Origin of the sequence: Luteococcus sp. Sow4_B9, from assembly GCF_052116585.1 — a bacterium.
In the GTDB taxonomy this organism is placed as follows: domain Bacteria; phylum Actinomycetota; class Actinomycetes; order Propionibacteriales; family Propionibacteriaceae; genus Luteococcus.
The window spans coordinates 1-52,978 of the sequence record NZ_JBQKKT010000020.1; the positions used below are offsets into that span (position 1 = coordinate 1).

Annotated in this window: 51 protein-coding genes and 1 tRNA gene; 28 read left to right on the forward strand and 24 right to left on the reverse strand. The window is 68.4% G+C overall.

Annotation, left to right across the window (positions count from 1 at the left end; all coding sequences use genetic code 11):
• Positions 1 to 60 precede the first annotated feature (60 nt).
• The 7 genes from pstB to mshD form a co-directional block, all read right to left on the reverse strand.
• Complete coding sequence (gene pstB / locus ACTQ49_RS11530) at positions 61 to 840, reverse strand: phosphate ABC transporter ATP-binding protein PstB (protein WP_441827987.1); 780 nt, start codon at positions 838 to 840, stop codon at positions 61 to 63.
• Positions 841 to 864: 24 nt separating this feature from the next.
• Complete coding sequence (pstA, locus tag ACTQ49_RS11535; protein ID WP_441827988.1) at positions 865 to 1,938, reverse strand: phosphate ABC transporter permease PstA; 1,074 nt, start codon at positions 1,936 to 1,938, stop codon at positions 865 to 867.
• Complete coding sequence (pstC, locus tag ACTQ49_RS11540) at positions 1,938 to 2,918, reverse strand: phosphate ABC transporter permease subunit PstC (RefSeq protein ID WP_441827989.1); 981 nt, start codon at positions 2,916 to 2,918, stop codon at positions 1,938 to 1,940. Before pstC ends, pstA begins: the two co-directional genes overlap by 1 nt.
• A 97-nt stretch (positions 2,919 to 3,015) precedes the next feature.
• Positions 3,016 to 4,089 carry a phosphate ABC transporter substrate-binding protein PstS gene (pstS, locus tag ACTQ49_RS11545; RefSeq protein WP_441828034.1) on the reverse strand — a complete coding sequence of 358 codons (1,074 nt, stop codon included), beginning with the start codon at positions 4,087 to 4,089 and terminating at the stop codon, positions 3,016 to 3,018.
• A 182-nt stretch (positions 4,090 to 4,271) separates the two neighbouring features.
• Complete coding sequence (locus tag ACTQ49_RS11550) at positions 4,272 to 5,153, reverse strand: NUDIX hydrolase (protein WP_441827990.1); 882 nt, start codon at positions 5,151 to 5,153, stop codon at positions 4,272 to 4,274.
• Positions 5,154 to 5,224: 71 nt separating this feature from the next.
• Positions 5,225 to 7,318 carry an RNA degradosome polyphosphate kinase gene (locus tag ACTQ49_RS11555; protein WP_441828035.1) on the reverse strand — a complete coding sequence of 698 codons (2,094 nt, stop codon included), beginning with the start codon at positions 7,316 to 7,318 and terminating at the stop codon, positions 5,225 to 5,227.
• Positions 7,319 to 7,339: 21 nt separating this feature from the next.
• Positions 7,340 to 8,230 carry a mycothiol synthase gene (gene mshD / locus ACTQ49_RS11560; protein WP_441827991.1) on the reverse strand — a complete coding sequence of 297 codons (891 nt, stop codon included), beginning with the start codon at positions 8,228 to 8,230 and terminating at the stop codon, positions 7,340 to 7,342.
• A gap of 100 nt (positions 8,231 to 8,330) precedes the next feature.
• On the opposite strand from mshD, the gene ACTQ49_RS11565 reads away from it, so the two are divergent.
• Complete coding sequence (locus ACTQ49_RS11565; protein ID WP_441827992.1) at positions 8,331 to 8,951, forward strand: hypothetical protein; 621 nt, start codon at positions 8,331 to 8,333, stop codon at positions 8,949 to 8,951.
• A gap of 19 nt (positions 8,952 to 8,970) precedes the next feature.
• Here the strand turns inward: ACTQ49_RS11565 and ACTQ49_RS11570 are convergent, their stop codons facing one another.
• The gene (locus tag ACTQ49_RS11570) at positions 8,971 to 9,930 is read right to left on the reverse strand and encodes a hypothetical protein (RefSeq protein ID WP_441827993.1); all 960 of its coding nucleotides are present in this window, start codon (positions 9,928 to 9,930) and stop codon (positions 8,971 to 8,973) included.
• A 100-nt stretch (positions 9,931 to 10,030) separates the two neighbouring features.
• Here ACTQ49_RS11570 and ACTQ49_RS11575 point away from each other — a divergent pair, with 100 nt between their 5' ends.
• Complete coding sequence (locus ACTQ49_RS11575; protein WP_441827994.1) at positions 10,031 to 10,705, forward strand: winged helix-turn-helix transcriptional regulator; 675 nt, start codon at positions 10,031 to 10,033, stop codon at positions 10,703 to 10,705.
• 48 nt (positions 10,706 to 10,753) lie between these two features.
• Here the strand turns inward: ACTQ49_RS11575 and dtd are convergent, their stop codons facing one another.
• The gene (dtd, locus tag ACTQ49_RS11580) at positions 10,754 to 11,209 is read right to left on the reverse strand and encodes a D-aminoacyl-tRNA deacylase (RefSeq protein ID WP_441827995.1); all 456 of its coding nucleotides are present in this window, start codon (positions 11,207 to 11,209) and stop codon (positions 10,754 to 10,756) included.
• A gap of 102 nt (positions 11,210 to 11,311) precedes the next feature.
• On the opposite strand from dtd, the gene ACTQ49_RS11585 reads away from it, so the two are divergent.
• The 4 genes from ACTQ49_RS11585 (at position 11,312) to ACTQ49_RS11600 (ending at position 14,023) form a co-directional block, all read left to right on the forward strand.
• Positions 11,312 to 11,440 carry a hypothetical protein gene (locus tag ACTQ49_RS11585; protein WP_441827996.1) on the forward strand — a complete coding sequence of 43 codons (129 nt, stop codon included), beginning with the start codon at positions 11,312 to 11,314 and terminating at the stop codon, positions 11,438 to 11,440.
• Positions 11,440 to 11,943, forward strand: a complete 504-nt coding sequence (locus ACTQ49_RS11590) for an FABP family protein (protein ID WP_441827997.1) — start codon at positions 11,440 to 11,442, stop codon at positions 11,941 to 11,943. The genes ACTQ49_RS11585 and ACTQ49_RS11590 overlap by 1 nt, the downstream gene beginning before the upstream one ends.
• 58 nt (positions 11,944 to 12,001) lie before the next feature.
• Positions 12,002 to 12,940, forward strand: a complete 939-nt coding sequence (ygfZ, locus tag ACTQ49_RS11595) for a CAF17-like 4Fe-4S cluster assembly/insertion protein YgfZ (RefSeq protein ID WP_441827998.1) — start codon at positions 12,002 to 12,004, stop codon at positions 12,938 to 12,940.
• A 120-nt stretch (positions 12,941 to 13,060) separates the two neighbouring features.
• Complete coding sequence (locus ACTQ49_RS11600) at positions 13,061 to 14,023, forward strand: asparaginase (RefSeq protein WP_441827999.1); 963 nt, start codon at positions 13,061 to 13,063, stop codon at positions 14,021 to 14,023.
• An 89-nt stretch (positions 14,024 to 14,112) separates the two neighbouring features.
• Here ACTQ49_RS11600 and ACTQ49_RS11605 read toward each other — a convergent pair whose 3' ends face one another.
• From ACTQ49_RS11605 to ACTQ49_RS11615, 3 genes are all read right to left on the reverse strand, one after another.
• A complete protein-coding gene (locus tag ACTQ49_RS11605) occupies positions 14,113 to 15,324 on the reverse strand; it encodes a L,D-transpeptidase family protein (RefSeq protein ID WP_441828000.1) in 1,212 nt (403 codons plus the stop codon).
• A gap of 222 nt (positions 15,325 to 15,546) precedes the next feature.
• Positions 15,547 to 17,427 carry a translational GTPase TypA gene (gene typA / locus ACTQ49_RS11610; protein ID WP_441828001.1) on the reverse strand — a complete coding sequence of 627 codons (1,881 nt, stop codon included), beginning with the start codon at positions 17,425 to 17,427 and terminating at the stop codon, positions 15,547 to 15,549.
• 103 nt (positions 17,428 to 17,530) lie between these two features.
• Positions 17,531 to 19,045 carry an amino acid permease gene (locus ACTQ49_RS11615; RefSeq protein ID WP_441828002.1) on the reverse strand — a complete coding sequence of 505 codons (1,515 nt, stop codon included), beginning with the start codon at positions 19,043 to 19,045 and terminating at the stop codon, positions 17,531 to 17,533.
• A 141-nt stretch (positions 19,046 to 19,186) separates the two neighbouring features.
• Here ACTQ49_RS11615 and ACTQ49_RS11620 point away from each other — a divergent pair, with 141 nt between their 5' ends.
• On the forward strand, positions 19,187 to 19,627 hold the full coding sequence (locus tag ACTQ49_RS11620; RefSeq protein ID WP_441828003.1) for a DUF3151 domain-containing protein: 441 nt from the start codon (positions 19,187 to 19,189) through the stop codon (positions 19,625 to 19,627).
• Between the two features lie 140 nt (positions 19,628 to 19,767).
• Here the strand turns inward: ACTQ49_RS11620 and ACTQ49_RS11625 are convergent, their stop codons facing one another.
• Complete coding sequence (locus tag ACTQ49_RS11625) at positions 19,768 to 21,162, reverse strand: alkaline phosphatase (RefSeq protein WP_441828004.1); 1,395 nt, start codon at positions 21,160 to 21,162, stop codon at positions 19,768 to 19,770.
• A 268-nt stretch (positions 21,163 to 21,430) separates the two neighbouring features.
• On the opposite strand from ACTQ49_RS11625, the gene ACTQ49_RS11630 reads away from it, so the two are divergent.
• The 4 genes from ACTQ49_RS11630 to larB all read left to right on the forward strand — a co-directional run bounded on the left by ACTQ49_RS11630 (position 21,431) and on the right by larB (position 25,968).
• Positions 21,431 to 22,714, forward strand: coding sequence for an adenylosuccinate synthase (locus ACTQ49_RS11630; protein ID WP_441828005.1), 1,284 nt, complete (start codon positions 21,431 to 21,433; stop codon positions 22,712 to 22,714).
• Between the two features lie 79 nt (positions 22,715 to 22,793).
• Entirely contained in the window at positions 22,794 to 24,308 is a 1,515-nt protein-coding gene (locus ACTQ49_RS11635; protein WP_441828006.1) for a LarC family nickel insertion protein, read from the forward strand.
• Positions 24,309 to 24,395: 87 nt separating this feature from the next.
• Positions 24,396 to 25,262, forward strand: coding sequence for an ATP-dependent sacrificial sulfur transferase LarE (larE, locus tag ACTQ49_RS11640; protein WP_441828007.1), 867 nt, complete (start codon positions 24,396 to 24,398; stop codon positions 25,260 to 25,262).
• Positions 25,255 to 25,968 (forward strand): nickel pincer cofactor biosynthesis protein LarB, encoded by a 714-nt coding sequence (gene larB / locus ACTQ49_RS11645; protein ID WP_441828008.1) that lies wholly within the window; start codon positions 25,255 to 25,257, stop codon positions 25,966 to 25,968. Before larE ends, larB begins: the two co-directional genes overlap by 8 nt.
• Positions 25,969 to 25,975: 7 nt before the next feature.
• Here the strand turns inward: larB and ACTQ49_RS11650 are convergent, their stop codons facing one another.
• The 3 genes from ACTQ49_RS11650 to ACTQ49_RS11660 all read right to left on the reverse strand — a co-directional run bounded on the left by ACTQ49_RS11650 (position 25,976) and on the right by ACTQ49_RS11660 (position 30,048).
• On the reverse strand, positions 25,976 to 26,953 hold the full coding sequence (locus ACTQ49_RS11650; RefSeq protein WP_441828009.1) for a hypothetical protein: 978 nt from the start codon (positions 26,951 to 26,953) through the stop codon (positions 25,976 to 25,978).
• A 160-nt stretch (positions 26,954 to 27,113) separates the two neighbouring features.
• Positions 27,114 to 29,303 (reverse strand): NADP-dependent isocitrate dehydrogenase, encoded by a 2,190-nt coding sequence (locus ACTQ49_RS11655; protein ID WP_441828010.1) that lies wholly within the window; start codon positions 29,301 to 29,303, stop codon positions 27,114 to 27,116.
• Positions 29,304 to 29,433: 130 nt separating this feature from the next.
• A complete protein-coding gene (locus ACTQ49_RS11660) occupies positions 29,434 to 30,048 on the reverse strand; it encodes a TetR/AcrR family transcriptional regulator (protein ID WP_441828036.1) in 615 nt (204 codons plus the stop codon).
• A gap of 272 nt (positions 30,049 to 30,320) precedes the next feature.
• Between ACTQ49_RS11660 and ACTQ49_RS11665 the strand changes: the two genes are divergently transcribed.
• The 3 genes from ACTQ49_RS11665 (at position 30,321) to ACTQ49_RS11675 (ending at position 31,166) form a co-directional block, all read left to right on the forward strand.
• Positions 30,321 to 30,399: transfer RNA gene (locus ACTQ49_RS11665), tRNA-Gln, on the forward strand.
• 134 nt (positions 30,400 to 30,533) lie between these two features.
• Positions 30,534 to 30,962, forward strand: coding sequence for a DUF6941 family protein (locus ACTQ49_RS11670; RefSeq protein WP_441828011.1), 429 nt, complete (start codon positions 30,534 to 30,536; stop codon positions 30,960 to 30,962).
• Positions 30,963 to 30,965: 3 nt separating this feature from the next.
• Complete coding sequence (locus tag ACTQ49_RS11675) at positions 30,966 to 31,166, forward strand: DUF4258 domain-containing protein (protein WP_441828012.1); 201 nt, start codon at positions 30,966 to 30,968, stop codon at positions 31,164 to 31,166.
• Positions 31,167 to 31,272: 106 nt separating this feature from the next.
• Here the strand turns inward: ACTQ49_RS11675 and ACTQ49_RS11680 are convergent, their stop codons facing one another.
• From ACTQ49_RS11680 to ACTQ49_RS11705, 6 genes are all read right to left on the reverse strand, one after another.
• Positions 31,273 to 32,694 (reverse strand): IS1380 family transposase, encoded by a 1,422-nt coding sequence (locus ACTQ49_RS11680; RefSeq protein WP_441828013.1) that lies wholly within the window; start codon positions 32,692 to 32,694, stop codon positions 31,273 to 31,275.
• A 176-nt stretch (positions 32,695 to 32,870) separates the two neighbouring features.
• Positions 32,871 to 33,095 (reverse strand): DUF2283 domain-containing protein, encoded by a 225-nt coding sequence (locus tag ACTQ49_RS11685; protein WP_259557797.1) that lies wholly within the window; start codon positions 33,093 to 33,095, stop codon positions 32,871 to 32,873.
• Positions 33,096 to 33,098: 3 nt separating this feature from the next.
• Positions 33,099 to 33,623, reverse strand: a complete 525-nt coding sequence (locus ACTQ49_RS11690; RefSeq protein WP_441828014.1) for a DUF4258 domain-containing protein — start codon at positions 33,621 to 33,623, stop codon at positions 33,099 to 33,101.
• Positions 33,614 to 33,949: a hypothetical protein gene (locus tag ACTQ49_RS11695; protein ID WP_441828015.1), complete on the reverse strand. Its 336-nt coding sequence runs from the start codon at positions 33,947 to 33,949 to the stop codon at positions 33,614 to 33,616. The genes ACTQ49_RS11690 and ACTQ49_RS11695 overlap by 10 nt, the downstream gene beginning before the upstream one ends.
• 242 nt (positions 33,950 to 34,191) lie before the next feature.
• Positions 34,192 to 35,637 (reverse strand): IS1380 family transposase, encoded by a 1,446-nt coding sequence (locus ACTQ49_RS11700; protein ID WP_441828016.1) that lies wholly within the window; start codon positions 35,635 to 35,637, stop codon positions 34,192 to 34,194.
• Between the two features lie 95 nt (positions 35,638 to 35,732).
• The gene (locus tag ACTQ49_RS11705; RefSeq protein WP_441828017.1) at positions 35,733 to 36,431 is read right to left on the reverse strand and encodes a hypothetical protein; all 699 of its coding nucleotides are present in this window, start codon (positions 36,429 to 36,431) and stop codon (positions 35,733 to 35,735) included.
• Between the two features lie 74 nt (positions 36,432 to 36,505).
• Between ACTQ49_RS11705 and ACTQ49_RS11710 the strand changes: the two genes are divergently transcribed.
• The 13 genes from ACTQ49_RS11710 to ACTQ49_RS11770 all read left to right on the forward strand — a co-directional run bounded on the left by ACTQ49_RS11710 (position 36,506) and on the right by ACTQ49_RS11770 (position 48,760).
• Positions 36,506 to 36,733 carry a helix-turn-helix domain-containing protein gene (locus ACTQ49_RS11710; protein ID WP_441828018.1) on the forward strand — a complete coding sequence of 76 codons (228 nt, stop codon included), beginning with the start codon at positions 36,506 to 36,508 and terminating at the stop codon, positions 36,731 to 36,733.
• A 55-nt stretch (positions 36,734 to 36,788) separates the two neighbouring features.
• Complete coding sequence (locus tag ACTQ49_RS11715) at positions 36,789 to 36,959, forward strand: hypothetical protein (RefSeq protein ID WP_441828019.1); 171 nt, start codon at positions 36,789 to 36,791, stop codon at positions 36,957 to 36,959.
• A gap of 77 nt (positions 36,960 to 37,036) precedes the next feature.
• Positions 37,037 to 39,493: a hypothetical protein gene (locus ACTQ49_RS11720; protein WP_441828020.1), complete on the forward strand. Its 2,457-nt coding sequence runs from the start codon at positions 37,037 to 37,039 to the stop codon at positions 39,491 to 39,493.
• Between the two features lie 444 nt (positions 39,494 to 39,937).
• Positions 39,938 to 40,210, forward strand: coding sequence for a hypothetical protein (locus ACTQ49_RS11725; RefSeq protein WP_441828021.1), 273 nt, complete (start codon positions 39,938 to 39,940; stop codon positions 40,208 to 40,210).
• A gap of 175 nt (positions 40,211 to 40,385) precedes the next feature.
• Complete coding sequence (locus tag ACTQ49_RS11730) at positions 40,386 to 40,826, forward strand: hypothetical protein (RefSeq protein WP_441828022.1); 441 nt, start codon at positions 40,386 to 40,388, stop codon at positions 40,824 to 40,826.
• 104 nt (positions 40,827 to 40,930) lie between these two features.
• Positions 40,931 to 42,025, forward strand: coding sequence for a hypothetical protein (locus ACTQ49_RS11735; protein WP_441828023.1), 1,095 nt, complete (start codon positions 40,931 to 40,933; stop codon positions 42,023 to 42,025).
• The gene (locus ACTQ49_RS11740; RefSeq protein WP_441828024.1) at positions 42,025 to 42,813 is read left to right on the forward strand and encodes a hypothetical protein; all 789 of its coding nucleotides are present in this window, start codon (positions 42,025 to 42,027) and stop codon (positions 42,811 to 42,813) included. The genes ACTQ49_RS11735 and ACTQ49_RS11740 overlap by 1 nt, the downstream gene beginning before the upstream one ends.
• On the forward strand, positions 42,810 to 43,982 hold the full coding sequence (locus ACTQ49_RS11745; protein ID WP_441828025.1) for a hypothetical protein: 1,173 nt from the start codon (positions 42,810 to 42,812) through the stop codon (positions 43,980 to 43,982). Before ACTQ49_RS11740 ends, ACTQ49_RS11745 begins: the two co-directional genes overlap by 4 nt.
• Positions 43,963 to 44,442 (forward strand): hypothetical protein, encoded by a 480-nt coding sequence (locus tag ACTQ49_RS11750; protein ID WP_441828026.1) that lies wholly within the window; start codon positions 43,963 to 43,965, stop codon positions 44,440 to 44,442. Before ACTQ49_RS11745 ends, ACTQ49_RS11750 begins: the two co-directional genes overlap by 20 nt.
• Positions 44,439 to 45,044 carry a WhiB family transcriptional regulator gene (locus ACTQ49_RS11755; RefSeq protein WP_441828027.1) on the forward strand — a complete coding sequence of 202 codons (606 nt, stop codon included), beginning with the start codon at positions 44,439 to 44,441 and terminating at the stop codon, positions 45,042 to 45,044. Before ACTQ49_RS11750 ends, ACTQ49_RS11755 begins: the two co-directional genes overlap by 4 nt.
• 237 nt (positions 45,045 to 45,281) lie before the next feature.
• On the forward strand, positions 45,282 to 46,025 hold the full coding sequence (locus tag ACTQ49_RS11760; RefSeq protein WP_441828028.1) for a hypothetical protein: 744 nt from the start codon (positions 45,282 to 45,284) through the stop codon (positions 46,023 to 46,025).
• Between the two features lie 219 nt (positions 46,026 to 46,244).
• Positions 46,245 to 47,783, forward strand: a complete 1,539-nt coding sequence (gene glmU / locus ACTQ49_RS11765) for a bifunctional UDP-N-acetylglucosamine diphosphorylase/glucosamine-1-phosphate N-acetyltransferase GlmU (RefSeq protein ID WP_441828029.1) — start codon at positions 46,245 to 46,247, stop codon at positions 47,781 to 47,783.
• Positions 47,780 to 48,760, forward strand: coding sequence for a ribose-phosphate diphosphokinase (locus ACTQ49_RS11770; RefSeq protein WP_441828030.1), 981 nt, complete (start codon positions 47,780 to 47,782; stop codon positions 48,758 to 48,760). Before glmU ends, ACTQ49_RS11770 begins: the two co-directional genes overlap by 4 nt.
• Positions 48,761 to 48,787: 27 nt before the next feature.
• Here ACTQ49_RS11770 and ACTQ49_RS11775 read toward each other — a convergent pair whose 3' ends face one another.
• Both ACTQ49_RS11775 and ACTQ49_RS11780 read right to left on the reverse strand, forming a co-directional pair.
• Positions 48,788 to 50,905, reverse strand: coding sequence for a helicase-associated domain-containing protein (locus ACTQ49_RS11775; RefSeq protein WP_441828031.1), 2,118 nt, complete (start codon positions 50,903 to 50,905; stop codon positions 48,788 to 48,790).
• Entirely contained in the window at positions 50,902 to 52,032 is a 1,131-nt protein-coding gene (locus ACTQ49_RS11780; RefSeq protein WP_441828032.1) for a hypothetical protein, read from the reverse strand. The genes ACTQ49_RS11775 and ACTQ49_RS11780 overlap by 4 nt, the downstream gene beginning before the upstream one ends.
• Before the next feature lie 113 nt (positions 52,033 to 52,145).
• Between ACTQ49_RS11780 and nagB the strand changes: the two genes are divergently transcribed.
• Entirely contained in the window at positions 52,146 to 52,934 is a 789-nt protein-coding gene (gene nagB, locus ACTQ49_RS11785) for a glucosamine-6-phosphate deaminase (protein ID WP_441828033.1), read from the forward strand.
• Positions 52,935 to 52,978: the final 44 nt, after the last annotated feature.

Here is a 52,978-nt window from a genome sequence, read left to right on the forward strand (position 1 = left end):
GCCCCCCCCCCCGGGGGGGGCGGGGCCCCCGTCCTGGTTGCCCACGGAAGGGGCGGTGGATCATCCGAAGCGACCGGTGATGTAGTCCTCGGTGGCCTTCTCGTCCGGGTTGGAGAAGATCTTGTCGGTCGGGCCCATCTCCACCAGACGGCCGGGCTTGCCCTGGGCCTCCAGGTTGAAGAAGGCGGTGGTGTCGGAGACACGCGCGGCCTGCTGCATGTTGTGGGTCACGATCACGATCGTGTACTCTTCGCGCAGCTCCTTGATCAGGTCCTCGATGGCCAGGGTGGAGATCGGGTCTAGAGCCGAGCAGGGCTCGTCCATCAGCAGCACGTCGGGACGCACGGCGGTGGCGCGGGCAATGCACAGACGCTGCTGCTGACCACCCGAGAGGCCGGAGCCGGGACGGTCCAGACGGTCCTTGACCTCATTCCACAGGTTCGCACCCTTGAGGGCGCGCTCGACGGTCTCGTCGGCCTCGGCCTTGGACACGCGGGCGTTGTTGAGGCGCAGACCAGCCAGCACGTTCTCACGGATGGACATGGTCGGGAAGGGGTTGGCCTTCTGGAAGACCATGCCCACCTGACGACGGACACGCACCGGGTCGATGCGCTTGTCGTACAGGTTGGTGCCGTCGAGCAGCACCTCGCCCTCGGCGTAGGCACCGGGGATGACCTCGTGCATGCGGTTGAGGCAACGCAGCACGGTGGACTTGCCGCAACCCGACGAGCCGATGAAGGCCGTGACCGAGCGGGGCTCGATCGTCATGTTGACATTCTGCACGGCGTGGAACTTGCCGTAGTAGATGTTGAGATCCTTGGTTTCAATGCGCTTGGACATGTGTTGCTTTCTTGTTGCGACGGGTCAGCGATTGCCCTTGGGGGCGAACTTCCAGGCGAGCAGGCGGCCGATGAGGTTCAGCACCATGACGATCGCCACCAGGGTCAGAGCGCCGGTCCAGGCGCGGTCGTAGAAGGGTTCCTGCGGGATGCCCGGGGTCATGTACTGGTAGTACACGTAGACGGGCAGGGTGGTCATCGGGCCCTCCACCGGGTTGGTGTTCATGCTGGCGGTCAGGCCAGCGGTCACGAGCAGAGGAGCGGTCTCACCAATGACTCGCGCGACGGCCAGGATGGCGCCGGTGATGATGCCGGCGATCGAGGTGGGCAGCACGATCTTGGAGATGGTCTTCCACTTCGGCACGCCCAGGGCGTAGGAGGACTCACGCAGGTCATTGGGGACCAGTCGCAGCATCTCCTCGGTGGAACGGACGACGGTGGGGATCATCAGCACGGACAGGGCGATGGCTCCTGCCAGGCCCATCTTGGTGCCGGGTCCGACGATCAGGGCGATCAGGGCGTAGGTGAACAGGCCGGCCACGATCGAGGGGATGCCGGTCATGACGTCGACGAAGAAGGTGATCGAGCGAGCCAGTCGGCGCCCGTAACCGTACTCCACCAGGTAGATGGCGGTGAAGATGCCGATTGGCAGCGAGATCAGAGCGGCCAGGCCCGTCACGATGAGCGTGCCGTAAATGGCGTGGATGGCGCCGCCACCCTCACCGACGACATTGCGCATGGAGTAGGTGAAGAACTGGGCGTCCAGACGAGCGAGGCCCTTGCCGATGGTGGAGATGACCAGGCTGACCAGCGGCACCAGGGCCAGCAGGAAGGCGCCGGTGACCAGGTGCGTGGCCAGACGATCCTTGGCCTTGCGGATCCCCTCGACGGACATCGAGAGCGCGAACATGGTGATCAGGAAGACCAGGCCGCCCAGCAGGACGGTGCCGGTGTAGCTGAACGAGCCCAGCAGGGTGACCAGAAGGGCGCCGACGGCCAGGGAGGCAGCCAGCACTCCCCACGTCGCGTTGGCAGGCAGCTGACCGGCAGTCATGCGGCGCGAGGTCTGGACCTCAGCGTTGGTGGTTGCAGTCGACATCAGTTGGCTCCCGAGAATTCCGAGCGGCTGGAGATGATCCAGCGGGCGATCATGTTCACGATCAGGGTGATGATGAACAGCACCAGCCCCGTGGCGATCAGCTGGTTGGTGCCCAGGCCGTAGGCCTCGGGGAAGGCCAGCGCAATGTTCGAGGCGATCGTGTTGGGGTTCTGCGGGGTCAGCAACGCGAAGGAGATGACGCTCGCGGGCGAGAGCACCATGGCAACGGCCATGGTCTCACCGAGGGCGCGGCCGAGGCCGAGCATGCTGGCCGAGATGATGCCGGGCATGCCGAAGGGCAGGACGGCCTGACGGATCATTTCCCACTTCGTTGCACCGAGGGCCAGCGAGGCTTCCTTGTGCAGGCGCGGGGTCTGGAGGAAGACCTCACGGGTCAGGGCGGTGATGATCGGCAGGACCATCACGGCGAGGACGATCGAGGCCGTGAGGATGGTGCGGCCGGTGCCGGAGACCGGGCCGGAGAAGAGCGGAATGAAGCCCAAGTTCTTGTTCAGCCACAGGTACAGCGGCTCTCGCACCATCGGCGCGAGGACATTGATGCCCCACAGGCCGTAGACCACCGACGGGACTGCAGCCAGCAGGTCGATGACATAACCCAGACCGGCCGCGAGCTTGCGCGGTGCGTAGTGCGAGATGAACAGGGCGATGCCGATCGCGACCGGCACGGCCATCAGCATGGCCAGGAAGGCAGACCAGACGGTGCCGAAGGCGAAGGGGGCAACGTACTTCCAGAAGTTGCCGTACGGGAGTTTCTCGACATTGGCAGTGAGGGCCGGGATCGACTGCACAACGAGGAAGGTCGCAACGGCGGCCAGAATGACGAGGATGAATGCGCCCGAACCGGTGGACAGACCCTTGAAAATGGCCTCGCCCACGCGCTTGCGGGACTGGAAGAGTTCGGCGGCGGACCGCTTCGGCTCAGCTGTGCCGGCCGGCTGGTCCTCTGGGGTGTGGGACATGCTTGCTCCTGACCTACCTGGGGTGGATTCTAGGGACTCTCCGGGCAGCGCACACCCCCGAGAGATCTCGGGGGTGTGCGCTTTGGTGCTCAGGGAATCACTTCACCGAATCGATGGAAGCCTTCACCTTTTCCGACAGGGCAGCGGAGAGCGGGGCAGCGCCGGCGGTCTCCTGGGCCTTCTTCTGGCCCTCCTCGGACGCCATGTAGGTGGCGTAGGCCTTGACCAGCTCAGCCTTCTTGTCGTCCTTGTAGTCTTGGCAGAGCATGACGTAGCTGACCAGGACGATCGGGTAGCCCTCGGCCTTGCGGTCGAGCTTCAGGGCCAGGTCGTGCTCGTGACGACCCTCGACCTGCGGCGAGTTCTCGACGACCTTGGCGGCGGCCTCCTCGGTGGGGCCGGAGTACTTGCCGCCCTCGCCGATCTCGGCGACCTTCAGCGAGCCGGCCTGCGAAGCGTCGGCGTAACCGATGGTGTTCACGCCGTTCTGGACGGCGGCCACGACACCGGAGGTGCCCTTGGCGGCCTCGCCGCCCTTGTACTGCCACTCGCCGTCGGCCTTCTTGTCCCACACGCTGGGGGCAACCTTGTTCAGGTAGTCGGTGAAGTTCTCAGTGGTGCCCGAGTCATCCGAACGGTGCACGGCGGTGATGTTCGCGTTGGGCAGCTTGGCGTCGGGGTTCAGCTTGGCGATCTTGGGATCGTTCCACTTCTTGATGTCGCCCTTGAAGATGCCGGCGGTGGTGGCGGCGTCCAGCTGCAGCTTGTCGACACCCTCGACGTTGAAGATCACGGCGATGGGGGAGATGTACAGCGGCAGGTCGTAGGCGATCGAGTCGGCGGTGCAGTTGCCGAACTTGCCCGCGACGTTCTCCTCGTCCTTGAAGGCACGGTCGGAGCCGGCGAAGTCGGTGCCGCCGCCGATGAAGGCCTCACGGCCAGCGCCGGAGCCCTCGGGCGAGTAGTTGATGGTCACGCCGGTGTTGGCCTGCTGGAAGGCGGACACCCAGTTCTCCTGGGCGACCTTCATCGAGGAGGCGCCGGTGCCAGTGATCGTGCCCGAGAGGGACGAGGCGGAGGCGTTGTCGGAGCCGGCATCGGTGCCCTCATTGGCGGCACAGCCGGTGAAGGCCAGCGCAAGGCTGACACCAATCGCTGCAAACGGACGCATCTTGTTCACGGGTTGGTCCCTTCCGGGGGTAAGCAATGATGTGTCGGGCTGTGGGACCCGACGGTGCCCGAATGGGCACGCTGCTGCGACGCTAGACCCGGTATGTGTACGAAGGGGCGATCGACGATGAACGGACGGTTAACGCGTTTTGTTCGTCTGCTGATCTTTCTGGCGCTCCGACGTCAGGCGATGCACTTGTGGTTCTCCACGGTCAAGGGATGGCCCTCGGGGTCGAGGTGTACCACCAGCACCTCCCCGACCAGCATGGCCTTGTCAGGGACCTCAAGCCCTTGACGCATGTCGGGCAGCACGGGCCGGTGGCCACAGACCGCCACGGTTGTTCCCTCGGCAGCAATCCGTCGCCTGGTGGCAGCCATGAGTTGTTGAACCTCTGAGCCATGTCCTTCGGCCTCTTCCTCGCTGAGGAGCGAGATTCCCACCACGGGGAGGTTGCGCTCGAGGGCGAAGGGGATCAGGGTCTGCATGCAGCGGGTGGACGTCGACGAGAGCAGTTCGCTGGTGCCATAGGCGGCGAGCAGTCCACGGATCTGGCGGGCCTGCTTGCGTCCCCGTCTGGACAATGGTCGGCGGGCATCGCTGCCGGTCCAGTGTTTGCGCAGCATCGCCTTGCCGTGCCGCACGACCAGCAGGGTGCCGGCTGATTCGAGCTCCAGCGCCCGGGTGAGGATCTCCGCCTCATTGGGATAGCTGAGCTTCTCCAACGCCTTGTCCAGTGGCATCCAGACGGCCTTCTCCACCTCCTTGTTGGGCTGGCGGCGGCGTTCGTGTTCGACGATGCCCATCCACCAGCTGACCACCTTGCGCTGCTTGCCCACGTCATAGCGGGTCTGGCCCACGGGCAGGCCCAGGTGGATGCGTACCCCGGTCTCCTCGTGCACCTCGCGCACTGCGGTGGCGGGCAGGTCCTCGTCGGTCTTCGGCTTGCCCTTGGGCAGCGACCAGTCCTTGTGCGTGGACCGGCGCACCACCAGCACCTCGCGTCGGTCACCCTCGCCGCGCAGTACGACGGCTCCTGCAGCGGTGATCCTTCCCTTGCTACCCATTGCCGACACCCATGTCCTGTGAAACCATCCATCCTTCCCGATCGCCGCGTGGGGCGTGACCTGCGGCCGGTTCAGTGGCGACGCTGGCGCGTCTGCAGCACTGCCTGTTCCTGCAGGTCCACCAGCGGCTGGCCGTGCTCGTCCGTGGTGTGGGGGGTCCACTGGTCATCGACCAGCTGCCAGGAGACGGTTCCCTCGTCGAAGGCCGTCTCGAACATGGCCTCCACCTCCTGGATGTGGCGACGGTTGGTGAGGCTGACCACCACCTCCACCCGTCGGTCCAGGTTGCGGTGCATCAGGTCCGCCGAGCCGATCCCGACGGCCGGGTGCCCGTCATTGGCGAACCAGAAGATGCGGGAGTGCTCCAGGAAACGGCCCAGCACCGAGCGCACCCGGATGTTCTCGCTGAGGCCGGGAATGCCCGGCTTGATGGTGCAGATGCCGCGCACCCACAGGTCCACCGGAACACCGGCCTGACTCGCCCGGTACAGGGCGTCGGTGACCTTCTCGTCCACCAAGGAGTTGACCTTGATCTTGACGCCGGCGGGCTTGCCCGCCCGCTTGTTGGCGATCTCGTTCTCGATCTGCTCGATGAGTCCCCTGCGGATGCTGTGCGGGGCGACCAGCAGACGGCGGTAGTTCGTCTCCTGTGTCATGCCGGACAGGTGGTTGAACAGACGAGCGACGTCATCGGTGATGATCGGATTGGACGTGAGCAGCCCCATGTCCTCGTACATCCGCGCGGTCTTGGGGTTGTAGTTGCCGGTGCCGATGTGTGCATAGCGGCGCAGGCCGTCGCCGTCATCGCGAACCACCATGCACAGCTTGCAGTGGGTCTTGAGGCCAACCATTCCGTAGACCACGTGGACGCCGTACTTCTCCAGCTTGCGGGCCCAGGCGATGTTGTTCTGCTCGTCGAAGCGGGCCTTGATCTCCACCACGGCCAGCACCTGCTTGCCGGCCAGTGCAGCCTCGATCAGGGCGTCCACGATCGGCGAGTCACCGCTGGTGCGATACAAGGTCTGCTTGATCGCCAGCACCTTGGGATCGGCTGCGGCCTGCTCCACGAAACGCTGGACGCTGGTGGCGAAGGAGTCGTACGGGTGGTGCAGGAGCACCTCCCGCTTCTTGAGCGCGGCGAACATGTCCGCGGGCTTGGCCGTCTCCACCTCGGCCAGGTCCGGGTGCGTGATCGGCAGGAAATTGGGGTACTTGAGATCGTCGCGGTCCACTCCCGCCAGACTGAACAGTCCGGTCAGGTCGAGCGGCGCGGGCAGGCGGAAGACCTCCTTCTCCCGCACGTCGAGCTCGCTCATCAACAGCTCGAGCATCGTGTCGTCGATGTCGTCCTGCACCTCGAGGCGCACCGGGGGGCGTCCCACCTTGCGGCGCAGCAGTTCCTTCTCCAGCGCGAACAGGAGGTTCTCGGCGTCGTCCTCCTCCACTTCCAGGTCTTCATTGCGGGTGACGCGGAAGGTGGTGTGCTCCAGTACCTGCATGCCGCTGAAGAGCTGGTCCAGGTGCCGGCTGATGATCTCCTCCAGCGGCAGGAAGCGGCCATTGCCCAGCTCGATGAAACGGCTCAGCACGGTCGGCACCTTGACCCGGGCAAACTGGCGGGCGCCGGTCAGCGGATTCTTCAGCAGCACGGCCAGGTTGATGGACAGCCCGCTGATGTAGGGGAAGGGGTGGCTCGGGTCGACGGCCAGCGGGGTGAGGATCGGGAAGATGCGTTCGCTGAACAGCATGCGCATCTGGTCCTTCTCGTCGGCGCTCAACTCGTCCCAGGTCAGGATGACGATGCCATTGCTCGCCAATTCGGGGCGCACTTCCTCCGAGAAGACCCGGGCCTGCTCGGAGACCAGCTCCTGGGTGCGGGCCAGGATCGAGTCGTGCAGATCGCGCGGCATCTGACCGGTGACGCTGGGGACGGCCACGCCGGCATCGATGCGGCGCTTCAGGCCGGCGACGCGCACCATGAAGAACTCGTCCAGGTTCGACGAGAAGATGGCCAGGAACTTGGCGCGCTCCAGCAGCGGGATGCGCAGCGAGTCCTTGGACAGGTCGAGGACCCGGTTGTTGAAGGCCAGCCAGCTCATTTCCCGGTCGGCGTAGCGATTGGGGGGCAGCTCGGTGGTCTGCTCCGCGGTGGGGGTGGTGTCCATCTCGGCGTTCAACGGTGCTCCTCAGCAGGCGTAGCTGGCGTCTCGGGTGATGACCTTGAAACTGGCGGCCTCATACATCCGGACCACTCTGGCAGAGCTCGCCTCCACATAGAGGCAAACGCGCCGCACACCCTTTTCGGTGAGGTGGGCCAGTCCGGCATCGAGCAGCGCCCGCCCGATCCCGCGGCCAGAGGCATCGGGGGAGACCCCGATCACGTAGACCTCGCCGACCAGTTCGTCGGGGTGCTGGGGGTCGCTGTGTTCGGTCTTGGTCCAGTGGAAACCCAGCAGGGCACCGGACTCGTCGTCGATGGCGACGAGGATGCCGTCGGGATCGAACCACGCCTCCGCGGCCCTCATCCGGAAGTCGGCCAGGCTCAGCGCACCCTGTTCCGGGTGGCTGGCGAAGGCCTCCCCGTTCACCTCGACGAGGGCCTCGGCATCCGAGTCCCGGAAGCGTCGGATCGTGATCCCGTCGGGAGCCGCCAGTCCTTGGACGGGCGAGGCCATCATGTCGCGTTCCATGATCAACAGCTCGCGTTGCAGACTGGCGCCCAGCGTCGCGGCGAGTGCCTGCGCGCCTGCCAGATTGCCAAAGGCCCACCACACCGGCGTCTTCTCCACGGCCAGCACAGCCTGGGACAGGGCCGTGCCGATTCCCTGGCGACGGAAGTCCGGATCCACCAGCAGCTGGGCCGAATGGCTTCGCGGGCAGCACTGCGCATAGCCGATCACCTGGCCGTCCCGATGGGCCAGCCAGTGCACGGCGTGACCCTTCCCGGCCAGAGCGAAACGGGCCACCTCGTTGAGGGGCTGGACTCCGTCGTGGCTGGCCACCCGGCCCACCAGTCCTTCGACGGCAGCGCGTTCGGCGGGCGTCAGGGCACCGGTTCGCTTGATGGGAGTGTTCACGTCCATCACGCTACCGTGCAGCAGCCGCGCCGTCTTCCCCGAGCCAGACCGGAGGTGGTGCGTCGGGTCCCGGAGGGAGCCGACAGGCTAGGCTCGTGACATGACCAGTCCGGAGCGGGAGCCTGCCCAGCCGCTGCCGGCAGTGGCCCCGCAGCCGGCAGTGGCCCGGCGCACGGCGCCGCTGCTCGTGCAATTGGGTCTGGCCTGTGTGGTGGCTCTGGCGGGTCTTGCCTGCAACACGATGACGTCGCGCACACTGCTGCGGCTGGCTGACACGGCGCGCCTGTGGCCGATGTTGGCGAACCTGGCGAGTGTCCTGCTGTTGCTGGTGTGCCTTGGCCAGTTCCTCGTCTGGCGGCAGGCGCAGCAGGAGTGGACCGGGCGCAAGGACGTCTCGCTGATCCATCTGCTCACCCCGTCGGCACTCGGACGCTGGGTCGCGCTCGCCTGCGGTCTCGCCGGCCCCTACGCGGCAGTGCGCATCATGCAGGCCTCCTCGACGCAGGAGGCATCGTGGGGATGGGCGCTGGCCGGTGGCATCTGCACCGTGCTGGCCACCGCATTCGGCGGGATCCACCGATTCGATCCGGCCGGGCCGCGGGGCGTCGTGCCGCAGCGCTGGGAGCGGGGACGTGAGGTGGTCACCGATGAGCTGCTGGCCGCCCACGTGGATCCGGAGGCGGACACCGTCATCCTGCGCAGGCAACACCCCGGCTCCTGAACGTCGACCGCCACGACTGTCAGGAACGTCGTACCAGGAATTCCACCTCGGTGATGATCACCGCATTGCGCGAGATCTGGGTCTCGCCGGGCTGGGTGGAGCCGGTGATCTGCAGTTGCATGCCACCGTCGGCATTCGTCTCCGGGATGCGGATTTCCTGCAGTGCCGGGTGCAGGTCTGCCAGCTCCTGGACGAAATAGGCATTGTCCAGCGCAGGGAAGCTCCAGCTGACCTCGCTGATCCGCCGGTACTGCGGGTAGAGCTCCAGTCCGTCGACGGACTTGGTGTAGCCATTCGTGAGCCGGACCCCCACCACCTTGGTGCCGGGGGCAAAGGTGAAGGCCAATGTGTGGGTCAGGCCTGATCCGTCACAGCGCCACCCGGTGCTCCGATCTCCGTCGAGCACCCGGGAGGCTTCGCTTGGGATCATCGTCCCGTCATAGCCCGGCTGGGGTGGTGCGGTGCAGGAGGCGATGACCCCCGTCGCCTTGACGGTGCTCACCGCTCCTCCCCATGGCGTGGCGGTGGGGGCCGGGGCCACGGAGGAGGCCGTCGACGCACTCGGTGGTGCCACCCGCTGCTCACGGTACTGGCGCCAGGCCTGGCTGCCCAGGGATCCCACGGCCAGGGCGACGACGGCGGTTCCGGCGAGCATCAGTACCGGAAATCCGTGTTGGCGCTCCTTTGGCTCATCGTCGATCATGTCGACGCTCGGCGCGACACCCACGGAGTGTGAGGCGGAAGAAGGCCTGGCCGGACCCTCGAAGACGGGACCCGGGGTTGGCTCGGCGTGGTCCCGTTCCGGCGGCGGCGTCGACTGGCCGCGGGCCGTCTCCTCCCGGTTGTGGGGGCGATAGCCCGGCTTGAACTGGTCGGTCCAGCGTTCCTCGGCCGCGCCGGGATCTGCAGTCCCTTCGCCCCGGTCAGGGCGGTCAGGCTGCTCTGGCCGGAACCATTCCTCCGGGAAGTCGCCGCTCATGATGTCCATCATCCTAGTCATGGGGCGGTAACGCTTGCATCGGGTGGGACGATGGCGTGGGCGAAATGCCCCGGACAGGCGCACGGAATGAGGAGGACGCATGGCCACACTGGCGGTTGTCGGACCCGGTGACGTCGACTCCCTCCCGGCTGCCTTCGGGCTGTTGGACCACGCCCTGGTCCAGGTCTCGTCCGGCAGCTGGACCCCTCCCGCGGCGACGGACGTCGTCCTGGTGGATGGTCGCGATGATCTGGCCTTGGCTCGCGACGCGTGTCTCCAGCTGGCTGCGCACGACTGCCAGGCGCCGGTGCTGCTGGTGGTCACGGCCCAGGCGCTGGGCGTCTTCGGCCCCTCCTGGGGCATTGCGGACTTCGTGTTGGACACGGCGGAGCCGGGGGAGATCGAGGCGCGGATCCGCCTGCTGCGCAGGGAGAACGCGGGGAGCCACATCGTGCGGTGTGGTCCGCTCGTCATCGATGAGGACGCCTACACCGTCATGCTGGGCGGGCAACCCCTGGAGCTCACCTACACCGAGTTCGAGCTGCTGAAGTACTTTGCCCTCAATCCGGGGCGCGTGTTGAGCCGTGACCACCTGCTCAGTGAGGTCTGGGGCTACGACTACTATGGCGGCACCCGCACGGTCGACGTGCACGTGCGGCGGCTACGCGCCAAGCTGGGCCCCGAGTACGACGGTCACATCGGCACGGTGCGCAATGTCGGCTACCGCTTCCTGGCCACCCGCCAGCCCGGCCCCGCCGCGCCGCCCCATCCCTGAGGAGCGAACCCAGGATCCAGCCACGGGTCCTGGCTTCCCGCGCTCCTGTCAGGCCGAGGTGCGGGGTGCGAAGAGCTCCTCGGAGTCCAGCAGAATGGTGACCGGCCCGTCATTGACCAGGCTGACCTGCATGTCCGCGCCGAAGACGCCGGTTTCCACCGGCGCTCCCAGCGCGCGCAGGGAGTCGACGAAGGCGTCGACCAAGGGCTCGCTGACCGGCCCCGGGGCGGCCGCGCTCCACGACGGTCGCCTGCCCTTGCGCGAATTGGCGTAGAGGGTGAACTGGCTGACCACCAGGAGGGGAGCGCCGATGTCGCTGGCTGACTTCTCGTCGTCCAGGATGCGCAGGCCCCACAACTTCTCGGCCATCCGCTGCACCACGCTCTCGTCGTCGGTGTGGGTGATGCCCACCAGGAGCACCAGACCAGGGCCGGGGAGCCGGCCCACCACGTCGCCGTCCACGCTGACCTGGCCCTCCAGGGCCCGCTGCACCACAACACGCATGGGCCGAGGATAACCACAAGCTCCCGGGGTCTGACCGGTCCGGAGGGTCGGCGGCACATCGGTGGGAAGAAAAGGCGCAGCCCGCTGGTTAGACTCGCGTAGGTGGCCTACATCAACATGATCATCCTGGTGGTTGCCTGCGCCCTCGTCGGCGTGGCATGCCTGGCAGTCCTGGCCACCCTGCTGCTGCCCGACGGATGGCGACCACGACGAACGAAGCGAGACAGCTGATGGCCTTCCAGATCCCCGAGGACCTCAACCCGGCCCTGTTCCCCCTGGCCTGGATGATTGGCCGTTGGCGTGGGAACGGGCACGGCACCTGGCCCGGCCATGGCGAGTTCGAGTACGGCATGCAGGTGGACTTCGAGACCAACGGTGGTCCCTACCTGCACTACATCTGCCAGAGCTACAAGGTGGATGCCCAGGGCACCCCCATCGAGCCGATCAGCATGGAGACCGGCTTCTGGCGCCCCAGCGAGGACAAGAAGCACCTTGAGGTGGTGCTCAGCGCGCCGGAGGGGTGGAGCGAGGTGTGGACGGGCACCATTGACGGTGCTCGGATCGATCTGGTGACCGACGCCGTCATGCGCACCGAGAATGCCGACGTGGAGTACACCGGAGGTTCGCGGCTCTACGGCCAGGTGGAGGGTGACCTGTTGTGGACCTTTGATCGGGCCACCACCAACCATCAGCTGCAGCCCTACCTGTGGGCTCGCCTGCAGCGCGTGGCCTGACCCTTTCGCCAGACCGAAGTTCCCCCAGGCAGATCCTGACCACCAGAACGGAGTCGACATGTCCGAGGTTCTCGTGACGGCCGGGCCCGACGAGGGACTCGTCTGGCACCACGGCGATCCGATGCGCGAACAGCGCACGATGGAGGCCGGTTCCGGCGTGCTGCGGCTGTCCAACCGTCCGGTGCTGACGGTCACCGGCCCGGATCGTCTTGGCTGGTTGCACTCTCTGACCAGTCAGCACCTGACGGGCCTGCGGCCCGGTGAAGCCACCACGGCGCTGATCCTGTCTCCCAATGGCCATGTGGAGCACGTGCTGCACGGTGTCGACGACGGCACAACCTTCTGGGCCTGGACCGAGCCCGGACGCGGTGAGGAGCTGGTGGGGTGGCTGCAGCGGATGGTCTTCATGACGCGCGTGGAGGTCAGCCTGCGCCCGGATGTCGAGGTCTTGTGGGTCGGTCGCAACACGGCGTTGGTCGACGGTGGTCTGGTCAGCCGTCACAGCGCGGTGGCAGATGGCCGCGAGGTCTTCCTGCCGCGCGGCCAGCTGGTGGCCGGTGAACCTGTCGGGGTCTGGGCGCACGAGGCGCTTCGCATCGCCGCAGGAGTGCCGCGGATCGGCGTCGACACTGACCACAAGACCATCCCGAACGAGATTGGGCTGATTGGGACCCACCTGGACAAGGGCTGCTACCGGGGGCAGGAGACGGTTGCCCGGGTGCACACCCTGGGTCGGCCTCCGCGGCGTCTGGTCCAGCTGCACCTGGACGGTTCCATGGACTCGCTGCCGGAGACCGGCAGTCCCGTCGTCCATGGCGATCGGCAGGTGGGGTTCGTCGGTGGCGCGCAACGTCACCATGAACTGGGGCCGATCGCCCTGGCCCTGGTCAAGCGCAATGTGCCCGCCGACGCCGAGCTGCAGTGCGGCGAGATCAGCGCGTCCCAGGAGATCCTCGTCGATCCCGAGGTGGGCCTGCACGTTCGTCCTCGTCTCTGACGGTCCTGTTGGCTCGTCTCTGACGGTCCTGTTGGCTCGTCTGTGACGGGCCTGGCGACGCCCGCTTTCCATGCGATCGTCGTCGTCGACGAGAGAACCTGCGGCCTCTAGGATCGGGGCGTGGAGAATCAGAGTTCGCCGGTACTGGCGCAGGTCATTCGTGGCGACTTCCTGGAGTGTGTCCATCGCGGTCGTGTGGTGTTGACTGCACCCGACGCAACGGTGGCCTTTGCCCTCGGTGATCCAGAGGCGCTGCTGTACCCGCGTTCGGCCAACAAGCCGATGCAGCTGCTCGCCATGCTGCGCAGCGGTCTGGATCTGTCTGGTGAACTGGCCGCGCTGGCCGGCGCATCCCACTCGGGCGAGCAGTTCCATCTGGAGGGCACGCGGCGGATCCTGGCCGAGGTGGGCCTCTCGGAGGACGACCTGGGCTGCACCCCGGACTACCCGTTGGACGAGCAGGCACGAGCCGAGTGGACCATGGCTGGCCATGGCAAGGAGCCGGTGGCCATGAACTGTTCCGGCAAGCACGCTGCCATGCTGCGCACCTGTCTGCGGGCAGGCTGGCCCACCCAGGACTATCTCGATCCGCGGCACCCGCTGCAGCAGGCCGTGGCGGCGTGCATCATCGAATTGGGTGGTGCGGCCGCACACCAGACGGTCGACGGCTGCGGAGCCCCGCTGTTCGCGATGCCACTGCAGGGCCTGGCCCATGCCTTCGGTCGGCTGGCGGGTGCCGATGACGGTGAGTACAAGGTGGTGGCAGACGCCTATCGCAACCATCCCGAGTGGGTCTCGGGGACCCGACGTCAGGAACTGACACTGCATCGCGCCGTCCCCGGGCTGGTGTGCAAGATCGGCGCCGAGGGTTGCCTGGCGATCGGTCTTCCCGACGGCCGGGGGATCGCGATCAAGAGCGACGACGGCAGCGCCCGCGGACTGTTCCCGGTGGCTCACGCCCTGCTGACCCGCCTGGGTCTTGGCGGACCTGCCCTGGACGCCCTGGCCGAGGAGCCGGTGCTCGGTCACGGGCAGCCTGTGGGGCGGGTGCGCTCGGTCCCGGGGCTCTTCGACACCCTCTGAACAGCGCCGAGGGGCCCCACCGACGTGAAGTGGTGAGGCCCCTCACAGAGTCCGGGGGAAGCCCACGGAGGTTGACCAGGTGGTGACTGTCAGGCGGTGACGATCACCTTGTCACCCACCCGAACCTGCTCGTAGAGCCACTTGGCGTCGGACATGCTGCGCATGTTCACGCATCCGTGGCTGCCAGCGCCCGAATAGCCGATCCGGGCGAACTCGGCGGAGTAGTGGATGGCTTGGCCGCCCGAGAAGAACATGGTGTAGGGCATGTACACGCGGTACAGCGTGGAGTACCAGTTCGGGTGCTTGCGGTAGACGCTGAAGGCGCCGGAGCGGGTCTCCAGACCGGGCCGTCCGGTGCGCACGTCGTACTGGGCCTTGATCTGACCATTGATCACCCAGTACATCTTGCGGTCGCCCTTGTCGATGCAGACGGCGCGCCCGGTCCGGCAGCGCGAGTCCAGCTTGGAGGCGGCAGGGCTGGTCTTGACCGCGCCGCCCCACTTGGTGATCAGGTAGTAGTCGTACTTGCCGACGATGCCGTTGGCGACGCGGCCGCGGGCGGCCTGGAACTTCTTGACCGCAGCCTCGGTCCGGGTCCCGTAGTAGCCGGTGATGTCGGCGCTGCTCATCAGTCCGAGCTTGGAGAGGTTGTACTGGATGCTGCGCACGGTGGCGCCGGTGCTGCCCACCTGTGCCACTGCACCAGTGGTGGTCGTGGTGGTGGTCGTGGTCTTGACCGCGCCGCCCCACTTGGTGATCAGGTAGTAGTCGTACTTGCCGACGATGCCGTTGGCGACGCGGCCGCGGGCGGCCTGGAACTTCTTGACCGCAGCCTCCGTCCTTGCATCGAAGGTGTTGGTGATGTCGGCACTGGTCAGCAGGCCGAGCTTGGACAGGTTGTACTGGATGGTCCGGACGGTCGGGCCGGTGGAGCCCAGCCAAGCGACTGCACCGGATGTGGATGCCGTCGGAGTGGTCGTCGGCGCGGTGGTTGCGGCGCTCACCCGAACGGGGGAGGGGGCCACTGTGGCGGGCGCTTGCGTCGTGGCGGGAGCGCTGGCGGTGGTGGGCGCCGTCGTGGGCGTGGCGGTGGGAGCCGCCGGGCTGGTGGTCTCCTGCGCCGCGGCCTCCGGAGTGGCGGAAGTCTCGGGGCTGCTGGCCCCCGTCACGCTGGCCCCCGTCACGCTGGGCGTGGGGCTGGGTTCGGGCGTCGGCGCCGCGAACGCCGCGAGGCCGGAGCCTGCGATGAGGCTGGCCGCGGCCGCGGTGGCGACCAGGACTCGGGTGTGCGCATTGCTCATGACTACTGCCCTCCGTGGTGAGTTTCTTACCCTCAGTACGCACTTCGGCTGGCCTCGGTTGCAGTTCCCAGATGAGAGTTCGATGAGCTTTCGATGAGAGCTCGCGGACAGTCTCCCATGATGACGGTCATCCGACTCGTTGGGGATTCGTGTCACACAGTGAAAGACGGCTGGCCCCCGCAGAAGCGAGGGCCAGCCGTTCAGCCGATCTTCAGACCGAGGTCATCCCTTGGCCGCCAGATTGGCTGCCTTCGTCTTGTTGCGCAGCTTCGCACGCTCATTCTGGCTCAGGGCGATCTTGCGGATGCGGACGTCCTTGGGGGTCACCTCGAGGCACTCGTCCTCGGCGCAGTACTCCAGCGACTGCTCCAGGCTCAGCCGGCGCGGCGGGATGAGACGCTCCAGCTCGTCACCCGTGGCGGAACGCACATTGGTGAGGTGCTTCTCCTTGGTGGGGTTCACGTCCATCTCGTCGGGGCGGGAGTTCTCGCCCACCACCATGCCCTCATAGACCTTCTCGCCGGGTGCGACGAACAGCGTGCCGCGCTCCTGCAGGTTGAACAGCGCGTAGGAGGTGACAGAGCCCATGCGATCGGCCACCAGTGAACCGGTGGGGCGGTTGCGCATCTCGCCCGCCCAGGGGAAACGGCCCTCGAAGACGTGGTTCATGATGCCGGTGCCACGCGTCTCCGTGAGAAATTCGGTGCGGAAACCGATCAGGCCACGCGAGGGAAGCACGAACTCCAGACGAACCCAGCCGGTGCCGTGGTTCACCATCTGCTCCAGACGGGCCTTGCGCACCCCCATCATCTGGCTGACGGAACCGACGAATTCCTCCGGGCAGTCCACGGTCAGCCGCTCGTACGGCTCGTGGAGCTTGCCGTCGATCATGCTGGTGACCACCTCGGGCTTGCCGACGGTCAGCTCGAAGCCCTCACGGCGCATCATCTCCACCAGCACGGCCAGCTGCAGCTCGCCACGGCCCTGCACCTCCCAGGTGTCGGGGCGGTCGGTGTCCTTGACGGTGATCGACACATTGCCGATCAGCTCCTGGTCCAGACGGGCCTTCACCACGCGGGCGGTCAGCAGCTTGCCCACCTTGCCGGCCAGCGGCGAGGTGTTGATGCCGATGGTCATGGAGATGCTGGGCTCGTCGACGTGGATCAGGGGCAGCGGCTTGGGATCGCTCGGGTCGGCAATGGTCTCGCCGATCGTGATCTCCGGGATGCCGGCGATGGCGATGATGTCGCCGGGGCCGGCCTCGTCGACGGGCTTGCGCTCCAGCGCGTCGGTCATCAGGAGCTCGGACAGCTTGACATTCTGCACACTGCCGTCGCGGCGGATCCAGGCGACGGACTGGCCGCGCTTGATGACGCCCTCCTTGATGCGGCACAGGGCCAGACGGCCCAGGTAGGGCGAGGAGTCGAGGTTGGTGACCAATGCCTGGAGCGGGGCGTCCTCGGTGTAGGTGGGCGCCGGGATGGTCTTCGCGATGGTCTCGAAGAGGGGCTGCAGGGTCTCCGAGTCGGGCATCTCACCGTCGGCGGGCTGGTTCAGGGACGCCCGCCCGGCCTTGGCGGAGGCGAAGACCACGGGGAAGTCCAGCTGATCGGCATCCTCGTCGTCCACGAGGTCCATGAACAGCTCGTAGGTCTCGTCGATGACGGCGCTGATCCGGGCGTCGGAGCGGTCCACCTTGTTGATGACCACGATCAGCGGCAGACCCTTGGCGAGGGCCTTGCGCAGGACGAAACGCGTCTGCGGGAGCGGGCCCTCGGAGGAGTCGACGAGCAGGATGACGCCGTCCACCATCTCCAGACCGCGTTCCACCTCCCCGCCGAAGTCGGCGTGGCCGGGGGTGTCAATGATGTTGATGAGCAGGTCGGTGCCGTCGTCCATGTGGTGCTGGACGGCGGTGTTCTTGGCGAGGATGGTGATGCCCTTCTCGCGCTCCAGGTCCATGGAGTCCATGACCCGGTTGTTGACGTCCGAGCCTTCCCGGAAGGCGCCCGACTGCCAGAGCATGGCGTCGACGAGGGTCGTCTTGCCGTGGTCGACGTGGGCCACGATGGCGACATTGCGCAGGTCATTGCGGATGGGCATGCAGAAAGCTCCGAACTTCGAATGGAATTACTGGAAAAGCGTACGCCCATGAGACGGCCCCCGATGCGCACGCGTCACGGGGGCCTCTCAGTGGGATGTCATGTCAGTCGTGTTCGGGGCGTCGATCGGCGGCGACGGCCCGCTCGATCGAGGGCGACAGCCGCGCCCCGGTGGCCAGCCTGGAATGGCGATGGCCGTAGCCGAAGTAGACGGCCAGGCCGATGGCGAGCCAGACGATGAAGCGCGCCCAGGTCTCCACCGCCAGGTTGAGCGTCAGCAGGATGCAGATCACCGCGGACAGGATCGGCAGCACCGGGGAGAAGGGAACCTTGAAGGGCCGGGGCAGGTCAGGGTGCGTGCGACGCATCACCGGGATGCCGATGCTGACCAGGATGAAGGCGCTCAAGGTGCCGATGTTCACCATCTCCTCCAGCGTGCCGATGGGCGTGAAACCGGCGAGCAGGGCGATCACGGCGGTCAGGATGGCGATGATCTTCGTCGGGGTGCGGCGGGTGGGGTGCACCGTGGCGAGGCGCATCGGCAACAGGTTGTCTCGGCACATGGCGAAGACCAGCCGGGAGCAGCCGATGATCATGGTGAGCACCACGGTGAACAGGCCGACGACGGCGCCTGCGGCGATCAACGTCGCCATCCAGGTCTTGCCGTGGTGGGCAAAGGCCTGGGCCAGCGAGGCGGACGGTTCCAGCTGGTCGTAGCGGACCATGCCGGTCACCACCACGCTGACGGCGCAGTAGAGGACGGTGGCGATCACCAGCGAGCCCAGGATGCCGCGCGGCAGGTCCCGCTGCGGATTCTTCGTCTCCTCCGCGGCGGTGGCCACGACGTCGAAGCCGAGGTAGGCGAAGAAGACCAGGGCTGCGCCGGCCAGGATGCCGCCCACGCCGAAGGCCGTGGGCTGCAGGCCGAAGACCGCCTGCACCAGCGGCTGCTTCCAGACGCTGTCGATGGTGGACGACGGGACCGGATCCGGGACGAAGGGGGTGTAGTTGCTCGGGTTGATGTAGCCGATGCCGGCGACGATGACGAACAGGACGATCGCGATCTTGATCCCCACCATCACGGTCTCCACCCGCATCGACTCCTTGATGCCCAGGCTGACCAGGGTTCCGAGCAGCAGCGCGAGCAGCACCGCGGGCACGTCCACCGTGCCGCCATAGGTCCAGTTGGCCGGCAACTGGATCCCCATGTGCCCCAGCAGCACTCCCAGATAGGCGCTCCACCCCTGGGCCACCACGGCCGCCGCCAGCAGGAGTTCCAGGATCAGGTCCCAGCCGATGATCCAGGCGACGATCTCGCCCATCGATGCATAGCTGAAGGTGTAGGCCGATCCGGAGACCGGGACCGCCGACGAGAACTCGGCGTAGCAGAGCGCCGCCAGGCCGCAGCAGATGGCTGCGAGGATGAAGGAGACGACGATGGCGGGTCCGGCCACCTGATTGGCGGCGCGCCCGGTCAGGGTGAAGATGCCGGCGCCCACGATGATGCCGACCCCGAAGACGGTCAGGTCGAAGGCGCTCAAACTCTTGGTGAGCTTGTACTCCGGTTCATCCGTGTCGCTCAGTGACTGCTCGATGGACTTGGTCCTGAAGATGTTCATGCACTCCGCCGTTCGTGGGATGGGCATGCAAATTCTCTGGCGTCGGAGATGGCCCTCCAGCTGCATCCGCATGCTGGACGTCTTGGCCACGGTGTGACTGCGCGCACAGACGGATTCTGTCGCGATGCCTAGAGTGGTGTCATGGCACCTGAGACCCACCCCAATCTGATGGCCACCGGCCCCGAGACCCGCCTTCCCGAGGACCCGGCGCTCGACCAGTTGTCGAAGCGCGGCATGGAGCAGTTCATGGACATCGTGCGCGAGAATCCCACGTCGAGCCTGTGCTGGGCACTGCTCGCCGAGGCCTCGCTCATCACCAAGACACCCGAGGATGACATCGCTGCCTACGCCTATGCGCGCACCGGCTACCACCGGGGGCTGGATGCCCTGCGTCGCAGCGGTTGGAAGGGATCCGGCCCCGTGCCGTGGGACCACGTTCCCAATCAGGGATTCCTGCGCTGCCTGTGGGCGCTGGGCGAGGCGGCAGGACGGATCGGGGAGACCGACGAGGCCGAGCGGTGTGCCCAGTTCCTGCGTGACTGCTCCGAGGAGGCCCATCAGGTGCTCACCGGCGAGGCGTGACGGCTGCCGGTCACCCAACCTTCCCGAACAGGACGAGGGGCTCGCCGCATGGATGCGGCGAGCCCCTCTGTTCGTTCAGCCCTGTGGCGGGGCTGGACGGTGCCCGGCGTGGGTGCGTCCCCTCACGCTGGCGGGCAGGCTCACTTCTTCTTCGAGCCAGCGGCCTGGGTCCGGTTGGCCCACAGGTCGTCGAGCAGCAGGTTCGCCAGATCGGTGTTGTCCAGGTACTTGCCCCGGACGGGATCGCCGGCGACGGCCTTGGCGGCCAGCTGCTTGGAGCCGGCGCCCTTGGCGTAGACGGGCACCAGCTGGTTGGTGTGGTCACCGGAGTACCAGCTCAGACGGGGCATCGTGCCCTTCTTGCCGCGCAGCAGTGTCCAGTTGGGATCGGCGTTGACGCCTTCCATGTAGCCGGTCTCGTGGTCGGCCGTGACGATGAGCAGGGTCTCGTTCCAGTTGGAGTTCTTGGTGACCCAGTCGTTGACGGCGGTGAAGGCCTTGTTGAATTCCAGCGTCTCCTCGATGTTGCGAGCGCCATTGTTGGAGTGCCCGGCCCAGTCGATCGCGCCGCCCTCCACCATCAGGGTGAAGCCGTCGGGGTCATTGTCCAGGACATTGAGGGCGCCCTTGGTCATGGTGGCCAGGTCCGGAACATTCTTGTTGAAGGGCACGTCGTAGGGCTCGCTGGACTCTCCGTCGCGGGCCTGCTGCAGGGTGGTGGCGGCCTGGGCGATGCCGAAGACCCGCTTGGGGGTCTTGCCCTTCGTCAGCTTCTCGAAGTCGGCCTTCTCCTCCACCAGGTTCCAGCCCTTCTGGCCTTCCTGCAGGGCGGTGAAGTCCTTCTCGCCGATGTACTTGTAGTTGGGCTTGTCCAGCTTCTTGCCGTTGTCATCGAAGGCGGGATGGCCCGCGCCCATCATGACGGTCATCTTGGACGCAACCTCCTGGGAGGCGATGCCCAGGTAGTCATTGCGGCTCTTGTTGTGCACCACGTAGGAGGCGGGAGTTGCGTGGCTGAACTGCACCGACGAGATCGAGCCGGCGGCCTTGCCCATGCTGATGGCGCGCTCGGAGATGTTCTCCACGGGCTTGCCGTCGGGGTCGACGCCCAGGCCCGCGTTGTAGGTCTTCACGCCGGTGGCCATGGCGGTGCCGGCGGCGGCGGAGTCGGTGGGGCTGACCTTGACGTAGTCGAAGTCCTTCCAGGCGCGCAGCGGATCATAGGAGCCTTCATTCCAGGTGGTTGCCATGTCCACCTGGACGGGGAAGCGCTCGTAACCGAAGGCGGGCTTGCCGGTGACCTCGCGGACCTTGCCGGGGGTGCCGACGGTCTGCTTGTAGGCGCGGCCCTTGTCGTAGAGGCTGGCGGCGGTGATCTGGTTGTAGCCCATGCCGTCGCCGATCATGACGATGACATTCTTGGGGGCCTTGGGTGCCTTCTTGCGGGGGGCGGCATCGGCGGTGGCGCCGGCGCAGGCGAGCGATCCGACCAGCACGAGGCTGGCCAGTGAGGCGGTGATGCGACGAGTGGACATTGGATCTCTCCTCATGGGGGGTTTCCTGCGAGCCGTAGTAGTTCCAGCCAAGCGGCTGAACGTGATGACTGGATGGCCTTCAGGTGAAGTTCAGGTGAGCGGTGGGCGGCCTGGAGTCGTGCGATGGCTGGGCTGAGATGGCTGGGTCACCCGGAAGGGGTGGGGTAGGGTTGTGTGGCAAGAGCCCGCTTGCGCCCGTGCAAGGGGCTTCAACTGTTTCTGGGGCTGCCATCGTCGGCGGACCCGTGGATGATTCTGGAGGGCTGAAATGCCTGGCATCGTGGTGATCGGTACGCAGTGGGGCGACGAGGGCAAGGGCAAGGCCGTCGACCAGCTCGGTGAGCGCGTGGACTACTGCGCCCGCTATTCCGGTGGCAACAATGCCGGTCACACCGTGGTGGTCAATGGTGAGACCACCGTGCTGCACCTGCTGCCGTCGGGCATCCTCAACCCCAACACCACCTGCGTGCTGGGCAATGGCGTCGTGATCGACCTCGACGTGCTCTACGCCGAGCTCGATGAGCTGGCCGCCCGTGGCATCGAGGTGGCGCACCCCAAGATCTCCGCCACCGCACACGTGCTGACCACCTACCACCAGACCATGGACAAGGTGACCGAGCGTTTCGCCGGCAAGCGCAAGATCGGCACCACGGGCCGCGGCATCGGTCCGGTCTACAGCGACAAGATCAACCGGATGGGCATCCGCGTCCAGGACCTCTTCGACGAGGAGGTGCTGCGGGACAAGGTGGCCGCCGCCCTGGTGACCAAGAACAGCCAGCTCGTGAAGATGTACAACCGTCGCGAGATCGAGGTGGACGAGGTGGTCGAGGGCCTCCTCAAGCACCGCGAGCGGATCCGCCCCCATGTCATCGACTCGGCTCGCCTGCTCAACGATGCGCTGGACCAGGACAAGGTGGTGCTCTTCGAGGGCGCCCAGGCCCACCATCTGGACGTCGACCACGGCACCTACCCCTATGTCACGAGCTCCAACCCAACCGCCGGTGGTGCCTGCACCGGCACCGGCGTCGGTCCCACGCGCATCGACCGGATCGTCGGAATCGCCAAGGCCTACACCACACGCGTCGGCGAGGGTCCCTTCCCGACGGAACTCTTCGACGCTGACGGTGAGAAGCTGCGCACCGAGGGCGGCGAATTCGGCGCCACCACCGGCCGCCCCCGGCGCTGCGGGTGGTTCGACGCCCTCGTCGTGGAGCAGGCAGCCACCTACAACGGTTGCACCGACATCTTCCTCACCAAGCTGGACATCCTGTCCGGCTGGGAGAAGATCCCGGTCTGCGTGGCCTACGACGTCGACGGTGAGCGTCTGGAACACTTCCCGGTGGACTCGATCCAGCTGGCGAAGGGCACGCCGGTCTTCGAGTACCTGGAGGGCTGGCACGAGGACATCTCGGGTTGCCGCAGCTTCGACGAGCTGCCGGCAAACTGCCAGGCCTACGTGCATCGCCTGGAGGAGCTGATCCGCTGCCGCATCTCCGGCATCGGCGTCGGCCCCGGCCGCGAGCAGACCATCACCATCAACGACCTGCTCTGAGCCGCGTCGCCCGGGCCCTGCCCGCAACTTCTGGCACCCGTTCGCCCCTGTGGCGGGCGGGTGCCTAGGGTTGGGCCAGATGCCGAACCCCTGGGAGGAAGCCGTGACCGAGACGCTGCATGCCTGGCTGGACGTGACCGCCGGAGTGGCCGGGGACATGCTGCTGGGCGCCGCCCTGGATGCGGGGGCCCCACTGGCCGACATCCAACGAGCCCTGGACCTGCTGGTACCCGGATCGGTGCGCGTGCATGCCGAGCCGATGGTGCGCGGAGGGCAGCGCGGCACCAAGGCGCGCGTGGAGGTACTGGTTGACGACCCGCCCCACCGCACCTGGGCATCCATCCGGGAGATGCTCTCGCAGCACCTGGCTGGCGGCTCGGGTCTGCATCCCCGCACCGCCGAGATGGCACTGGCTGCCTTCGAGCTGCTCGCCCGGGCCGAAGCCCGCGTGCACGGCACCTCGGTTGACGAGGTCCACTTCCATGAGGTGGGGGCGCTCGACTCGATCGCGGACATCGTCGGTGCGTGCGAGGGACTCCGCCTGCTGGGGGTGCAGTCAATCAGCGCCTCCCCGCTTGCGCTGGGGGAGGGGCGCATCAAGGCGGCCCACGGGGACATTCCCGTCCCCGTCCCGGCCGTGCTCGAACTGGTGCGTGGCTGGCAGGTGCTCCAGACCGGCTATTCGGGCGCCACTCGGGAACCTCGCCTCGACGAGCTCGGGGAACGGTCTGGGGTGGTGGAGCAGTCTGGGGCGGCAGAGCCGGTCGAGGCCCACCACGACCATGGGCATCATCACGACCACGGGCACCATCACCATGGGCACGATCACGACCACCATCACCATGGGCACCACCACGACCACGGGCACCATCACGACGAGCCGGCCCCGGTGACTGTGCCCGGTGTCGTCGGCGAGCTGGCGACACCCACGGGAGTTGCCCTGGTGCGTTCCTTCGCAGACCGGTGCGAATCGATGCCGAGCCTGTCGGTGGCCGAGGTGGGCATCGGGTGTGGCGGCAAGGACTTCCTGGACCACCCGAACGTGGTCCGGCTGGTGCTGGGCCATCGGATGGAGCAGTCATCGGGCGTCGGGGGCGGGCAGTCCGCACACGATCCGGACGGCACGCAGCTGCTGGAGATCCAGGCCAATGTGGACGACCAGGACCCCAGGCTGTGGCCGGGTGTGATCGACGCGCTCCTGGCTGCGGGCGCGAGGGACGCCTGGCTGGTCCCGATCCTGATGAAGAAGGGACGTCCAGCCCACACCCTCCATGCCCTGGCGACCAGTGACCGCGAGCAGGCCGTGGTCGAGGTGCTGTTGACCCACACGAGCACGCTCGGGTGCCGGGCGGTGCCCGTGCACCGCACGATGCTTGAGCGACGCTTCACCCAGGTGCAGGTGGAGGGTCATGACATCACGGTGAAGATCGGGCATCGCGACGGGCGGGTGGTCCACGCGGCGGCGGAATTCGAGTCCATCGCCGCGGTGGCCGCGCACGTGGGCCGCCCGGAGCAGGAGGTCCTGGCCGCGGCGCACGCAGCCATGTACGCGGCCGGGATCGTGGCCGGTGCGCCGGTGGTCGACCGGGACTGACCACTCGCCTGAAGGCCGGCGGGTCCCCCGGCAACAGCTGGCGCTGAGTGGGAAATGTGCTGACGGGCCCCTAGGCTCGGCACCATCATGGCAACCAGCACCCAGCTCAGCGGGCAGCAGGCACAGGACGCCGCTGCCGTGGCACGACAGTTCGACGGCCTCGACGGGAGACTGGGCATCGCCTACTCCGGCGGGGTGGATTCCGCGGTGCTCTGCGCGCTGGCCGTGCGGGCCCTGGGCGCCAGCCGGGTGGTGGCGCTACTGGGGGTCAGCCCGTCGCTCGCCGCCGACGAGCGGCGGATCGCCCACGAGGTGGCCCGGCAGATCGGCGTCGAGGTGCGTGAGGTCCGCACCCACGAGGGCGACAATCCCGCCTATGTGGCCAATGACGTCGATCGCTGTTTCCACTGCAAGGATGAACTCTTCACCCGCATCGACGACGAGCTGGTGCAGGAGTTGGGGCTGGCAGCCGTCGCCTACGGCGAGAATGCCGACGACGTCCTGCGGCCGGACCGCCCCGGCTCCCGCGCCGCCACCCGGCACGCGGTGCTTCGTCCACTGGCCGAGGCGGGAATCACGAAACCGCGCGTGCGCGCCATCGCCCGCGAGCTCGGTCTCAGCGTGGCCGACAAGCCGGCCGCCCCGTGCCTGGCCTCCCGCATTCCCCACGGCGAACCCGTGACACCGCAGAAGCTGCGGCAGGTGGAGGCCGCGGAGGAAGCCGTGCGTCGTGCGGGATTCAGCGACGGACGTGTGCGCCACCACGGCACCATCGCCAGGATCGAGCTGCCCGTCGACGAGATGGGCCGGCTCGCCGACCGGACTCTGCGCGAGCAGTTGCTGGCCCAGGTGCGGGAGGCTGGCTTCGGCCACGTGACCGTGGACCTGGCCGGGATCCAGTCCGGGCAGTTCACGATGCAGATCCTCACTCGGCAGGAGGCGCAGCATGGCTGAACCGATCTCCTCGACAGGTGCGGGTGACCCGACGCCGATCGATGAGCTGGACGGCATCGCCACCCTGGACCTGGAACGCGCACGGCGTCGCGGCTACCCGGAGGCCGTCTACTGCGAAGGCAAGACGCCCGAACAGGTGGGCGCCATCGCGGCTCGCTTCCGATCTGCGGGAGCCCCGGAGAGCGGGGCGGTGCTGTTCACCCGGGCCGACGAGCGTCACGCCGTCGCCGTGCTGGATGCCCTGCCCGACGCGATGCATGACCCCGTCGCCAGGATGCTGGCCTGGCCGCCGAATCCGCCCGAGCCCACCGGCGAACTGGTGGTGGTTGCCTGCGCCGGGACGTCAGACCTGCCGGTGGCTCGTGAGGCTGACCTGACGGCGCAATACCTGGGGCGGCACACAGAACTGGTGGTCGACATCGGCATCGCCGGACTGCATCGCACTCTGTCCCGTCTGGAGCAGCTGCGGGCTGCGGGTTGCGTCGTGGTGGTGGCCGGGATGGACGGCGCACTGCCCGGGCTGGTGGCCGGTCTGGTCCAGGCGCCCGTGGTGGCGGTGCCCACATCCGTCGGCTACGGGGCCGCCTTCAACGGTCTGGCGCCGCTGCTCACCATGCTCAATGCGTGCGCCCCGGGCGTTGGGGTGGTCAACATCGACAACGGCTATGGAGGCGGTCACCTGGCCGCCCAGATCACCGCCCGCTGAACCGCGGTCAGGTCGGCAGCGGCGAGGTGGGGGCAGCCGTCGGGCTTGGCTCCGGCGTGTTCGAGGTCGAAGCGGACGGGCTGCCGGTGGGAGCCGGGGAGGCCGTCGGGCTGCTGGTGGCGGTGGGGCTGGGCTCCGTGGTGGGCGACGGATCCACCGGCAATGGCGGTTCGGTCGGTTCCACCGGGATGCGAGAGACCGGGGGTTCGCTGGGTGCCACGGTCTCCACCGGAGCAGATTCGCTGGGAACCGGTTCGACTGGCTGCGGACCGTAGGTCGGCGACGGAGTCGAGCTCGATTCCTCGGTGGGTGCGGGCTCCGGCGTGGCGCTGGGCATCGGCGTGGCTGTGGGCTCCGGCTCCACGGTCGGATCCGGCGTGGTGACGGGGTCCGGGTCCACGCTGGGCTCCGGCGTGGTGCTGGGCTCCGGCGTGGTGCTGGGCGGCGTCGCGGGATCCGTGGTCGACGGATCGTCGGTGGGAGCGGGCGTGGCCGTCTCCCCCGGGAGGTTCGGATCCATCGACGGGGTGGGAGGCTGCGACGCACCCGGCTCCGTGGTCTCGGATGCGGCACCGGTCGGGGAACTCGCCCCACCCGGCATCGGGGTCACGTCACCCAGCGGGGCGGGCTCGGACTCATCCGCGCTCGGGGGCACGTAGGTGGCGATCGACGGACCCATCTCGTCCGGGCTCAGCGGGACGTGCGTCGCCTGGAAGGATGCCTCCTGCGACGAGACGGCAGTGGGGATGGTCGAGACCACGCGACCGGCGCGCACGGGCGCGCTGGCAATCGTGGGACCACCGGGCTGCGGGACCGCGGGGGTGGAACGGTCATTGGGATTCGACGGATCCGGCCCCTGGCTGTTCGCCGGGTCCGAAGGCACATTCGACGGCACCAGGGAGAACTGGGGGGCGAAGAGGTTGATCGCGGCCGAGGTCCCGACGGCAGCAATGAAGACGATCGACCCGGCACGGGCGATTCTCATGGTCTACCTCCGGACAGCGCCACGGACGAAGGGAGCGGGGGAGATGGCGCTGGACATGGCGCACTCTACCCCAGACCGGGGTGAGGCTCTAATGGACGAACGACCCAACGGGACGGGCCCGGGCCGAATGGCCCGGGCCCGTCCCGTTGGGTCCTGTCGATCACTTCAGCAGGCCGAGAGCCTCGTTGAAGGTGACCGAGGGGCGCATCACGGCGCTGGTCAGCTCGTCGTTCGGACGGTAGTAACCGCCGATCTCCACGGGCTTGCCCTGCACGCCGATCAGCTCCTCGGAGATCTTCTCCTCATTCTCCGAGAGGGCCTTGGCGAGCGGGGCGAAGGCCTCGGCCAGCTCGGCATCGGCGGTCTGGGCAGCCAGCTCCTGGGCCCAGTACATGGCCAGGTAGAAGTGCGAACCACGATTGTCGATCTGGCCAACCTTGCGGGCCGGACCCTTGTTGTTGTTCAGCAGGTTCTCCGTCGCCTTGTCCAGGGCGTCGGCGAGCACCGCCGCGCGCGGGTTGTCATCCGTGTTGGCCAGGTGGCGCAGGCTCTCGGCCAGGGCCAGGAACTCACCCAGCGAGTCCCACCGCAGGTAGTTCTCCTCGACGAGCTGCTGCACGTGCTTGGGGGCGGAGCCACCGGCGCCGGTCTCGAACAGGCCGCCGCCATTCATCAGCGGAACCACCGAGAGCATCTTGGCGCTGGTGCCCAGCTCCAGGATCGGAAAGAGGTCGGTGTTGTAGTCGCGCAGCACATTGCCGGTCACGGAGATGGTGTCCTCGCCCTTGCGGATGCGGTCGATCGAGAACTTGGTGGCCTCCACCGGGCTCATGATCTGGATGTCCAGACCGGAGGCGTCGCCGACGACCTCGGGCATGGCCAGGTACTTGTTGACCAGCTCGATCAGGTTGCGGTCGTGGGCACGCTCCGGGTCCAGCCAGAAGACGGCCGGGGTCTGGGAGAGGCGGGCGCGGGTGACGGCCAGCTTGACCCAGTCGCGGATCGGGGCGTCCTTGGCCTGGCAGGCGCGCCAGATGTCGCCAGCCTCGACGTCGTGCTCCATCAGCACCTCGCCCGCAGCGTTGACCACCTGCACCTTGCCGTCGGCCTGGATCTCGAAGGTCTTGTCGTGGCTGCCGTACTCCTCGGCCTTCTGCGCCATCAGGCCCACATTGGGGACCGAGCCCATGGTGGTGGGATCGTAGGCACCGTTGGCCTTGCAGTCGTCGATGACCACCTGGTAGATGCCGGCGTAGGAGCTGTCCGGGATCACCGCGAGGGTGTCCTGCTGCTCGCCCTTGGCATTCCACATCTGGCCCGACGTGCGGATCATGGCCGGCATCGAGGCGTCGACGATCACGTCACTGGGCACGTGCAGGTTGGTGATGCCCTTGTCCGAGTTCACCATGGCCAGGTCGGGGCCGTTGGCCAGCTCCTCGTCGAAGGAGGCCTTGATCTCGTCGCCATTGGGCAGCTGGGCCAGTCCGGCGAAGATGCCGCCCAGGCCGTTGTTGGCGCTGAGGCCCGCGGCCTCCAGGTCCTTGCCGTACTTCTCGAAGGTGTTCGGGAAGAAGGCCTTGACCACGTGGCCGAACAGGATCGGGTCGGAGACCTTCATCATGGTGGCCTTGAGGTGGGTGGAGAACAGGACGCCCTGCTCCTTGGCCAGCTTGACCTGCTCGGCCAGGAAGGCGTCGAGGGCCTTGGCGCGCATCACGGTGGAGTCGACGACCTCGCCGGCCAGCACCGGCAGCTTCTCCTTCAGGACCGACACGGTGCCGTCGGCGGCCACGTGCTGGATCTTGAGGGTGTCCTCGGCGGGCATGATGACCGACTGCTCGTTGTGGCGGAAGTCATCGGCACCCATGGTGGCGACGCTGGTCTTGGAATCGGCGCTCCAGGCGCCCATCGAGTGCGGGTTCTTGCGCGCGTAGTTCTTGACGGCCAGCGGAGCACGACGGTCGGAGTTGCCCTCGCGGAGCACGGGGTTCACGGCCGAGCCCTTGACGGCGTCGTACTTGGCCTTGTCCTCGTCGGAGGCGGTGTCGTAGTCGGGCACGTCGACGCCCTGGGCCTGCAGCTCCTCGATCGCGGCCTTCAGCTGCGGGATGGAGGCCGAGATGTTCGGCAGCTTGATGATGTTGGCCTCGGGGGTCTTGGCCAGCTCGCCCAGCTCGGCGAGGGCATCGGCCTGCTTGCCAAAGGCGGCGGCGATGCGGCCTGCCAGTGAGATGTCACGGGTCTCGACCTCGACGCCCGCGGTGCCCAGGTAGGCCTGGACCACCGGGAGCAGGGAGTAGGTGGCCAGCAGCGGGGCCTCGTCGGTGTGGGTGTAGATGATCTTCGCCATGGGCTCGGGATTCCCCTCGAATCGACTGGACGGACTTGACGTCACTTCACGGGGCTGGCAACCGTGCCAGCCTTCATGGCCACACTAGCGGACGGCTGGGACGCCGCGCCGTGCTCGTGCCGCGATGCCGTCACTTGGGGGGCATCTCCCGAACCGTGAGGCGCGGTTCGGGCACCAGGTTCGCCATCCCATTCCAGGCCAGGTTCACCAGGTGGGCGGCCACGACCTCCTTCGACGGTTCCCGGGTGTCCAACCAGCTCTGCCCGGCCAATGCCACCAGCCCCACCAGCGCCTGGGCATACAGGCCCGCGTACGTCGGATCGAAGCCGTGCCGCTGCAGCGGTTCGGCCAGCAGGTCCTCCACCCGCGAGACGATGTCGCTGAGGATGCTGGCAAAGGATCCCTGTGCGGCCACGACGGGGGAGTCCCGGGCCAGGATGCGGAAGCCGTCGGGGTGCTCGTCGAGGTAGTCCATCAGCGCCAGGGCCCCGTACTCGATGAGGTCTCGGGAGGTGGCTCCGGGCGTGGTCAGGGCCGTGCGGATCGCCTGGTGCAGGCGCTGCGATTCGCGATCCACCACGACGGCGTAGACGCCCTCCTTGCCGCCGAAGTGCTCGTAGACCACGGGCTTGCTGACCTCGGCGCAGGCAGCGATCTCCTCCACGCTGGTCCCCTCGAAACCCTTCTGGGCAAACAGGGTGCGAGCCACGCTGACCAGCTGCTCGCGGCGCTCGGCGGAGGTCATGCGGATCCGTCCGCGCCGGGCGCGACCCGTCGAGGTGTGCCTGCTGACGGGAGCCGGGTCAGGCCTGGCGGGATCGTGCGGGGTCTGCGGGTCGAGCATGCGCCCCATGTTCCCACACCCCTAGGGGTCAGCTCCCGTGGCCTGCCGACGCCCGCGTCGCGGCGCGAACGTCGGTGCCCCGTGCGTTGAGGTGCGCCCACCCCAGCCCGGTGCGTAAGGTAAGGGCAGTCCATCCCGCATGGACGTGTGCGCACGGCTCGCCGTGTTCATGATCCCCGGTTGGTCTGCCGGCAGGGCCCGCCTGACTTTGAATCAGGACTAGCGACGTGAGTTCGACTCTCACCCGGGGAGCGGAAAGTTTTACCAGTAAGGAAAAGCCTCGACTTCGGTCGGGGCTTTTCTTGTGCTTGGGCACAAGTCTTGGGCACAACTGGTCAGTTCGGGCCGAGGCAGCGTGTACTCAGTTGGGCTGCTAGATTCGCGCCATGACCGAACCGGCCGCCGTTGAACTGGACTACGCCTTCCCCGCCCAGTGGGCGCGCGTCAACGCGGATGGCACTCTGACGGCAGTGGACGCGAGCTTCCTTCGGGTGACGGCTCCCTTGGGGCTGCCGATGTCCTTTGCCGTTGCTGCTCGGCTCCGCTTCAGGGGCGGTCTCACCGCATGTGACTTCCGTGTGGAGGTTCGCCCGCCGCAGGGTGCCGCTCTGACGTTCGATGGTCGGATCGATGCAACGGGTGCCCCCCAATATGGTGAAGAGCAGCGTCGTCACATGTTGGTGGCGCTCAACAGTGGCATGGTTGTTCAGGAGTACGGGGTGGTGACCATCGAGCTGTTCTTGGATGACCGCTCTGTGCGGACGCTCATGTTCGAGGTGGTACCGTTGCCCGACACTCAGCAAAGCGCTGGGTGACCGATGGCTATAGGTCGGCTGACGACTCACGCGAAGCAACGTATGCGGAAACGCCGAGTGTCAGAACGGGAAGTGGACGAGGTTCTAATGAAACCCGACTCCGCGCAGTATGACCCGGATGAAGATAGCTTCCGGTTGGAGCGCAAGCTCTCACAGGGAACGCTTAAGCCTCGATCCACCGATGGCGTGGGTGGGGTGAGCTGATTTCGCGGAGGGCCGCGGTGGTGGTTTGAGGGCAGGGCTGTTTTCCTGACCTCGCTGTCGGGGTGTTCCACGTCGGGTGTTCGGTCGCGCCGTGATGGCTGGGTGGTCAGGGAGAGAGCGTTGCTGGTGGGCCGCAGCCGTGGTTGAACAGGCGGGTCCACGCGGCTTCCCAGGGCCAGGCGGTCGGCAGGTGCAGGGTGACCCGTCGGGCTGAGGACGCCACCCGCGCGGGGACGGTGATCAGCTTCGCGCGGATGGTGGCGGTGGTCGCGCGGGCGAGGTCGCTGCCGGCGATGGCGGCGGCGGTGCGGGTGAGGTTGAACGCGATGACCGCCAGCACCAGCCAGGCGGCGTTGGCGGTGAACTTCCCGGAGGGCAGGTGGGCCAGGGCGGAGCTCTTGAGGTCGGCGTGGACCTGCTCGATGATCGCGTGCCCGCGGTGGGTCTTGTCCGCCGCGACGGTGTCCAGGTCGGCGGGGTCGGTGGTGGTGAAGAAGGCGTGGAAGCGCCACGTGTCGAACAGGGTGCCCTGTCCAGCGGCCTTCTTCTTCTCGGCGTTGAGGTCGGGGATGCGGCGCACCACCAGGCGCCCGGTCACCTGGTCGGTGGCCTTCTTGGAGGTGAACGCGGTGAAGGGCACCTCGGCGACCTCGGCCCGCGACACCCACGTGCCGCTGACCTCGTCGAAGATGGCGTCGGTGTACTCGATGGGCGTCCACGCTTCTTGGCTGATGGTGGCGATCGCGGCCTTGACCTTGGGGTCCAGGCGCACGGTGATCGACACCTGGGCCCCACCACGGAGCGCGGCACCGACGGTGGGCGCCCCATAGAACGCGGAGTCCGCCCGCAGCAACGGCTTCACATCTGAACGGCCGTGCAGGGTGCTGACCGTCTTCAGCGCGTCGGCGACCAGCCGTTTGGCTCCGCGCGGGGACCCGCACGAGCCCTTGCGCAGCCGCTGCGCCACCACCACCGGCGCTGACCCGGAGGTGGTGACCGTGGCCAGCAGCGCGTTCAGGCCACGGACCCCGGAGTAGCCGAACCCGGCGCCCTGCTTGGCGTGGCCGTGGACCTCGATGATCGTGTCATCGATGTCGACCAGCACCCGTGTGCTCGTGCCGTCGCGCCGGACCTGCGCGCCCTGGCCGCCCGCAGCTGTGAGGTTGGCCAGGAACCTGGAGGCGACCGCGTCGAGCTGGCGCACGTGACCGAACGTGAACGCCCGCAGGAACGACCCCAACGTCGACGGCGCGTACGCCCGGGCGAAGACCCGGCCCATCCCGCCGTGCCGCAGCAGCGCCATGTCATCGATGCTGTCGGCGCCGGCGACCATCCCCGCGACCAGGGAGGCCACCTTCAACCCGGCGTTGGCGCCCTTGTCACCCGGCACGCTCAAGTGCTCACCGGCCAGGCGTGCGAGCCCTGCCGAGTCCGCCAGTGCAAGGACCGGGACCAGCCCGGCCGCCGACACCAGGTTCGGGTCATCGAACACCGCCGACGTCGCCGCGCGGGTGTGGCAGAGTTTCATCCCAGAGATGCCCTTCCGGGTGGGTGGTTTGGAACTGTCGCAAGAACCAATCTCCCAGCACGGCAGGGCATCTCGTCGTTACGGCACGCTCAAAGGCCCGAGCTCATCGGTGGATCGAGGTTAAGGCATGACTGACGAACCCCTGCGAGCTTCGTGTGCCCGGGGATCGTCGCGGCTTACTTTGGTTCAGCAGCGGCGATGACGGACGCATGTAATGCGTCCGAGGCGAAGAGAACTTCTAGTCCGAGCAGTTTCCCATCAGTGTCGAAGTCCAAGATGAACTGGCCTGCGACGTCTCCGTCGTGGGTCAGCTCGACCTGATGTGTAGCTTCACCGGGAGCGATACTGTCGACCACCATCAGGTAGGCGGCGTCCGCGTCACGGTCGTACGTCAGTCTCATTCTTCACCCCTTCGTGACGGTGATAATGTTGCCGGTCTTGTTGTCGACGATGACGCGGATTCTGTTCGCGCCTTTACCCTGTGTAAAAACTGAGGTGCCCTTCTTGCCCGCAGTCCTCACGCCGTTCTGAACAACCTGCTTGATGAGGGCTTGGCTCACTCCGCGGGCCGCGGCCTGAGTGATCGCGTGACGAGTGAGATGTCCCATAACCATCAGCGCGGGAACCCAGAACGGGTCAGCCACGATCGGGAACGCGGTGGACGTCGAGGGGTGGACTCGCTGGATGACGGTGTTGCCGGCGATGGTGTAATCAGTCGGCACAGCAACGCCGTTGCGGTCTACAGCCCAGGGCGGTGCGATTGTGCCCGCAAGGTCACCATCCGCGGTGCGGACGGTGATGCCACCGTCTTCAAGCGGGAAGAGTTCGAACGCTGGGTCCACGTCGAACCGGTACTCGCGGGGGCTGTCCGACGTAGCGATGTGAAACAGCGCCCGGAACGCGCCGTCGCCCTCGTCCTTCACCGCCACCCGACGCCATCATTGACTGTCACGGCGGAGACCCCCACGTCGTCCGGCGCGGACCGGTCGAACGACAGTGAGAACGACTGCGCTTCGTCCCCGGACGGGGCACTGACAACGCCGCCCTGCACTTCGACCTGGCCCTCGGGAACACTCGCGGTGTCCATGTAAACCTGAGGCTGCGTCGCCAACGCGCTTTCGAGGTGCGTCTCTGCATCGTCCACGACAGCGGCGGAGGAGGTCGAGTCCTCAGCGGTCGCGGAGGTCGTTCCCGAGGCGACCATAGCCACCGCAACAAGCGATGCGAGCGCTGCTTTCGGTATCAGTTTTCCCATTGACGGATGATTCCTCTCTGCGTGGTCCTTGAGCGGTTCCGCTCAGGGGCGGGTCAAGTCCCCGGGAGTGTAGCGCTTCGCGTTCCTTCTAGTTCGGATTAGCCTCGATCCACCGATGAGCAGGTCCAGGACTGCCTGATCGGGTTGGCGTGCTGATGCCCGGGTGGGGGCGTGGGTGATCGCCCGGCCTCGCTGCCGGGGTGTTCCACGGGGTGTCGCTCGTGCCGTCTCCGGCGGGGTGGTCAGGTCCGTGGGGGCGCTGCGGGTGGCCCGCAGCCGAGCGTGAACAGTTGGGTCCAGGCGTGTTCCCAGGGCCAGTCCTTGGGCAGGTGCAGGGTGACCCGTCGGGCGGAGGACGCGACGCGGGCGGGGACGGTGATCAGCTTGCGGCGGATGGTCGCGGTCGTGGACTTGGCCAGGGCTGGCTCGCCGGTCACAGTTGCTGCGGCGCGGGTGAGGTTGAACGCGATGACGGCGAGCACGAGCCAGGCGGCGTTCGCGGTGAACTTCCCCGACGGGAGGTGGGCCAGGGCGGAGTTCTTCAGGTCGGCGTGGACCTGTTCGATGATCGCGTGGTGCCGGTGCGCCTGGTCCGCGGCGACGGTGTCCAGGGTGTCGGCGGGGACGGTGGTGAAGAACGCGTGGAAGCGCCACACGTCGAACAGGGTGCCTTGCCCGGCGGCCTTCTTCTTGTCGGCATTGACGTCGGGGATGCGGCGCACGACGAGCCGGCCCGGGACCTGGTGGGCCTTCTTCTGCGCGGCGAACGCGGTGAAGTCGATCTCGGCGACCTCGGCGCGGGAGATCCACGCCCCGGTGGCCTCGTCGCGGATCGCGTCGGTGTACTCGATCGTGGTCCACGCGTGTTCGTCGATGCCGGCGATCGCGGCCTTGATCGTGGCGGTCAGCCTCACGGTGACGGACACGTCCGCGCCACCGGCCAGCGCGGCCCGGACGGCGGGGCCACCGAAGAACGCGGAGTCCATCCGGACCAGGATGGCCCGGTCCGCCCCGAGCAGGCGCCGGGCTTGTTTGACGGCGTCGCCGATCAGCCGGGCCGCACCCCGCGGGGAACCACACGAGCCCTTGCGTAGCCGCTGGGCGACGATGACCGGCGCGTGTCCGGCGGTGGTGAGGGTGGCCAGGAACGCGTTGAGCCCGCGGACCTTCGAGTAGCCGAATCCGGCGCCCTGCTTCTGGTGGCCGTGGACCTCGATGATCGTGTCGTCGACATCGACCAACGCGTACTCGCCCGCCGTGGCCGGGGTCGAGGCGGGTCCCGGCGCGGCGACCGGCCCGAGCAGGCGGGTCCGTGCGGCCAGGGCCAGCAGGAACCTCGCGGCAACCGCGTCGAGCTGACGCACGTGCCCGAACGTGAACGCCCGCAGGAACGCCCCGAGTGTGGAGGGCGCGTACGCCGAGGTGAACACCTTGGCCATCCCGCCGTGCCGTAGCAGCGCCATGTCATCGATGCTGTCCGCGCCGGCGAGCATCCCACCGACCAGCGAGGCGACCTTCAGGCCGGCGTTGGCGCCCTTGTCCGTGGCCACCGTCAGCCGTTGGTCAGCCAGCACGCGTAGGCCAGCGGCGTCGGTCAACGCCATCACCGGGACGAGCCCGGCGGACGAAACGAGGTTCGGGTCGTCGAAGACCGCGGAGGTCCGGGTCAGGGTGTGAGAGAGTTTCACCTACGAGATGCCCCTTGTGTGCGGCGTGGATTGAAGCGTGAAGAACTCCAATTCTGCTGCAGCACAGGGGCATTCTCACGTTCCGACGCGCTGGATCACCTCACATCGCCCTGCGCATCGGTGGATCGAGGCTTACTGGTGTTCCTCATGTCGCTCGACGGCGCCTTGCCGTCCGGGCTGCTGGTCTTGGTTGTCTTCCTGCTGGCCGACGACTGGTCGTCGTCGGTGGTCTGGGTGCGCGGTCGTCCGCAATCAGCGGGCGGCAGAAGACCCGCGTCTCGCGTCTTGCGGGTCCACTTGTCGACGGCGTACTTGCTCACGCCGAATTGCTGGGCCAGCTGCACTCGCCGCGTGATCCTGGTCCCGTCGGCCGTGACCAGGACGGCAGGGCAGGCCTCGAAGGCCTGGGCGAAGGCCTCCAGCGTGGGAGGGTCACCCTCCAATGCCACCATGCCGGGTGCGCTGGCTGCCTCGCGCATCGCGTCGTCAAGGTGCGCGCCCGGTGGGGCCATGGCGGCATCGCGTCGGGCCAGGGCTGAGGCTGCCACCTCGACGAGATAGCCCACTGGCGTGGCCTTGAGCACGTCCACCGTGACGGTCCCGTGGATCGTCAACGACTCGATGGCGCGTCGGTCCGGGGTCAGCACGACTTCCCATGACCAGCCGCGGGGGTCGCTGACGAAGACGACGTCTTCGGGGCCCCACGAGATCAGCGCGTCCGCGTCGGGGTCGAAGCGTCGCCCCTCGCGTCGGTAGGGCGTCACCGCCCAACGTTCGTAACTGCGTCGGTTCATAAGTACAAAGGTAAACGCTTGTATTTTGCCCGTCAAGACGTGACAGTTGATTCACAGTCACTCACGACCACGACATGAGGAGCACCGAGACCATGACCGCCACTGCTACCGCGGCACCCGCCGCCGCTGACCTGGATCACCTGCACGAGGTACCCGACGTCGCCCGCCGCCTGGGCTGCGCAGACCGCACCATCTACACCCTGGTCAAGAAGGGCCAGATGAAGTGCGTCCGCGTCGGCCGCCTGGTCCGCATTCCCGAATCGGCTGTGCGCGAATTCATCGCCGCCGGCGGCGCCCGCTGATCCACCCACCTGTTCGCCTGGCAGTAGGGCCGGAACATCACCGAGAGGAAGCGCCGTGAATCCGGCCAAGAAGAACCACCACGAGACCGCCGCGCGGGGAAGCCTGCCGCCGTGTGAGAGCGCCGAGCTGCTGAAGCGGCTGAGGGCTGCTGAAGAGGCAGGCCACGAGCGCGTTGCCGCTGAGCTGCACGCCCTGATCCTCGCCGCTGGAGGTGCGTCCCGATGAGCTTGGAAATGGAGCGGGGCGCCGCCTCATCACAGAACGACGCCCCACGGGAACCCACTGAAATTGTACCGGCCGACGTGGACCCTCTGAGGGTTGCTGACGCCCTGGCATGGTTCACCGAGTTCCTGGGTGAGCTGAAGACGGCCCGGCGCGGCGCGGTCTACCTGGCCACCAGCTCGCCGGCCAAGGGCTGGTGCGAAACAGGACCGGTCCCTGCCGACGCAGCACAAGATGTGCTGGGCAGCCTGGCAGCTTCAGCGGTGCACACCGCTGACGCGGGCCATAACGTGTTCGCCTGCCCCTACGTGCACGACCTGGGCCACCGCCGCAAGGGCCGCGCCCTGGCACGTCGCCACGCCCATGCCGACATCGACGGCCCGTTGGACCTGGGCCGCGCCCATGCCGTCGGGGCCATGGTTGTGGCGTCGGGCTCGCTGGTTGACGGCGACGAGGGCAAGCCGCGGGGGCACGTCTACGTGCGCTTGAGTGAGTCCGTCGCCCCGCACGTGCACGCCGCGCTGTGCGCTGCCCTGGGCCGGTTCGTGGGTGGTGAGTCCTGGGACGCCTCGAAGTGCGCTGACAACGACGTGCTGAGGCCGGCCGGGACGCTCAACTGGAAGACCGGGCAGCCACGGCCGGTGGCCTGGCTGGTGCGCCCCGATGATCCGGCGGTGAGGACCTGGGCGCCTGCGGAGCTGGCGCGCCTGCTGGACCTGCCCTGGCCGATCCCGGCGCCCGAGCCGCCCCGTCCCGAGCGCTCCAGCCAGGCCGCGCCCAAGGCTGCCGGTGGGGCGTCTCCCGCCCATCGCCTTGACGGCCTGGTCCGTCGGGTGGTGACGGCCGATCGGGGCCAGGGGAACGACGCCCTGAACTGGGCCGCTGGCAAGGCTGCTGCCCTGGTGCTGGAGCACTCGGACTTGGACGCCGACGAGATTCGGGAGCGGCTGGTGGCTGCATTTGTCGGACGTCCCACCGCCGAGAGCGCCGCGGCGCGTCGTCGGGAGGCTGAGCAAACCGTGGCGAGCGGGTGGCGCTGGGGCCAGGCCGAACCTGGCGCGGCCCTGGCTGGGGCGGCCTGTGGCGCCGATAGGGGCCAGGGGCAGACGCCGCCTGCTGAGCCGGCTGGGCTGGTGGAGATCATTGACGAGGGGACCGGAGAAGTGACCCTTGCCCCCGTAGTGGCACAGGCTGCCCCTGTGGACGTCGACCTGGAGAACCTGTTCAGCGCCACGCCGACGCTGGAGGCGATCCACCAGGCCGCGCACAGTCGCCTGATGCCGGCACCGATGATGCTGGCCTGTGTGCTGGCCCGGGTCCTGGCCGAGGTGCCCGCCTCGACGATGCTGCCTCCCGTGGTGGGCGGCCGTGCGTCGCTGAACTTGGGCGTGGCCTTGGTGGGACGCTCGGGCGACGGCAAGAGCGCCACGATTGAGGTGTCTCGGGAGTTGATGGGCCTGCCTGCCAAGCACCTGATGATGGAGCGCCAGGTGGGCTCGGGTGAGGGCATGGTCCAGAGCTTCCTGGAGACCAGGAAGGAGAAGGGCAAGCCGGTTGAGAACGTGCTCAGCGACTTCCCGCACCGGCTGTTCATCGTCGACGAGATCGGCACCATGGACGCCCTGAACCGTCGCAGTGGATCAACGCTGTCCAGCACGCTGCGTTCGGCCCTGACAGGCGGCGCGCTGGGCTCGGAGAACGCGGTCCGGGAGCGGATCCGCCGGATCCGCCTCGGCACCTACCGCCTGGTGCTGCTGGCGGGGGTCCAGCCCGCGCTCTCGGACGTGCTGCTCAACGATGCCGACGCGGGCACGCCCCAGCGGTTCCTCTGGGTGCGTGCGACCGACCCGACGCTGCCGGCGTCGGCTGAGGAGGATGTGGACTGGCCCGACGGGCTGCGGGGCTGGCGGCTGCCGGAGCAGCTGCCGGAGTTCATCGACTACCCGGACCAGGTGAAGGCTGAGATCCGCGACTTCCACCGGGAGAAGGCGCGCGGCAACGTGCGCGACGAGTTGCAGGGGCACCTGTACCTGATCCGCCTGAAGGTGGCCGCGGCGCTGGCGCTGCTGCACTACGACGAGGCGATCACTGAACAGTGGTGGCAGCTGGCCGGCGTGCTGGTGGACCACAGCCTCCAGGTCCAGGGCTGGTGCCGTCGTGAGCTGCAGGCCGTGGCCACACGGGAGCAGATGGCCAAGGGCCGCGGGGACGCTGAGCGCGCTCTGGGGGCCAGGGAGCGGGCCGACGAGGCCACGTGGGACGCCGCGGTGGCGATCTGGCGGACGGTGGAGCGGCACGCGCACGCCGGGGCCGGCGACGTCGCGCACGCACCGGATGAGGGCTGCACGGCGCGGTGCGTGACGCGCGCGGTGAAGAACAAGACCGAGTGGCGAGCCGCCAAGGCCGAGGCGCTGGAGCTGGCCATGAATGAGGGCTGGCTGGTGGCCGAGGAGGTGGCGGGTGCTGCTGCCAACCGGGCGAGCACGCGCTACCGCCCGGGGGACACGCGGCCGAGGGAAGGGGGAGGCCGGGGGTGAGTGTGGTTCTGCGGGTCTGCAGAACCGTAGGGGTCAGTTGGTGACCAAAAAATTCCCCTTTTTCACGAATTGAAATTTACGTTATTTGTAAGGATTTCCGGCCGATTTTGGCCAAAAATCCAACATCCCGGAAAGTCGCAGAACCTCAGAACCATAGAACCACTGAGGCCGGGGAGGTCCGAGGCTGAAGGGCTCGAAGGGCCCGAGGCAGGTGCCGAGGGGGTTCCCCAGCCCGATCCTGCCAAGGCCTCCCGCCCGTCCAAACCGCACACGCGCGTGCGGCCGGACCAGACCTGGACTGGACCTGACCTGGACCCCGAGTCCACCCACTGCCTGGCTGACCACCAGGGCAGCACCACCAGTGAGCGACCCCCACAGAGCTGGCGGCCTACCTGGCCGCCTCACCGCCGCTGGCCATGGGCCGGGCACGAAGGAAGAGACACGATGAGCACCACCAAGACGACGACGAACCGCCGCCCGATCGACCCCAGGACTGGCCTGGAATACCCCAAGCGCATCGAAGGCAACGACGAGCAGCGGGCCAGGGTCCGTGCCTGGCGTGAGCAGCACCTGGGCGCCGTAGGCCGCGTCGGGTTCAGCCAGGTCCTGGCTGCCCCATGCGCCCGCCACCAGGCCGAGGCTGGCGCGCCGTGCTTCCGGCCGGACCTGGTGCACCAGGGCGTGTGCGGGCCGCGTATCCGCGCGGTCCTGGGCTGACCCGCACCAGGTGCCCGTCCTGAGCCTGAGTCAGGACGAAAGCACCGCTGACAAGGCCAGGCGTAGCCGCTGGGCACAACGGTGGGCACAACCACCGCCCATGGCCACCCGCACCACCGGGTGCGTGACCGTCACGCACCCGGCACCACACCGCCACCACCGAGAGGCACCAACCATGAGCAACGCACCAAACACAATCACCAAGTACCCCGGGATCTCGGATCCCTACACCCGCCGCCGCATCGCTGAAGCCGAGATGAGGGCCGAGCGTGAGCGCGGCTATGACGCCGCCGCACTGGCCCGGCGCGTCGACGCCCTGGATCTGCCCAAGCCGGCGCCCAAGCCCACCCCGCCCAAGCCCACCCCGACCAAGCCGGAAGATCGCCCTCAGGCGCCCACAAATTCCGGGGGTAGCCAAGTACCCACGCCGGGCGTGGGAGGCGCTCAGAACCGGATCCATGCCCCGGGGATCCAGCGTTCTGGCCCCGCCCGCCGTGCCACGGCACCCGCCCCAGACGGTGACCAGCTCACCCCGGACGACCTGCACGCGCTGGCCAGGTATCTGGAGGGCCAGAACGCGGCCACGCGACCCGCTGGCCGACGCCTGCGGTTCTGACCGCCATGCGCCTGGCCAACCACCAGGCGCCGCCCACCTGGAGCGATCCCCGAGGCACCCGACGCGGCCTACCTGGGCCCGTCCCGCTGAAAGGGAGATCCACCATGACCGAAACCACCACCACCCCCACCGAGACCCTGGCCGAGGCTGAGACCCTGGCCGAGCACCAGGGCGCGCCCGACCCCCGCCACCAGACCGCCACCACCACCAGGCCGACGGCCACCCTGGTGCCCCTGGCCCCCGAGCACCTCGCGTGCCGGAGCTGCGGTCAAGCCGCTGGCACCACGCTGGCCGAGACCGTGCAGCTGCCCGGCACGGTCCTGGCCGATCACTACTACCAGGGCCCGAGCTTGGGCCTGGGTGTCTGCACCCGGTGCGCCGTCCTGGAGGACCGGGCCAGGGACCTGGTGCGCCAGCATCCTGCCGCGTCGGCAGCCTTTGGCCCTGGTGGCGTGCTGCCGCGTGCCCTGGCCGTCGTCGCTGCCCACGAGATCCTGGGGCGCCCGCTGCCCGCCGCGACGATCGACGATGCCGAGTTCTCCACCCTGATCCGGCTGTTCGGCTGGGTCAGTGTCTGGCGCTGGGTCGCTGCGCTGGACCGGGGCAAGATGGGCCAGTGCGCGGCCGAGCCATGGTCCCACGTGCCGGCCAAGGCGCGCTCCACGCTGCGTGAGCGGTTCGCCACCCTGGTGGCCGAGCGCCACGCGGCGACGCTCCCGCCGGAGCGCATCGCCCCGCCCGCCCCGACGGCCGAGGCCGTGCGCCGTGCCGAGATGGGTGGCGCGGTGGGCGCCCACGCCGTGCCTGGTGGCTGCCTGATGTGCGGCCGTGCCGCGCTGGAGCTGGCCGCGCTCCAGGTGCTCCAGGAAGGCGGCGCCCGTGAGGCTGCTGCCAAGCACTGGCACCCGCTGGCGCTGGGCCGCACGGTGGGCCATGTGTGCGATGCCTGCCACCAGGCCGTGCAGCTTGACGGCGCGGTGGGCCCGTCTGCCACGGAGCTGGCCTTGGTCCAGGCCTGTCGGCTGGGCAGCCGCTATCCCGTCGGGGAGGTGGCCCTGGAGGGGATCACCCCCTGGGCCGAGCTGGCAGACCGGGGAGCCGCACCCAACCTGGAGCCCTGGGCCCACCTGGGCAGCCTGGCCGAGCTGACCAGTGCCCTGGCCGACTCCCTGGGCATCATCACGGTGGAGGTGCGCTGATGCCCGGCCGCAAGCACAAGCGCCAGGACCTGCGCACCTGGGATCCCGAGACCGGGCGCCAGCTCACCCGCCGCGACGGATCACCGCTCACCGAGCGCCTGCCCGCCCGCCCCGGCCAGGGCCCGGCGTCCGGCATCCCGGCCAAGGGCCAGGAGCAGTTCCGCACCGGTGAGCCGGAGGACCCGCGCGTCACCACGCACGGCGCCAAGTCACCCACCATCTATGCCGCCCGGGCCGCCACCCTGGCCGAGGGCCTGTTGGCTGAGCGTCCCGACCTGGCCAGGTATCCCGAGGCCGTGCAGGCCTGGGCCACGGCCGAGGCCAGGTGCCAGCTGGTGCGCGAGTACGAAGCCAACGCGGGCGGCCTGTTGGACGGCAACGGTGACCCCCGGAGCTTCGCCGCGCTGGCCACCAGCCTGGAGAAGGCCGCCGCCGCGGCCAGGGACCGCCTGGGCCTGGACCCCGTGGCTGAGGCGAAGCTGGCCCGGGACCGGGCCAGTGCGTCGCTCACGACGGTGAACCTGGCCGAGATGACTGCACATGGACGCGCGATCTTGGAGCAGCGACGCGCCGCGCTGGCAGCCGAGAGCGCGGCCACCACCTCGACGGAAGGGCGCGAGCTGGCGCCTGGCGTGACCCCGCCGACCCCGGCGGCTGAGCGTGACCAGGACCCGCACCAGGTCAATTCCCTGGGCCAGCTCGCTGCCATTGCCGACCACCAGGACCAGGACCAGGCCACCGAGCTGCGCCAGGCCGACGACGCCACCACCGAGGAGGGCCCGCGATGACCACGACGACGAGCACCAGCACCACCAGCCTGGGCGATCCCCTGGCCGTGCTGCTCACCCTGCCTCTGGAGGATGGCACGCCGTGGGGTGACCGCGCCCATGGCTTCCAGCTCGACGACGCTGAGGCGATCCTGGCCCCGTCGGGCCCGCGTCGTCACGCGATCCTGCGTGGCCGTGGCATGTCGAAGACCAGCGATGTGGCGGCGCTGCTGCTGGCCCTGCTGTTGACGGAGGCGCCGCCCCGGGCGCGCATGCTGATCTATGCTGCGGACGCTGACCAGGCGGCGCTCTTCGCTGACGCGCTGGCCGGGTTCGTGCAGCGTGCCCAGCTCGAGGGTCTGGTGGACGTCGGGGCGCGCGTCTTCACCCATCGCCAGACCGGCGCCACGATCACCGTCGAGACCTCCGACGGCGCGTCCGCGTTCGGTGCGCGGCCGTGGTTCCAGGTCATGGATGAGTTCTCCCTGTGGCCCTCGACGGCCAACCATCGCCGCCTGTCCAGCGCGATCCTGTCCGCGGTGGCGAAGGTGCCCGGCGGTCGCCTGGTCATGATCGGCACGGCCGGCGCCCCGGTTGGCCTGGGCCGTGAGCTGTGGGACCTGGCCGAGGCCAGCCCGGAGCACTGGCGAACCGTCGTGCGCCCTGGCCCCTCCCCGTGGTGGACCGCCGAGGACGTCGCCGCCACCAGGGCGAGCCTCACCCCCAGCGAATGGGCCAGGCTGATCGAATGCCGCTGGGCTGAGTCCGACGACGCACTCACCACCGAGGAGGACATCACGGCCGCGATCCGCGCGGGCTCTCGCGTTCTGCCGCCCCGTGCCGGCCTGCAGTACGTGGCCGCCCTGGACGTGGGCACCCGCCGTGACCTCACGGCCCTGGTCATCGGCCACCAGGAGACCACCCCTGCCGGTCGCGTCGTCGTGATCGACCGCGTGACCAGTTGGGACCCGGCCCGCACCGAGGGCGGCCGCGTCGACCTCGACGAGGTGGAGGCCACCGCCTTGGCCCTGTGTCGTGAGTACCACGTCTCGCGTCTGCGGTTCGACCGGATGCAGGCTGAGCAGCTGAGCCAGAACCTGGCCCGCCAGGGCCTGTCCGTCGTCGAGTATGTGTTCTCCAGCGCCGGGGCCAACCGGCTGGCCCCGGTCGGTGTTCAACGCGCTGCGTGACCGGGCCCTGTCCCTCCCGGACGATCCCACCACCCGGGAGCAGTTCGCCACCACGCGCCTGGTGGAGACCGCCCCGGGCGTGGTGAAGCTGTCGAACCCCCTGGGCCACCATGACGACATCGTCACCGCCGTCGGGATGGTGTGCGTTGATCTGGCCGGTACCAGCGGCGCCGGGGGCGGGATCTCGCGCCCGGCTGGGCGTCGGCTGCCTGCCGACCGGACCCGTGCCCTGGCGGCTGGCCTGGCCGCCACCTTGCCGACGACGACGGCCAACGGCCGGCGGGCGGTGGGCCTCTCCAGCACCGGGGCGCCGTCGCCGTGGCTGCTGTCCAAGGCGGCCAAGGCATCGCCCCGGGGTCTGCCGGGTGGTGGGCCCATCGTGGGCGTGCCAGGGGCCCACGACGACCCCCGCCGGGGCCAGGCTCAGGGTCTGGGCCAGGGGTCCGGGGGTCGGGCATGAGCACGGCCCGCGGGAAGGGGCAGCCGCCCCAGCTGGCGCTCCCCACGGAGGCACGCGCGGCCTATCGCTCCCTGGTCCTCACCCTGGGCGATGCGCTCCAGGTCGGGGAGCGGGTGCCGTGCCTGGCTAACCCCGACGGCTGGACCGCCGACGCGCTGGATCCCGCACAGGTGGCCACCGCTGAGCGGCTGTGCGCTGGCTGCCCGGCCCTGGTCCAGTGCGGTGCCTACGCGACGGCCGCGCCGGAACGGTGGGGAGTCTGGGGCGGACGGTGGAGGGGCCCGCGTCGGTCACCTGGACGGCCGCCCAGCGTTGCCGCCAGCCCTGGCCCTGGCGAGGCCTCGACGACGGCGACGCCTACGGAGGCACCGGCGCCGCCGCCCGACCCCTCCCATCCGCTGGCCTCGACGTCCCGGCGCAAGGCATCGCCTGCCCTGGTCCAGTACCTCCAGGTGCTGCGGGACGACGAGGGTCGGACGTTCGGGGAGATGGTCGACGAGCTCCAGACCGCGGGCGTCCCGACGGTGAGCCACAAGGGCCGATGGACCGAAGCCAAGGTGCGGAGCATCCTCAAGTACGCGGCCGAGCGTGGGGCCTCGTGAGCCTGTGCCTGGTCCACCAGCGCGAGGCAGACGCCTGGCTGGACTACCGCCTACGTCCCCCGCTGCGGATCTCGTCGGGTGCCGCCTACGACGAGACCCCAGCGGGTGTGCGCGACGCCCACCGACGGACCTATTGCGAGTGGAAGATTCTGGTCAGGGGCCAGCTGGAGGCAATAGAGATGGCATGTGCACGTGGGGCAGCTTGCCGGGAGAGCCGGGGCGCGGTTCGATGACGTCATGACGAGCGCGACGCCAGGGCGCGGGCCCTTGGTCTTCACCGTGGGCCCGAAAGATGAGCCGTGGAAGCTGGGGCACCAATGGCGCATCTGGGGCCAGAAGGGGGACTTCTACGTCAAGACCCGTTGCCGGTTCGTCGATGAGTTCAAGCTGAGCTTTCACGGACGGAGGGAGGGGCACCCGGGCTGGGGTTTCAAGTTCGACTTGGACGGCGCCACCCGCCAGGCGAGAAGGGACGGCCAGGCCATGGGGGAGGGGGTCAATCTGGACCCCATTTGGTTTGACGGTGAGCGCACGCCCGATGAGCTGGTGCGTCTGCTGCGCATCGCGGTTCCGTTCGACATGTTCACCGAGGGCGCGCCGGTCCCGCCGGCGCACAAGCCCATTGGGCCGGTTGACATGGCGGCCCGGATGCCGCCTCCCCCGAGACCTGGCGTGTTCGCCTGCCTGGACCTGTTCTTGGCGACCCCGGAGGAGTGGGCCGCATCGTCCTGGCGGGTCCGCGCCGAGGCGGACAATGCGGTCCTTGGGCCGATCACGAACGACACTGGCCGCTATCTGGTGGGCATCACCCAAATGCTCACGGAGGAGCGCAACCCACTACCCGAGGTGTTGCGATCGTTCGACGCGAAACCCGGGGAGCTGGCCTCTCGAAGCGTGACGTTTGCCCATGATCCGGCGGGGTTCATCTGGCTGGCCGAGAGGCCGTTGCCCGCCCCGCCGGGCGCCGGTAGGGAGAGCTGAGGCCTGGGCACAACCTTGGGCACAAACGGCGCTCACCGAGAGTGAACGTCACATCACTGGAGTGCACCAGACGACCAATTCCAGGCGGTAGAGTGCATGAGAAACATCCTCAGAACCCTTCCCGGTGGGACTTTGAATCAGGACTAGCGACGTGAGTTCGACTCTCACCCGGGGAGCGGACAGTTCATGTCTGGACGAGCAGTGACTTAAGGAGCCCACGTGAGCACGAACGAGCAGGAGCAGGACGGCGCCCAGCAGGTCTCAGCGGTGGTGGTCCTCGCCGCCGGTGGTGGCACCCGGATGAAGTCGAACAAGTCCAAGTTGCTGCATGAGGTGGCTGGGCGTTCCATGCTGAGCTACGCGGTCAACGCGGCCGAGGAGGTGGAGCCCGAGCACCTCGTGGTGGTCGTGGGCCACAGGCGCGAGCAGGTGTTGGCTCACCTGTCCGAGATTGCCCCGAATGTCATCACGGCCGTCCAGGAGGAGCAGAACGGCACCGGACATGCCGTCCAGTGCGGCCTGCAGGGCCTGGGCGAGCTGCGCGGTGAGATCCTGGTCACCTATGGCGACGTCCCGATGCTCACCGGCGAGACCCTCGTGGAGCTCGTGAAGGAGCACCGCGCGCAGAAGAACCACATCACGGTGCTGACCGCCAATGTGCCCGATCCCTTTGGCTACGGCCGCATCATTCGCGATGACTTCGGCGCCGGCTCCGCCGGACATGGCGACCAGATCGCCCGGATCGTCGAGCAGAAGGACGCCTCCCCCGAGGAGCAGGCCGTCACGGAGATCAACTCGGGCATCTACATCTTCAATGCCGAGACCCTCTACGAGGGCCTCAAGCACCTCAAGACCGACAATGCCCAGGGCGAGCTCTACCTGACCGACGTCATCGGCACCGCCCGCGCCAACCAGGAGCGCGTCGGCGCCCACATGATCGACGACCTGTGGCAGACCGAGGGCGTCAACGACCGCGTGCAGCTGGCCCGGATGAATGCGGAGATGAACCGCCGCATCGTCGAGAAGTGGATGAAGAACGGCGTCACCGTCCAGGACCCCAGCTCCACCTGGATCCACGCCGACGTGGACCTCGCCCAGGACGTGACCCTGCTCGCCGGTACCCACCTGGAGGGCGCCACCAGCGTGGCCACCGGAGCGGTGATCGGTCCCGACACCACGCTGACCAGCGTCGAGGTGGGCGAGGACGCCCAGGTGGTGCGCACCCACGGTTCCTTCAGCGTGATCGGCGCCGGCGCGACGGTGGGTCCCTTCAGCTTCCTGCGACCCGGCACCGAGCTCGGGGCCAAGGGCAAGATCGGCGCCTTCGTGGAGACCAAGAATGCCCAGATCGGCGACGGCTCCAAGGTGCCGCACCTGACCTACTGCGGTGACGCCCGCATCGGTGAGGGAGTCAACGTGGGCGCGGGCACGATCTTCGCCAACTACGACGGCACCAACAAGTCCGTCACCCACCTGGGTGACAATGTCTTCATCGGGTCCAACTCGGTGCTGGTGGCACCCGTCGACATCGCCGACGGTGCCTTCGTGGCGGCCGGCTCGGCCGTCGTGGAGGACGTGCCTGCCGGTGGGCTCGCCGTCGCCCGTGGTCGCCAGGCCGTCAAGGAGGGTTGGGTCAACAACAAGCGCCCCAACTCGAAGGCTGCCCAGTCGGCGTCCAAGTGCCCCGGTGAGGTGCACCCGGACGTCGCCGCCTCGCGGGAAAAGATGGCCAAGGTCAAGCCGGAGGAGTACAAGTGAGTGGCGTCAAGCGCCCCAATGACAAGCACCTGATGCTCTTCTCGGGGCGCGCGCATCCTGCGCTCGCCGACGAGATCGCAGAGCTGATGGGCGTCGACCTGGTTCCCACCCGAGCCATCGACTACGCCAATTCCGAGACCTATGTCCGCTTCGAGGAATCGGTGCGTGGCGCCGACGCCTTCGTGATCCAGAGCCACTGCGCGCCCGTCAATCAGTGGATGATGGAGCAGCTCATCATGGTGGACGCGCTCAAGCGCGCCTCGGCGAAGCGGATCACGGTCGTGGCGCCCTTCTACCCCTATGCCCGTCAGGACAAGAAGCACCTGGGCCGCGAGCCCATCTCCGCCCGCCTGATGGCAGATCTGTACAAGGCCGCGGGTGCCGACCGGATCATGAGCGTCGACCTGCACGCCTCGCAGATCCAGGGCTTCTTCGACGGTCCGGTGGACCACCTGTGGGCCCTGCCCGCCTTGGCCGAGTACGTCCTGGAGAAGTACGACACCTCCGAGATGGTCGTCGTTTCGCCCGACGCTGGGCGGGTCCGGCTGGCCGACATGTGGACCGATCGTCTCGGTTCCCCGCTGGCCATCATCCACAAGCGCCATGACGTGAACGTCGCCAACCAGGTGAAGGTGCACGAGGTGGTTGGCGATGTGCAGGGCAAGGTGTGCCTGCTGGTGGACGACATGATCGACACGGCCGGAACCATCTGCCAGGCCGCCGACGCGCTCATCGAGCACGGGGCCAAGCAGGTCATCGCCGCGACGACCCACCCCGTCCTCAGCGGACCTGCTCGTGAGCGGCTGGAGCAGAGCGCCTTCAGCGAGGTGATCGTCACCAACACGCTGCCGCTGCCCGAGATCTGCAAGGACCTCGAGAAGCTCACCGTGCTGTCGATCGCGCCGCTGATCGCGAAGGCCATCCACGAGGTCTTCGAGGACGGCTCGGTGACCAGCCTCTTCGGAGGACAGGCGTAGGCACCCCACGCCTGTGGGGGGCAGGCGTCAGAGCTTGCGCAGCCCCACCATGCGGCTGACGGGCAGGGTGAACGGGCCCTCCGCCTTCTTCATCAGGCGGGCTGACCCGGCGGCCAGGGCGAGCACCCGGACCTCAGCGGTCCGGGGGCTGCCGTCATTGCCGACATAGTCCAGTTGCCACCAGCCGGGCTTGCCGATGGACTGCTCCAGCTCCTTGAGCAGCACGCCGGAGGCCAGTGCGTGCCGACGGCTCTCGTCGCGGGCCAGCAGCTCCGCCACCACTGCCTCGGCGTCCACCGGTGCTTGCTGGGTGGGGAAGGGGCGCAGGGTGGCCCGCGCCCGTCGCGACGGTGGCGTCGTGAAGCGGGCCCCGCTGGCGTCCTGCGCCACCGGGGCCAGACCCAGGCGACGCAGGAAGTCGACCAGCTCGGCGGGTTCGGCCTCCGAGACCAGCACCGTGGGCGCCAGCCGCCGCAGCCCCAGCGGACGGCCATCGGGATGGGTCATGACCGCATCGAGGATCACCGGATCGTCGACGGTGGCGACGCTTGCCACCGCCGCCACCTGCACCTGGCCGTGCTTGCGCGCCACGTCGTCCACCAGGTAGTCGAGAGCCTGCGGCACCGGGGTGGCGGAGTGCTCGGTGATCCAGATTCGGATCCGCTCGGCACTCCAGCCGGCGTCCAGGCCGCGGCGGATGCCGTCGGCGGTGAACCGGTGCACCCCTGCACCGCCGCTGGACTCGCGGTCTGCCAGCAGGTTCATCACGGCCGAGGCGTCGGCCGTCAGCGGTGCCGGTGTGACGGCGGTGAGGTCGGACTGCAGCAGGAATTCGCTGACGGGTTGGGGGAAACCGGGGTCCTCGACGGCCTCGGTGAGCATGGTGCTGCGGCCCAGGGCCACGAGCCCGAACCAGCCGAACTCCGTGAGGAAGTGCTCGCAGAGGACCGGCAGGTCCAGCTTCGCCCAGCTCGGATGCAGCCAGGTCAATCGTGCGGCCAGGAGTTCGGAGGTCACGGGGGTGCCGGGGCTCGTCGATGCCAGCTGGGCCACGGCCATCCGACGGAGACGGCCAGCCCAGGAGACGGTGTTGCCAGGCGCCAGGGCGGGGGCGGCGGTGTCCACCAAGGAGTCCATGGCCACCCAGGCGTCCCGCAGGGTGGTCCAGCGGTGCCAGCCGTCGGCGGCGAGCCACTCGTCGAAGTGCGTGGTGGGCAGCCAGGCGGTGGCATTGCCCGCGATCAGCCCGGCGCGTTCGGCGGCCAGCAGGATGGTCAGGGTCCGCTCGGTGCCGCCGGCGAGTCTGGCCAGTGCGGCAAGGTCACGTTTGGCCAACGCGCCCGTTGCCAACGGCCGGGGCTGCATCCGGCCCAGTTCGTCGAGGACCACCTCGGCGCTGGCCACGAGTTCGAAAGCGCTGCCCAGGCCGGCCTTGTTGCCGACCCCCGGATCGGATGGGGCGGGCCAGGCGGGAACCACGGGGCTGACCTCGTCGCGGAAGAGCCGGCCGCCCCGCAGCCTGAGCGCCACCTCACGTGGCAGGACGATGGTGTCCGAGTCGACGGGACGCACCAGGCGGTGGAAGAGCAGACGGTCCACGGGGCGCTCGGAGGTGGCCGAGGCGCGACGGTCGGCCTGCGCCACCCGGCCGGTGGGGTTGTCCCACAGCAGGCGTTCCAGCACCTGGCGTCCGTCCTCACCCACTTGGGCCAGGGCGTCGTCGATCTGGGTATCGGTCAGAGGCATGGTGGACTCACCGGCCAGGCCGGCTGGGTGATTTCCGAAGGCGGCGCGGGCGGCCCGGGTCAGGTGCCAGCCGCGGTCGGTGCCCCAGACCAGGGCCCGCTGCGACAGGGCCTCGACGGCGCTGGAGACCGAGCTGCGGTCGGCGGCCATCAGTGCCGCCAGGTGACGGGTGCTGATGCTGTCGGGGGAGGCGGCCAGCGCCAGGGCAACCCGCCGTTGCCAGGCATCGAGGGAATCGAGGGTCAGCTGTGTGGAGGTCTGCCCAGTGGCTCGCTCGACCAGTTCGGACAGGTCGGCGGGCCGTGGCAGTGCCAGATCGGGACGCAACCGCACCAGACGGGCCAGTTGCGCCGCGTCCATCGCGCGGATGACGTCGGCGACGGATCGGGGTGTGTTCACCGGCCCATCCGCTGCCGCAGGTCATGGACTGTCGCGCCGAGCGAGACGGGGATCATCACCGCGCAGGCGATGCGGGCCAGCATGTTGAGCGTCTCCCAGCCGGAACCGCCCAGCACGGAGAACATCCAGAAGATCAGGATGGCCCAGGTCACCAGCGAGTAGAGGGGCTGGGTGATCGCCTGCCCTGCGCGGCTGCGACGGCTGAGCAGGGAGGCGACGAAGAGCATGATGTAGCTGAAGGTGGGCACCAGGGCGCCGAAGGCCAGCACCGCGAGCATGATGCCGCCGGTCTGGCTGAGCACCACCGCGGGAGTGATCTGGGTGGGCACCAGGTTGCGCCCGTCCTGCGGCGCGGGCCCGCCATCCTGCGGCGGGGGCCACTGCATGTGCTGGTGGGGCTGGAGCTGCTGCGGGGCGGGCCACTGGCCGGGCTGCGCGCTGGTGGGAGGCTGCTGCCCCTGGGGTGCCTGGTTCTGGGGTGCCGGGCCGGGAGCGAAGTGTGACGGGTCGAAGGGATTGACCGGGCGCCCCATGGAGGGCTGTGCAGGCTGACCCTGCGGCACAGGCTGAACCTGGGGTGCCTGCGGCACGGGCTGAACCTGGGGCACAGGCTGAACCTGGGGCGCGGGCGGGGCGCCACCAGCGGCCGGCGGCGGCAGCGGGACCGGCGCCCCCGTCGGTGGCGGCAGCTGCTGCAGTGCTTCAGGCGGCAGCGGCGCAGGGGAGCCGCTGGGCGGCGCAGGGGAACTGGGGGGAGGGAAGGCCGGCGCTCCCTGGGGTGGCGGGAAGGCATTGGGCACCTGAGGCGCTGGCGGCTGCACCGCGGGAGCGTCGGCCAACGGCATGCTCGGGTGCCACTCGGCCGCATGCGCCGCGCCCCAGGCGGAGTCCGTCGCGCTCGTGGTGGGGAAGGGCTGCTGGGGGTCGCGTTGCGGGCCGGTGGCCGGGACCAGATCGTCCAGCGCCACCGTGCTGGGCGCCTCATAGGCGGCCGGGGCTCGGGCAGGGCGCCCCTCGGCCAGGTGAGGGGGCTCCTCGGGGGCGGCGAGGCCGGCCGCGCGTGGGGTGACGAAGGCGTCGGGTCGCTGTGTGGGCGCGTACTCCGCTCCGTCCGTCCAGTCAGCCATGCCAGCCAGTCTAGTTGGCCTGCCCGGCAGTCTTCCGAACGCGATCCGGTCTGCCCGTGCCGCCTTCGGTCTGTCGGGTCGGAAAGTTGCCGAGGTGAGCCTAGAGTCGGCCCATGGACGTAATCATTGCCTCTGACGAGCAGGAAGCGGGCCGCATCGCTGCCGCCCACATCGCCCACGCCATCCGCGGCATCGACGAGCCCGTGCTCGGCGTTGCCACCGGCAGCTCCCCGCTGTCGACCTACGAGGATCTGGCCCGTCGCGTCAAGGAGGGCAGCCTGGACTTCTCGAAGGCCCGCGCCTTTGCCCTCGACGAGTACGTCGGCATCCCGGCCGACAACCCGCTGAGCTATGCGGACACCATCCGCACCACCGTCACCGAGCCGCTCGGCTTCGATCCGGCCAATGTCCGCACTCCGGACGGCATGGCCAATGACATCGCAGCCGGCGCCAAGGAGTACGACGAGGCCATTCAGGGCGCTGGGGGCATCGACGTGCAGATCCTCGGCATCGGCAACAACGGCCACATCGGATTCAACGAGCCCGGCAGCTCCTTGGTCAGCCGCACCCGCCAGATCTGCCTGACCCGGGAGACCCGCGAGGCCAATGCCCGCTACTTCAGCGATCCGGCCGATGTGCCCACCCATGCGGTCTCGCAGGGCCTGGGCACCATCATGGAGGCCCGCAAGGTTGTCCTGGTGGCCCTGGGAGAGCAGAAGGCTGCGGCCATTGCCGCCGCCTGTGAGGGGCCGTTGGGGGCGCACTGCCCGGCCACCCTCCTGCAGATGCACCCGAACGCGACGATCATCGTCGACGAGGCAGCGGCCGGCGAGCTGCGTCGCGCCGACTACTTCCGTGACGTGCAGCGTCTGCTGCCCGAATCGCAGCGAATCCCGGACTGATCCACACCCCTTCGGCCCGCGTCGGGCACGCCCGTGCAGTGGTA

What these genes read in the sequence shown, in the direction of transcription:
- ACTQ49_RS11725 (WP_441828021.1), top strand. Translation starts at nt 39,938, where the DNA reads ATGAGCACCACCAAGACGACGACGAACCGCCGCCCGATCGACCCCAGG.
- ACTQ49_RS11755 (WP_441828027.1), top strand. Translation starts at nt 44,439, where the DNA reads ATGAGCACGGCCCGCGGGAAGGGGCAGCCGCCCCAGCTGGCGCTCCCC.
- ACTQ49_RS11655 (WP_441828010.1), bottom strand. Translation starts at nt 29,303, where the DNA reads ATGGCGAAGATCATCTACACCCACACCGACGAGGCCCCGCTGCTGGCC.
- larB (WP_441828008.1), top strand. Translation starts at nt 25,255, where the DNA reads ATGGCTGAACCGATCTCCTCGACAGGTGCGGGTGACCCGACGCCGATC.
- ACTQ49_RS11695 (WP_441828015.1), bottom strand. Translation starts at nt 33,949, where the DNA reads ATGGGAAAACTGATACCGAAAGCAGCGCTCGCATCGCTTGTTGCGGTG.
- pstC (WP_441827989.1), bottom strand. Translation starts at nt 2,918, where the DNA reads ATGTCCCACACCCCAGAGGACCAGCCGGCCGGCACAGCTGAGCCGAAG.
- ygfZ (WP_441827998.1), top strand. Translation starts at nt 12,002, where the DNA reads ATGTCCGAGGTTCTCGTGACGGCCGGGCCCGACGAGGGACTCGTCTGG.
- ACTQ49_RS11735 (WP_441828023.1), top strand. Translation starts at nt 40,931, where the DNA reads ATGACCGAAACCACCACCACCCCCACCGAGACCCTGGCCGAGGCTGAG.
- ACTQ49_RS11740 (WP_441828024.1), top strand. Translation starts at nt 42,025, where the DNA reads ATGCCCGGCCGCAAGCACAAGCGCCAGGACCTGCGCACCTGGGATCCC.
- ACTQ49_RS11730 (WP_441828022.1), top strand. Translation starts at nt 40,386, where the DNA reads ATGAGCAACGCACCAAACACAATCACCAAGTACCCCGGGATCTCGGAT.
- ACTQ49_RS11660 (WP_441828036.1), bottom strand. Translation starts at nt 30,048, where the DNA reads ATGACCTCCGCCGAGCGCCGCGAGCAGCTGGTCAGCGTGGCTCGCACC.
- ACTQ49_RS11675 (WP_441828012.1), top strand. Translation starts at nt 30,966, where the DNA reads ATGGCTATAGGTCGGCTGACGACTCACGCGAAGCAACGTATGCGGAAA.
- ACTQ49_RS11590 (WP_441827997.1), top strand. Translation starts at nt 11,440, where the DNA reads ATGGCCTTCCAGATCCCCGAGGACCTCAACCCGGCCCTGTTCCCCCTG.
- ACTQ49_RS11625 (WP_441828004.1), bottom strand. Translation starts at nt 21,162, where the DNA reads ATGTCCACTCGTCGCATCACCGCCTCACTGGCCAGCCTCGTGCTGGTC.
- pstS (WP_441828034.1), bottom strand. Translation starts at nt 4,089, where the DNA reads ATGCGTCCGTTTGCAGCGATTGGTGTCAGCCTTGCGCTGGCCTTCACC.
- ACTQ49_RS11620 (WP_441828003.1), top strand. Translation starts at nt 19,187, where the DNA reads ATGGCACCTGAGACCCACCCCAATCTGATGGCCACCGGCCCCGAGACC.
- ACTQ49_RS11760 (WP_441828028.1), top strand. Translation starts at nt 45,282, where the DNA reads ATGACGAGCGCGACGCCAGGGCGCGGGCCCTTGGTCTTCACCGTGGGC.
- ACTQ49_RS11685 (WP_259557797.1), bottom strand. Translation starts at nt 33,095, where the DNA reads ATGAGACTGACGTACGACCGTGACGCGGACGCCGCCTACCTGATGGTG.
- larE (WP_441828007.1), top strand. Translation starts at nt 24,396, where the DNA reads ATGGCAACCAGCACCCAGCTCAGCGGGCAGCAGGCACAGGACGCCGCT.
- ACTQ49_RS11670 (WP_441828011.1), top strand. Translation starts at nt 30,534, where the DNA reads ATGACCGAACCGGCCGCCGTTGAACTGGACTACGCCTTCCCCGCCCAG.
- ACTQ49_RS11605 (WP_441828000.1), bottom strand. Translation starts at nt 15,324, where the DNA reads ATGAGCAATGCGCACACCCGAGTCCTGGTCGCCACCGCGGCCGCGGCC.
- ACTQ49_RS11615 (WP_441828002.1), bottom strand. Translation starts at nt 19,045, where the DNA reads ATGAACATCTTCAGGACCAAGTCCATCGAGCAGTCACTGAGCGACACG.
- ACTQ49_RS11630 (WP_441828005.1), top strand. Translation starts at nt 21,431, where the DNA reads ATGCCTGGCATCGTGGTGATCGGTACGCAGTGGGGCGACGAGGGCAAG.
- ACTQ49_RS11575 (WP_441827994.1), top strand. Translation starts at nt 10,031, where the DNA reads ATGGCCACACTGGCGGTTGTCGGACCCGGTGACGTCGACTCCCTCCCG.
- ACTQ49_RS11550 (WP_441827990.1), bottom strand. Translation starts at nt 5,153, where the DNA reads ATGGGTAGCAAGGGAAGGATCACCGCTGCAGGAGCCGTCGTACTGCGC.
- ACTQ49_RS11565 (WP_441827992.1), top strand. Translation starts at nt 8,331, where the DNA reads ATGACCAGTCCGGAGCGGGAGCCTGCCCAGCCGCTGCCGGCAGTGGCC.
- typA (WP_441828001.1), bottom strand. Translation starts at nt 17,427, where the DNA reads ATGCCCATCCGCAATGACCTGCGCAATGTCGCCATCGTGGCCCACGTC.
- ACTQ49_RS11570 (WP_441827993.1), bottom strand. Translation starts at nt 9,930, where the DNA reads ATGAGCGGCGACTTCCCGGAGGAATGGTTCCGGCCAGAGCAGCCTGAC.
- ACTQ49_RS11705 (WP_441828017.1), bottom strand. Translation starts at nt 36,431, where the DNA reads ATGAACCGACGCAGTTACGAACGTTGGGCGGTGACGCCCTACCGACGC.
- ACTQ49_RS11555 (WP_441828035.1), bottom strand. Translation starts at nt 7,318, where the DNA reads ATGGACACCACCCCCACCGCGGAGCAGACCACCGAGCTGCCCCCCAAT.
- ACTQ49_RS11650 (WP_441828009.1), bottom strand. Translation starts at nt 26,953, where the DNA reads ATGAGAATCGCCCGTGCCGGGTCGATCGTCTTCATTGCTGCCGTCGGG.
- ACTQ49_RS11780 (WP_441828032.1), bottom strand. Translation starts at nt 52,032, where the DNA reads ATGGCTGACTGGACGGACGGAGCGGAGTACGCGCCCACACAGCGACCC.
- ACTQ49_RS11745 (WP_441828025.1), top strand. Translation starts at nt 42,810, where the DNA reads ATGACCACGACGACGAGCACCAGCACCACCAGCCTGGGCGATCCCCTG.
- ACTQ49_RS11680 (WP_441828013.1), bottom strand. Translation starts at nt 32,694, where the DNA reads ATGAAACTCTGCCACACCCGCGCGGCGACGTCGGCGGTGTTCGATGAC.
- dtd (WP_441827995.1), bottom strand. Translation starts at nt 11,209, where the DNA reads ATGCGTGTTGTGGTGCAGCGGGCCCTGGAGGGCCAGGTCAGCGTGGAC.
- ACTQ49_RS11710 (WP_441828018.1), top strand. Translation starts at nt 36,506, where the DNA reads ATGAGGAGCACCGAGACCATGACCGCCACTGCTACCGCGGCACCCGCC.
- ACTQ49_RS11635 (WP_441828006.1), top strand. Translation starts at nt 22,794, where the DNA reads ATGCCGAACCCCTGGGAGGAAGCCGTGACCGAGACGCTGCATGCCTGG.
- pstA (WP_441827988.1), bottom strand. Translation starts at nt 1,938, where the DNA reads ATGTCGACTGCAACCACCAACGCTGAGGTCCAGACCTCGCGCCGCATG.
- nagB (WP_441828033.1), top strand. Translation starts at nt 52,146, where the DNA reads ATGGACGTAATCATTGCCTCTGACGAGCAGGAAGCGGGCCGCATCGCT.
- pstB (WP_441827987.1), bottom strand. Translation starts at nt 840, where the DNA reads ATGTCCAAGCGCATTGAAACCAAGGATCTCAACATCTACTACGGCAAG.